The sequence below is a fragment of the Streptomyces sp. NPDC034037 genome (assembly GCF_055575715.1).
Genome location: NZ_JBVISC010000002.1, coordinates 971,776 through 1,027,314, shown reverse-complemented (window position 1 = coordinate 1,027,314; position 55,539 = coordinate 971,776). Strand labels below are relative to the sequence as shown.

The 55,539-nt window shown below is 73.3% G+C and carries 56 protein-coding genes (1 of these 56 only partly in view); 35 read left to right on the top strand and 21 right to left on the bottom strand.

The window, feature by feature from the left end:
• The first annotated feature begins 84 nt into the window (after positions 1-84).
• Positions 85-453, top strand: a complete 369-nt coding sequence (locus ACZ516_RS10130) for an ArsR/SmtB family transcription factor (protein ID WP_469009510.1) — start codon at positions 85-87, stop codon at positions 451-453.
• Between the two features lie 13 nt (positions 454-466).
• On the opposite strand, the gene ACZ516_RS10125 is transcribed toward ACZ516_RS10130, so the two are convergent.
• The 3 genes from ACZ516_RS10125 to ACZ516_RS10115 form a co-directional block, all read right to left on the bottom strand.
• Complete coding sequence (locus ACZ516_RS10125) at positions 467-1,228, bottom strand: NAD(P)H-dependent oxidoreductase (protein ID WP_469009509.1); 762 nt, start codon at positions 1,226-1,228, stop codon at positions 467-469.
• Between the two features lie 169 nt (positions 1,229-1,397).
• Positions 1,398-1,583, bottom strand: coding sequence for a CsbD family protein (locus tag ACZ516_RS10120; RefSeq protein ID WP_358586205.1), 186 nt, complete (start codon positions 1,581-1,583; stop codon positions 1,398-1,400).
• Positions 1,584-1,697: 114 nt separating this feature from the next.
• Positions 1,698-2,924, bottom strand: a complete 1,227-nt coding sequence (locus tag ACZ516_RS10115) for a cytochrome P450 family protein (RefSeq protein WP_469009507.1) — start codon at positions 2,922-2,924, stop codon at positions 1,698-1,700.
• A gap of 208 nt (positions 2,925-3,132) precedes the next feature.
• Here ACZ516_RS10115 and ACZ516_RS10110 point away from each other — a divergent pair, with 208 nt between their 5' ends.
• The 6 genes from ACZ516_RS10110 (at position 3,133) to ACZ516_RS10085 (ending at position 9,346) form a co-directional block, all read left to right on the top strand.
• Entirely contained in the window at positions 3,133-3,966 is an 834-nt protein-coding gene (locus ACZ516_RS10110) for a M55 family metallopeptidase (protein WP_469009505.1), read from the top strand.
• Complete coding sequence (locus ACZ516_RS10105) at positions 3,959-5,323, top strand: M20/M25/M40 family metallo-hydrolase (protein ID WP_469009503.1); 1,365 nt, start codon at positions 3,959-3,961, stop codon at positions 5,321-5,323. The genes ACZ516_RS10110 and ACZ516_RS10105 overlap by 8 nt, the downstream gene beginning before the upstream one ends.
• A 62-nt stretch (positions 5,324-5,385) precedes the next feature.
• Positions 5,386-7,371: a dipeptidyl-peptidase 5 gene (locus tag ACZ516_RS10100; protein ID WP_469009639.1), complete on the top strand. Its 1,986-nt coding sequence runs from the start codon at positions 5,386-5,388 to the stop codon at positions 7,369-7,371.
• A complete protein-coding gene (locus ACZ516_RS10095) occupies positions 7,368-8,297 on the top strand; it encodes a S66 peptidase family protein (RefSeq protein WP_469009501.1) in 930 nt (309 codons plus the stop codon). Before ACZ516_RS10100 ends, ACZ516_RS10095 begins: the two co-directional genes overlap by 4 nt.
• 195 nt (positions 8,298-8,492) lie before the next feature.
• Entirely contained in the window at positions 8,493-8,738 is a 246-nt protein-coding gene (locus ACZ516_RS10090; protein ID WP_358586214.1) for a LapA family protein, read from the top strand.
• 29 nt (positions 8,739-8,767) lie between these two features.
• Positions 8,768-9,346 carry a GNAT family N-acetyltransferase gene (locus ACZ516_RS10085; protein ID WP_469009499.1) on the top strand — a complete coding sequence of 193 codons (579 nt, stop codon included), beginning with the start codon at positions 8,768-8,770 and terminating at the stop codon, positions 9,344-9,346.
• On the opposite strand, the gene ACZ516_RS10080 is transcribed toward ACZ516_RS10085, so the two are convergent.
• Complete coding sequence (locus ACZ516_RS10080) at positions 9,321-9,662, bottom strand: DUF6204 family protein (protein WP_358586218.1); 342 nt, start codon at positions 9,660-9,662, stop codon at positions 9,321-9,323. The two genes, ACZ516_RS10085 and ACZ516_RS10080, sit on opposite strands and share 26 nt — an antisense overlap.
• Positions 9,663-9,753: 91 nt before the next feature.
• Here ACZ516_RS10080 and ACZ516_RS10075 point away from each other — a divergent pair, with 91 nt between their 5' ends.
• Together ACZ516_RS10075 and ACZ516_RS10070 are read left to right on the top strand one after the other, a co-directional pair.
• The gene (locus ACZ516_RS10075) at positions 9,754-10,671 is read left to right on the top strand and encodes an arginase family protein (RefSeq protein ID WP_361084054.1); all 918 of its coding nucleotides are present in this window, start codon (positions 9,754-9,756) and stop codon (positions 10,669-10,671) included.
• A 40-nt stretch (positions 10,672-10,711) separates the two neighbouring features.
• Positions 10,712-12,706 (top strand): DUF5107 domain-containing protein, encoded by a 1,995-nt coding sequence (locus tag ACZ516_RS10070; RefSeq protein WP_469009495.1) that lies wholly within the window; start codon positions 10,712-10,714, stop codon positions 12,704-12,706.
• A 30-nt stretch (positions 12,707-12,736) separates the two neighbouring features.
• On the opposite strand, the gene ACZ516_RS10065 is transcribed toward ACZ516_RS10070, so the two are convergent.
• A complete protein-coding gene (locus ACZ516_RS10065; protein ID WP_358586223.1) occupies positions 12,737-13,093 on the bottom strand; it encodes a VOC family protein in 357 nt (118 codons plus the stop codon).
• A 166-nt stretch (positions 13,094-13,259) separates the two neighbouring features.
• Entirely contained in the window at positions 13,260-13,337 is a 78-nt protein-coding gene (locus ACZ516_RS10060; RefSeq protein ID WP_372486533.1) for a 50S ribosomal protein bL37, read from the bottom strand.
• Between the two features lie 361 nt (positions 13,338-13,698).
• Between ACZ516_RS10060 and ACZ516_RS10055 the strand changes: the two genes are divergently transcribed.
• Positions 13,699-15,591 (top strand): transketolase, encoded by a 1,893-nt coding sequence (locus ACZ516_RS10055; RefSeq protein WP_361084063.1) that lies wholly within the window; start codon positions 13,699-13,701, stop codon positions 15,589-15,591.
• A gap of 63 nt (positions 15,592-15,654) precedes the next feature.
• Here the strand turns inward: ACZ516_RS10055 and ACZ516_RS10050 are convergent, their stop codons facing one another.
• On the bottom strand, positions 15,655-16,116 hold the full coding sequence (locus ACZ516_RS10050; RefSeq protein WP_469009492.1) for a hypothetical protein: 462 nt from the start codon (positions 16,114-16,116) through the stop codon (positions 15,655-15,657).
• Positions 16,117-16,414: 298 nt separating this feature from the next.
• Between ACZ516_RS10050 and ACZ516_RS10045 the strand changes: the two genes are divergently transcribed.
• The 10 genes from ACZ516_RS10045 to ACZ516_RS10000 all read left to right on the top strand — a co-directional run bounded on the left by ACZ516_RS10045 (position 16,415) and on the right by ACZ516_RS10000 (position 22,035).
• A complete protein-coding gene (locus ACZ516_RS10045; RefSeq protein ID WP_358700296.1) occupies positions 16,415-16,801 on the top strand; it encodes a gas vesicle protein GvpO in 387 nt (128 codons plus the stop codon).
• A gap of 84 nt (positions 16,802-16,885) precedes the next feature.
• On the top strand, positions 16,886-17,317 hold the full coding sequence (locus tag ACZ516_RS10040) for a gas vesicle structural protein GvpA (protein WP_358586231.1): 432 nt from the start codon (positions 16,886-16,888) through the stop codon (positions 17,315-17,317).
• Complete coding sequence (locus ACZ516_RS10035; protein WP_358700295.1) at positions 17,314-18,054, top strand: GvpL/GvpF family gas vesicle protein; 741 nt, start codon at positions 17,314-17,316, stop codon at positions 18,052-18,054. The genes ACZ516_RS10040 and ACZ516_RS10035 overlap by 4 nt, the downstream gene beginning before the upstream one ends.
• 22 nt (positions 18,055-18,076) lie before the next feature.
• Positions 18,077-18,322 (top strand): gas vesicle protein GvpG, encoded by a 246-nt coding sequence (locus ACZ516_RS10030; RefSeq protein ID WP_358586234.1) that lies wholly within the window; start codon positions 18,077-18,079, stop codon positions 18,320-18,322.
• Entirely contained in the window at positions 18,319-19,038 is a 720-nt protein-coding gene (locus ACZ516_RS10025; RefSeq protein WP_469009489.1) for a DNA primase, read from the top strand. Before ACZ516_RS10030 ends, ACZ516_RS10025 begins: the two co-directional genes overlap by 4 nt.
• Entirely contained in the window at positions 19,031-20,332 is a 1,302-nt protein-coding gene (locus ACZ516_RS10020) for an SRPBCC family protein (RefSeq protein WP_469009488.1), read from the top strand. The genes ACZ516_RS10025 and ACZ516_RS10020 overlap by 8 nt, the downstream gene beginning before the upstream one ends.
• Positions 20,329-20,688, top strand: coding sequence for a gas vesicle protein (locus ACZ516_RS10015; RefSeq protein WP_358586240.1), 360 nt, complete (start codon positions 20,329-20,331; stop codon positions 20,686-20,688). The genes ACZ516_RS10020 and ACZ516_RS10015 overlap by 4 nt, the downstream gene beginning before the upstream one ends.
• Positions 20,672-21,535, top strand: coding sequence for a GvpL/GvpF family gas vesicle protein (locus tag ACZ516_RS10010; protein ID WP_469009486.1), 864 nt, complete (start codon positions 20,672-20,674; stop codon positions 21,533-21,535). The genes ACZ516_RS10015 and ACZ516_RS10010 overlap by 17 nt, the downstream gene beginning before the upstream one ends.
• Positions 21,532-21,720, top strand: a complete 189-nt coding sequence (locus ACZ516_RS10005) for a gas vesicle protein (RefSeq protein ID WP_030789793.1) — start codon at positions 21,532-21,534, stop codon at positions 21,718-21,720. The genes ACZ516_RS10010 and ACZ516_RS10005 overlap by 4 nt, the downstream gene beginning before the upstream one ends.
• 3 nt (positions 21,721-21,723) lie before the next feature.
• A complete protein-coding gene (locus ACZ516_RS10000; protein WP_358586243.1) occupies positions 21,724-22,035 on the top strand; it encodes a gas vesicle protein K in 312 nt (103 codons plus the stop codon).
• Between the two features lie 22 nt (positions 22,036-22,057).
• Here ACZ516_RS10000 and ACZ516_RS09995 read toward each other — a convergent pair whose 3' ends face one another.
• Positions 22,058-22,867, bottom strand: a complete 810-nt coding sequence (locus ACZ516_RS09995; protein WP_469009484.1) for a class I SAM-dependent methyltransferase — start codon at positions 22,865-22,867, stop codon at positions 22,058-22,060.
• Positions 22,868-22,985: 118 nt separating this feature from the next.
• The gene (locus tag ACZ516_RS09990; RefSeq protein WP_469009482.1) at positions 22,986-24,491 is read right to left on the bottom strand and encodes a phosphatase PAP2 family protein; all 1,506 of its coding nucleotides are present in this window, start codon (positions 24,489-24,491) and stop codon (positions 22,986-22,988) included.
• Positions 24,492-24,579: 88 nt separating this feature from the next.
• On the opposite strand from ACZ516_RS09990, the gene ACZ516_RS09985 reads away from it, so the two are divergent.
• The 4 genes from ACZ516_RS09985 (at position 24,580) to ACZ516_RS09970 (ending at position 28,245) form a co-directional block, all read left to right on the top strand.
• Positions 24,580-26,208, top strand: a complete 1,629-nt coding sequence (locus ACZ516_RS09985) for an ABC-F family ATP-binding cassette domain-containing protein (RefSeq protein WP_358700213.1) — start codon at positions 24,580-24,582, stop codon at positions 26,206-26,208.
• Positions 26,209-26,316: 108 nt separating this feature from the next.
• A complete protein-coding gene (locus ACZ516_RS09980) occupies positions 26,317-26,553 on the top strand; it encodes a DUF6158 family protein (RefSeq protein ID WP_358589172.1) in 237 nt (78 codons plus the stop codon).
• Positions 26,550-27,170: a TIGR03086 family metal-binding protein gene (locus ACZ516_RS09975; RefSeq protein ID WP_361084093.1), complete on the top strand. Its 621-nt coding sequence runs from the start codon at positions 26,550-26,552 to the stop codon at positions 27,168-27,170. The genes ACZ516_RS09980 and ACZ516_RS09975 overlap by 4 nt, the downstream gene beginning before the upstream one ends.
• A 64-nt stretch (positions 27,171-27,234) precedes the next feature.
• Positions 27,235-28,245 (top strand): Ppx/GppA family phosphatase, encoded by a 1,011-nt coding sequence (locus tag ACZ516_RS09970; protein ID WP_469009478.1) that lies wholly within the window; start codon positions 27,235-27,237, stop codon positions 28,243-28,245.
• 34 nt (positions 28,246-28,279) lie between these two features.
• On the opposite strand, the gene ACZ516_RS09965 is transcribed toward ACZ516_RS09970, so the two are convergent.
• Positions 28,280-28,720: a CBS domain-containing protein gene (locus ACZ516_RS09965; protein ID WP_358589178.1), complete on the bottom strand. Its 441-nt coding sequence runs from the start codon at positions 28,718-28,720 to the stop codon at positions 28,280-28,282.
• Positions 28,721-28,813: 93 nt separating this feature from the next.
• Positions 28,814-30,625, bottom strand: a complete 1,812-nt coding sequence (locus ACZ516_RS09960) for a thiamine pyrophosphate-requiring protein (RefSeq protein WP_469009476.1) — start codon at positions 30,623-30,625, stop codon at positions 28,814-28,816.
• A gap of 262 nt (positions 30,626-30,887) precedes the next feature.
• Between ACZ516_RS09960 and ACZ516_RS09955 the strand changes: the two genes are divergently transcribed.
• Positions 30,888-31,721 (top strand): RNA polymerase sigma factor SigF, encoded by an 834-nt coding sequence (locus ACZ516_RS09955; protein ID WP_469009474.1) that lies wholly within the window; start codon positions 30,888-30,890, stop codon positions 31,719-31,721.
• Between the two features lie 12 nt (positions 31,722-31,733).
• On the opposite strand, the gene ACZ516_RS09950 is transcribed toward ACZ516_RS09955, so the two are convergent.
• Positions 31,734-32,855, bottom strand: coding sequence for a nitrogen regulation protein NR(II) (locus ACZ516_RS09950; RefSeq protein WP_469009473.1), 1,122 nt, complete (start codon positions 32,853-32,855; stop codon positions 31,734-31,736).
• Positions 32,856-32,928: 73 nt separating this feature from the next.
• On the opposite strand from ACZ516_RS09950, the gene ACZ516_RS09945 reads away from it, so the two are divergent.
• From ACZ516_RS09945 to ACZ516_RS09935, 3 genes are all read left to right on the top strand, one after another.
• The gene (locus ACZ516_RS09945) at positions 32,929-33,636 is read left to right on the top strand and encodes an ANTAR domain-containing response regulator (protein ID WP_469009471.1); all 708 of its coding nucleotides are present in this window, start codon (positions 32,929-32,931) and stop codon (positions 33,634-33,636) included.
• Positions 33,637-33,895: 259 nt separating this feature from the next.
• Positions 33,896-35,125 (top strand): aminotransferase class I/II-fold pyridoxal phosphate-dependent enzyme, encoded by a 1,230-nt coding sequence (locus tag ACZ516_RS09940; RefSeq protein ID WP_469009469.1) that lies wholly within the window; start codon positions 33,896-33,898, stop codon positions 35,123-35,125.
• A gap of 14 nt (positions 35,126-35,139) precedes the next feature.
• The gene (locus ACZ516_RS09935) at positions 35,140-36,168 is read left to right on the top strand and encodes an MBL fold metallo-hydrolase (protein ID WP_361084112.1); all 1,029 of its coding nucleotides are present in this window, start codon (positions 35,140-35,142) and stop codon (positions 36,166-36,168) included.
• Positions 36,169-36,218: 50 nt separating this feature from the next.
• Here the strand turns inward: ACZ516_RS09935 and ACZ516_RS09930 are convergent, their stop codons facing one another.
• Both ACZ516_RS09930 and ACZ516_RS09925 read right to left on the bottom strand, forming a co-directional pair.
• Positions 36,219-36,836: a DedA family protein gene (locus ACZ516_RS09930; protein ID WP_358590579.1), complete on the bottom strand. Its 618-nt coding sequence runs from the start codon at positions 36,834-36,836 to the stop codon at positions 36,219-36,221.
• Positions 36,833-37,609 carry an MBL fold metallo-hydrolase gene (locus tag ACZ516_RS09925; RefSeq protein WP_361086497.1) on the bottom strand — a complete coding sequence of 259 codons (777 nt, stop codon included), beginning with the start codon at positions 37,607-37,609 and terminating at the stop codon, positions 36,833-36,835. Before ACZ516_RS09925 ends, ACZ516_RS09930 begins: the two co-directional genes overlap by 4 nt.
• Before the next feature lie 82 nt (positions 37,610-37,691).
• Here ACZ516_RS09925 and ACZ516_RS09920 point away from each other — a divergent pair, with 82 nt between their 5' ends.
• The 3 genes from ACZ516_RS09920 (at position 37,692) to ACZ516_RS09910 (ending at position 41,921) form a co-directional block, all read left to right on the top strand.
• The gene (locus ACZ516_RS09920; protein WP_469009467.1) at positions 37,692-38,120 is read left to right on the top strand and encodes a hypothetical protein; all 429 of its coding nucleotides are present in this window, start codon (positions 37,692-37,694) and stop codon (positions 38,118-38,120) included.
• A gap of 133 nt (positions 38,121-38,253) precedes the next feature.
• Complete coding sequence (locus tag ACZ516_RS09915) at positions 38,254-40,404, top strand: phage holin family protein (RefSeq protein ID WP_469009465.1); 2,151 nt, start codon at positions 38,254-38,256, stop codon at positions 40,402-40,404.
• An 83-nt stretch (positions 40,405-40,487) separates the two neighbouring features.
• A complete protein-coding gene (locus ACZ516_RS09910; protein ID WP_469009464.1) occupies positions 40,488-41,921 on the top strand; it encodes an amino acid permease in 1,434 nt (477 codons plus the stop codon).
• Positions 41,922-42,093: 172 nt separating this feature from the next.
• Here the strand turns inward: ACZ516_RS09910 and ACZ516_RS09905 are convergent, their stop codons facing one another.
• Both ACZ516_RS09905 and ACZ516_RS09900 read right to left on the bottom strand, forming a co-directional pair.
• Positions 42,094-44,127, bottom strand: a complete 2,034-nt coding sequence (locus ACZ516_RS09905) for a HEAT repeat domain-containing protein (protein WP_469009462.1) — start codon at positions 44,125-44,127, stop codon at positions 42,094-42,096.
• Positions 44,128-44,805 carry a DUF7019 family protein gene (locus ACZ516_RS09900; protein WP_469009461.1) on the bottom strand — a complete coding sequence of 226 codons (678 nt, stop codon included), beginning with the start codon at positions 44,803-44,805 and terminating at the stop codon, positions 44,128-44,130.
• Between the two features lie 149 nt (positions 44,806-44,954).
• On the opposite strand from ACZ516_RS09900, the gene ACZ516_RS09895 reads away from it, so the two are divergent.
• The 3 genes from ACZ516_RS09895 to ACZ516_RS09885 all read left to right on the top strand — a co-directional run bounded on the left by ACZ516_RS09895 (position 44,955) and on the right by ACZ516_RS09885 (position 47,695).
• A complete protein-coding gene (locus ACZ516_RS09895; protein ID WP_469009460.1) occupies positions 44,955-45,428 on the top strand; it encodes a MarR family winged helix-turn-helix transcriptional regulator in 474 nt (157 codons plus the stop codon).
• Positions 45,429-45,499: 71 nt separating this feature from the next.
• Positions 45,500-47,074 carry an MFS transporter gene (locus ACZ516_RS09890; protein WP_469009458.1) on the top strand — a complete coding sequence of 525 codons (1,575 nt, stop codon included), beginning with the start codon at positions 45,500-45,502 and terminating at the stop codon, positions 47,072-47,074.
• 195 nt (positions 47,075-47,269) lie between these two features.
• Positions 47,270-47,695: an OsmC family protein gene (locus ACZ516_RS09885; protein WP_358698906.1), complete on the top strand. Its 426-nt coding sequence runs from the start codon at positions 47,270-47,272 to the stop codon at positions 47,693-47,695.
• A 97-nt stretch (positions 47,696-47,792) separates the two neighbouring features.
• Here the strand turns inward: ACZ516_RS09885 and narI are convergent, their stop codons facing one another.
• From narI to ACZ516_RS09865, 4 genes are read right to left on the bottom strand one after another with little or no spacing between them, the layout of a single operon-like run.
• Positions 47,793-48,515 (bottom strand): respiratory nitrate reductase subunit gamma, encoded by a 723-nt coding sequence (gene narI / locus ACZ516_RS09880; protein WP_469009456.1) that lies wholly within the window; start codon positions 48,513-48,515, stop codon positions 47,793-47,795.
• Positions 48,515-49,090 carry a nitrate reductase molybdenum cofactor assembly chaperone gene (gene narJ, locus ACZ516_RS09875; protein ID WP_358584401.1) on the bottom strand — a complete coding sequence of 192 codons (576 nt, stop codon included), beginning with the start codon at positions 49,088-49,090 and terminating at the stop codon, positions 48,515-48,517. The genes narI and narJ overlap by 1 nt, the downstream gene beginning before the upstream one ends.
• Positions 49,087-50,727 carry a nitrate reductase subunit beta gene (gene narH, locus ACZ516_RS09870; RefSeq protein ID WP_361086531.1) on the bottom strand — a complete coding sequence of 547 codons (1,641 nt, stop codon included), beginning with the start codon at positions 50,725-50,727 and terminating at the stop codon, positions 49,087-49,089. Before narH ends, narJ begins: the two co-directional genes overlap by 4 nt.
• Entirely contained in the window at positions 50,728-54,411 is a 3,684-nt protein-coding gene (locus tag ACZ516_RS09865) for a nitrate reductase subunit alpha (protein WP_469009453.1), read from the bottom strand. It lies immediately after the preceding gene.
• A gap of 280 nt (positions 54,412-54,691) precedes the next feature.
• On the opposite strand from ACZ516_RS09865, the gene ACZ516_RS09860 reads away from it, so the two are divergent.
• Positions 54,692-55,108: a hypothetical protein gene (locus tag ACZ516_RS09860; RefSeq protein ID WP_361086538.1), complete on the top strand. Its 417-nt coding sequence runs from the start codon at positions 54,692-54,694 to the stop codon at positions 55,106-55,108.
• 46 nt (positions 55,109-55,154) lie between these two features.
• Here the strand turns inward: ACZ516_RS09860 and ACZ516_RS09855 are convergent, their stop codons facing one another.
• Positions 55,155-55,539, bottom strand: partial view of a helix-turn-helix domain-containing protein gene (locus ACZ516_RS09855; protein WP_469009451.1) — the 3' portion only. It continues 470 nt past the right edge of the window; only the last 385 of its 855 coding nucleotides appear in the window; its start codon lies off the right edge, out of view — the gene reads right to left on this strand; the stop codon is at positions 55,155-55,157.

Sequence of the window (55,539 nt, the reverse complement as noted above, 5' to 3'; positions counted from 1 at the left end):
CGGCGGGACCCACCATAGCGGAACACATGAAGAGGTCTTCACGTATACGCCGAGGGAACGTGCGCGCCCAGTAGGATTGCCCCCATGGGACACGGAGTCGACAGCAAGACCACACCTGCGACGCACCTCGACGCGGACTCCGCCGCCACCATCGCCGCGACCCTCCAGGCGCTGGCCACCCCGTCCCGGCTGATGATCCTCACCAAGCTGCGCCAGGGGCCGTGCGGGGTCGGCGCGCTCGCCGAGGCGGTCGGCATGGAACAGTCCGCGGTCTCCCACCAGTTGCGCCTGCTGCGCGCCCTCGGCCTGGTCACCGGCTCGCGGCAGGGGCGGCGCATCGTCTACAGCCTCTACGACAACCACGTGGCGCAGCTCCTCGACGAGGCCGTCTACCACATCGAGCACCTGCGTATCGGCGCGCGCGATCTGCCGACGCGGGGCGACCTCGACTGAGGGCGGCCCCCGCTCAGCGGTGCACGCCGACCCCCGACCGGTCCGGGGCGAACCGGGGTCGCAGCACCAGTTCCTCGTCGTACTCCCCGCCGTTCTCGTGGCGGTAGGGCAGCGGAGCCGTCGTGCCCAGCGTCCGCAGGCGCTCGCGCAGCGCCGCCACACCGCGGGCGTGTCCCTCCCGCGTGAGCCGGTCCGCGCCGTACACCACGAACGGCGGGAGCGCCGCCATGCCGGTGTACCAGAACGTGCCGTGCAGCAAGGGGAACAGCACTTCCTCCAGCTGCCCGTGGATGCCGCGCGGGCCGAAGCCGGACTCCCGGGCGCCCACCGAAGTGACGATCAGCGCCCGCTTCCCGGCCAGCCCGCCGTCCCCGTACCGCCGGGTGCGGCCGTCGGAGCCCTGGAGGCCGAAGCCGAAGCCCCGCACCAGGACGCGGTCGAACCAGCCCTTCAGGATCGCGGGCGGACCGAACCACCAGAGCGGGAACTGGAAGACCAGTGCGTCCGCCCAGGCGATCTTCTCCTGCTCGCGGCGGATGTCGTCGCCCAACTCTCCTCGCGCGTACGAGCGTTCCTGCTCGGCGCCCACGAAGAGGCGCCCGGGCGGCGCGTCCTTGAAGTCGTCGGCGTCCACCACGGCCTTCCAGCCCATGGCGTACAGATCGGAGACGCGGTGCTCATGGCCGAGCGCGTCCAGTGTGCGCAGCCCCTCGGCCATCAGGGAGCCGTTCAGGGAGCGCTGTTCCGGGTGGGCGAAAATCCAGAGAACCTTCATGCCCTCGATCGTGCGGTGCGCGGCGGCGGGTCGACGAGTGGCCAGATCGCCAGGGGTCGCAAGGATCTGGCCACAGGTAGGGGTCACCCGGCGCGCCAGGGGGCGTCGGCAACGCCATCGGGCGGCCCCCCGAAGAGGGCCGCCCGATGGCGTCGACGTCGTACGGCGATCAGTCCTTGGCGATGCCCTTGCCGACGTCCTTGGTCTTCTCCTTGGCCTCCCGGGCGTCGCCCTTCACCTTTTCGGCGCGGCCCTTGGCGGTGAGGCGTTCGTTGCCCACGGCGCGTCCCGCGGCCTCCGCTGCGGCGCCGGTCGCCTGCTCGGTCTTGGCCTTGGCCTTCTCGTTGGCGGTCATGGTCCGCTCACGCTCCTTGGCATCGACATCATGTGCTGTCCATGCGTGTGACCGCTTCGCCGCCGCGTAAACATGGATCACCGCAATCACTGCCATCACGGCCAATCGCCGCAATCACCCCAGCCGCACGGGCAGCGCCCGGTGCCCGTTGCTGATGAGCGAGGGCATCGGTCGCAGGTCCTCGTGGGGGACCGCCAGTTCCATGTCGGGGAACCGCTCGAAGAGCGACCGCAGCGCGGTGGCCACCTCCAGACGGGCCAGCGGCGCGCCGAGGCAGAAGTGCACGCCGTGCCCGAAGGCCAGGTGCTCCTTCGAGGGGCGGGTGGCGTCGAAGCGGTCGGCGGTTCGCCCGTGCCAGTCGGGGTGGCGGTTCGCGGCGCCGTAGGAGGCGAGGATCGCCTCGCCCCGGGCGATCGTCCGCCCGTCCGGCAGGGCGATGTCCGCGACGGCGAAGCGCAGCGGCAGATGCTTGACGGCCGACTCGTGCCGCAGGGTCTCCTCGACGACGTCCTCCCAGCCGGCCCGCCCGGCCCGCACGTGAGCGAGCTGCCCGGGGTCCGTCAGCAGGGCGGTGACGGCCTGGTCGATGACGTTGACGGTCGTCTCGTACCCGGCGCTGATCATCAGCAGCAGCGTGTCGCGCAGCTCGGCGTCCGTGAAACCGCTGCCGTCGCCCTCCTCGTCGCGGGTGGCGATGAGCAGCGAGGTCATGTCGTCGCCCGGCTCGGGATCGGCGCGCCTGGCCGCGATGAGCCGGTCGAGGGCCTCGTACAGGGAGGCGGTGTTCGCGGCGGCCTGCGCGGTGCTGAGGGTGGTGGAGAAGACCCCGTCGACCAGGCCGCGGAAGCTCTCGCGCCGGCTGTCGGGGACGCCCATGAGCCGGCCGATCACCGCGATCGGCAGCGGGTAGGCAAGCGCCTCGCGCAGATCCACCTCCTCCCCGGCGGGCCGGGCCGCGAGATCGTCGAGGAGCGAGTCCACGATCGCCTCGACGGCGGGGCGCATGGCCTGTACGCGCCGGGAGCTGAACGCGGGTGCCACCATGCGGCGCAGCCTGCGGTGGTCGTCGCCGTAGGCGGTGAACATGTTGTGCACCGCCACCCACAGGGCGAGCGGCCAGTCCGGCACGGCCTCGGCGAAGTCCGGCCAGTGGGCGCGGGCGTCCTTGGAGACGTCGGGGCTGTTGAGGAGCCGCTTGAGGAGGCGGGGGTCGCTGACGGACCAGGCGGGCACCCCGAGCACGTCCACGCGGGTGGCCGCTCCCCGGGCCCGTAAGGCCTCGTACTCGGCGTGGTGGTCCTCCCCGGCGGGATCCAGGACCAGGAGGGGCTGTTCGGGCACGATGGCTCCTTCGGTGAGTACACGGATGGTGCGTATACGGGTGGCGCGTACATGGGCTGCGCATACGGGTGTTGCGTAGACGGGTGGTGCGTACACGGGCGGGCAAGGCATACCCGCGTCCGCCGCGGCCCCACCCTCTGGCTCTACACTCGCGCTGCGCCGTTGCCCTACGGTTTGCCGCTCCGACCCGAGGGGATGGTGGAAGCTTGTGAAGATCCTCATCAGCGCCGACATGGAGGGCGCGACCGGGGTGACCTGGCCGGCCGACGTGCTGCCGGGCACCGCGCAGTGGGAGCGGTGCAGGAAGATGTTCACCTCGGACGTGAACGCCGCCGTGCTCGGATTCCTCGACGGCGGCGCCGACGAGGTCCTCGTCAACGAAGCGCACTGGACCATGCGCAATCTGCTCCTCGAAGAGCTGGACGAGCGGGCCCAGATCCTCACCGGACGCCACAAGTCGCTCTCCATGGTCGAGGGCGTGCAGCACGGTGACGTGGACGGCATCGCGTTCCTCGGCTACCACACGGGCGCCGGCATGGAGGGCGTCCTCGCGCACACCTACCTCGCCAACCAGATCACCGGCGTATGGGTCAACGGCGTACGCGCCGGCGAGGGGCTGCTGAACGCGCACGTCGTCGCCGAGTACGGCGTCCCCGTCGTGCTCGTCACCGGCGACGACCTGACCTGCGAGGACGCCCTCGGCTACGCGCCCGGCGCGCTGAAGGTCGCCGTCAAGGACCACGTCTCGCGCTACGCCGCCGTCTGCCGCACCCCGGCCCGCACCGCCGCCGACATCCGCGCCGCGGCGAAGGGGGCGGCCCCGCTCGCCGTGCGGCACGCACCGGTCGTGGCGGGCCCGTTCACCGTCGAGGTCGAGTTCGACGCCGAGCACCTGGCGATGGCCGTGACCGTCGTGCCGGGAGTGCGCCGTACGGGGGAGCGCAAGGCCGCCTACGACAGCGGGACGATGTACGAGGGGATCCGTACCTTCAAGGCGGTTACGACGATCGCCTCCGCCGCCGTGGAGGAACAATATGGCTAGCCAGCACCAGGAGCAGGGCCAGGAGCCGCACCCCGGGCACCAGGTGGACGCGCGGGCGCTCGACGAGGTCGTCACCTTCACCTCCGAGCTGATCCGCATCGACACCACCAACCGCGGCGCCGGCGACTGCCGCGAGCGGCCCGCCGCCGAGTACGCCGCCGAGCGCCTCGCCGACGCGGGCCTGACCCCGACGCTCCTGGAGCGCACCCCGGGCCGCACGAACGTCGTCGCCCGCGTCGAGGGCACGGACCCGGGCGCCGACGCGCTGCTCGTCCACGGCCACCTCGACGTCGTCCCCGCCGAGGCCGCCGACTGGAGCGTGGACCCGTTCTCCGGGGAGATCGGCGACGGCGTCGTCTGGGGCCGGGGCGCCATCGACATGAAGAACATGGACGCGATGATCCTCGCGGTCGTACGCCACTGGGCGCGCGCCGGGGTGCGGCCGAGGCGGGACGTCGTCGTCGCCTTCACCGCCGACGAGGAGGCCAGCGCGGCCGACGGCTCCGGGTTCCTCGCCGACCGGCACGCCGCGCTCTTCGAGGGCTGCACGGAGGGCGTCAGCGAGTCGGGTGCCTTCACCTTCCACGACGGGCGGGGCAACCAGCTCTATCCGATCGCGGCCGGGGAGCGCGGCACGGGCTGGCTCAAGCTCACCGCGCGCGGCACGGCGGGCCACGGCTCCAAGGTCAACCGCGCCAACGCCGTGAGCAGGCTGGCCGCCGCCATCACCCGTATCGGGGAGCACCGGTGGCCGGTGCGGATCACCCCGACCGTGCGCGCCGGCATGGTCGAACTCGCCGCGCTCTACGGCCTGGAGCCCGACCCCGAGGCGCCCGGCTTCGACGTCGACGCCTTCCTGGAGAAGCTCGGCCCGACCGCCGCGCTCGTCGAACCGACGGTCCGCAACAGCGCCAACCCGACGATGCTGCGGTCGGGCTACAAGGTCAACGTGATTCCCGGGGAGGCCGTGGCCTATGTGGACGGCCGTTTTCTGCCCGGCGGCGAGGAAGAGTTCCGCCACACGCTTGACCTGCTGACGGGCCCTGACGTCGACTGGGAGTTCCACCACCGCGAGGTGGCGCTCCAGGCGCCGGTCGACTCGCCGACGTACGCGCGGATGCGGGCGGCCGTCGAGGAGTTCGCGCCGGAGGGGCACGTCGTGCCGTACTGCATGTCGGGCGGTACGGACGCCAAGCAGTTCTCGCGGCTCGGCATCACCGGCTACGGCTTCTCGCCGCTGAGGACACCGGAGGGCTTCGACTATCAGGCGCTCTTCCACGGAGTCGACGAGCGCGTCCCGGTGGACGCGCTGCACTTCGGCGTCCGCGTCCTCGACCGCTTTCTGCGCACGGCCTAGGAAAAACGGCCCGGAACACACGGGAACACCACCGGAACACCATGGGGGAAGTACAAGACATGATGCAGAACCGGGCCTACGGGTCATGGCCGTCACCGATCGACGCCGAGCTGGCCGCCGCCCACGACGGCGCCCCGGGGTACGTCGGCTTCGTCGGCGCCGAGGCGTGGTGGACCGAGCCCAGGCCCACCGAGGGCGGCCGCCGCGCGCTGATGCGCCGGCTCCCCGACAGCACGGAGGTCTCGGTGCTGTCCCCGCCGTGGAACGTGCGCAGCCGCGTCGTCGAGTACGGCGGCCGCCCCTGGGCCGGCGCCGACCGCCCCGAGGGGCCGCTGCTCGTCTTCGCGAACTTCGCCGACCAGCGCCTGTACGCCTACGAACCCGACGCCCCGCACGCCGCGCCCCGGGCGCTGACCCCGCTGTCCGCCGTGGGCGGCGGGCTGCGCTGGGCCGACCCCGTGCTGCGCCCGGACCGGGGCGAAGTGTGGTGCGTCCTGGAGGAGTTCACCGGCGAGGCGGCCACCGACGTGCGCCGGGTCGTCGTCGCGGTGCCGCTCGACGGATCGGCGGCCGAGGACCGCGGCGCGGTGCGCGAACTGTCCGACGGAGCCCACCGCTTCGTCACCGGCCCGCGCCTCTCGCCCGACGGCACCCGGGCCGCCTGGATCGCCTGGGACCACCCCCGCATGCCGTGGGACGGCACCGACCTGGTGCTCGCCCGGGTGCGGGACGACGGCACGTTCGAGGCACCCCGGGTCCTCGCCGGGGGCTCCGAGGAGTCCGTCGCCCAGGTCGCCTGGGCCCCGGACGGGCGGCTGCTGTTCTCCAGTGACCGCACCGGCTGGTGGAACCTGTACCGGGCCGCCCCGGACACCGGAAGCGAGGTCCAGGCCCTGTGCCCGCGCGAGGAGGAGTTCGCGGGCCCCCTGTGGCAGACCGGCCTGAACTGGTTCACGCCCCTGGACAGCGGACTGATCGCCGTCGTCCACGGCAAGGGCGCCACCGCCCTCGGCATACTCGACCCCGAGACCGGCGAGATCGTCGACGCGGCCGGACCCTGGACGGAGTGGGCCCCGACCGTCGCCGCGCACGGCACCCGCGTGCTCGGCGTCGCCGCCAGCCCGCGCAGCGCGTACGAGGTCGTGGAGCTGGACACCCGCACCGGCCACGCCCGGGTCGTCGGCGCCGCCCACAGCGACCCGGTGGACCCCGCGTACTACCCCGAACCCCGGATCCGCACCTTCACCGGCCCGGCCGGCCGGCCCGTCCACGCGCACGTCTACCCGCCGCACCACCCCGGCCACGTCGCCCCCGACGACGAGCTGCCGCCCTACGTGGTGTGGGCGCACGGCGGCCCCACCGACCGCTCGCCGCTCGTCCTCGACCTGGCCATCGCCTACTTCACCTCGCGCGGCATCGGCGTCGCCGAGGTCGACTACGGCGGCTCCACCGGGTACGGGCGCGCCTACCGCGAGCGGCTGCGCGGGCAGTGGGGCATCGTCGACGTCGAGGACTGCGCGGCCGTCGCGCTCGCCCTGGCCGACGAGGGCACCGCCGACCGCTCCCGGCTCGCCGTCCGCGGCGGCAGCGCGGGCGGCTGGACCGCGGCCGTCTCCCTGGCCGCCACCGACGTCTACGCCTGCGGGACGATCAGCTACCCGGTGCTCGACCTCATGGCGTTCGCCTCGGGGGAGACCCACGACCTCGAATCGCGCTACCTGGAGTCCCTCGTCGGACCGCTCGACGAGGAGCCCGCGCGGTACACGGAGCGTTCCCCGCTGGAGCACACCGACCGCGTCACCGCGCCCTTCCTGCTCCTCCAGGGGCGGGACGACGTGATCTGCCCGCCCGCGCAGTCCGAACGCTTCCTCGCGAAGATGGCGGGGCGCGGCATCCCCCATGCCTACCTCGCCTTCGAGGGCGAGGGGCACGGATTCCGCCGCGCCGACACGATGGTCCGCGCCCTGGAGGCGGAACTCTCCCTCTACGCCCAGGTGTTCGGACTCGACCTCGCCGACCCGGTGCCGACCCTGGAGCTCGGCAAGTGAGGGCGCTCATACGGCCCGCGCGCCTGGTGCCCGGCGCGCGCGTGGCCGTCGTCACGCCGAGCGGGCCCGTCCCGGAGCACCGGATCGAGGCGGGCCTGGACATCCTGCGCGGCTGGGACCTGGACCCCTTCGTCCTGCCCCATGTCCTGGACCGACACCGGGACTTCGGCTACCTGGCGGGAGCCGACGCCGACCGCGCCCGGGACCTGGAGCGGGCGTGGTGCGATCCGGGTGTGGCCGCCGTCTTCTGCGCGCGCGGCGGATACGGCGCCCAGCGCATGGTGGACCTCGTGGACTGGGCCGCGCTGCGGGCGGCCGGGCCCAAGGTGTTCCTCGGCTACAGCGACGCCACCGCGCTGCACGAGGCGTTCGCCACGAGGCTCGGCATCGCCACGCTGTACGGCCCGATGACCGCCGCCGCCGACTTCCTGAAGAGCGCGGACGCCCAGGAACATCTGCGCACGACCCTGTTCACCCCGGAGGCGGCCCGGGTGATCACCGCCAAGGCGGGCGCGAAGGCCCTCGTGGGCGGCCGGGCCCGAGGCGTCACGTTCGGCGGCTGCGTCTCCCTGCTCGCCGCGGAGCTCGGCACCCCCGGCGCGCGGGCGGCGGCGCGCGGTGGCCTGCTGTTCCTGGAGGACGTCGGCGAGGAGACGTACCGTCTGGACCGGATCCTCACCCAGCTCCTGCGGGCGGGCCGGCTGGCGGGCGTCACCGGGATCGCGCTCGGCTCCTGGCAGGAGTGCGGGCCCCGCGACGAGTTGCACCGGCTCTTCGCCGACCGGCTCGGCGGTCTTGGTGTGCCGGTGGTCGAGGAGTTCGGGTTCGGCCACTGCGAAGGGGCGCTGACCGTACCGTTCGGCGTGGCCGGCGAACTGGACGCGGACGCGCGGACGTTGACCTTGGACACGCCGGCGCTGTCTTGAGGCGCCCGGGTGGACACCCCTGCCCCTACTGGCCAGTAACCGTCAGGTGCCGCCCGCCCGGACCCCCATCCCCCCGTCACCCGCACGGCCCACCGCCCCACCCCGGGGCCCCGCCCACCGCGCGCGAACTGCGGGTGGCCGCCCATGCTGGTACCGGGGGAGGGCGGACGTACCTCTGACGGAAGGGTGCACATCATGAGCCCCAAGACCTCCACGGGCGGCTCCCGGGGCGGCGGCTCGGGCGGCGGGCCGATGACGCCGGCCAGGATCGCCGTCGCCGCGGTCGCCGTCCTCGCCCTGGTCTTCGTCTTCGAGAACACCCGCAGCACCAAGATCCGACTGCTGATCCCCGAAGTGACCATGCCCCTGTGGATGGCCCTGCTCGGCACGGGGCTGATCGGTGCGCTGTGCGGGGCCTACCTCAGCGGGAGACGCAGGTGAGAAAGCCGCACTGCGGGTAGCGTGGCCCGATGCCCCGTACACCCACCTGGCTCGCCGAAGGCCCCCGCGTCGGCATCCGCCCCTTCGCCGACGCGGACCGCGCCGAATTCACCGCCCGCACCCGCGAGAGCCGGGACCTGCACCGGCCCTGGCTGTTCCCGCCCGCCACGGACGACGCCTACCGCGCGTATACGGCGGCGCTCCACAAGAGCCCGGACCGGGCCGGCTTCCTCGTGTGCGAGCGCGACAGCGGGGCCATCGCCGGGTTCATCAACGTCAACAACATCGTCCGGGGCGCCTTCCGCAGCGCCGCCCTCGGCTACGGCGCCTTCGCGCACGCCCACGGGCGGGGCCTCATGAGCGAGGGGCTCGCCCTCGTCATGACCTACGCCTTCGGGGAGTTGGGCCTGCACCGCCTGGAGGCCAACATCCAGCCGGGCAACGCTCCCTCGATCGCGCTCGTCCGCCGCGCCGGCTTCCGCCTGGAGGGCTTCTCGCCGGACTTCCTGCACGTCGACGGGGCCTGGCGCGACCACGAACGCTGGGCCATCACGGACGACATGCCCCGGCCGGCCGACGGGATCAGCGGCGCGACGGCTTCCGGTTGATCTTCATCGTGTCCATGTCCGTCACCGTCGAACGCAGCGCCTTGTATCCGTGCCCCAGCTCTCCGAGCAGGTTCTCCGCCTGCTCCTCGGCGAGCGCCCCCGCCATCTCCTCGCCGTCCTCGGCGTCGCAGAGCACCTCGTAGCGCAGGGAGAAGTGCTTCAGCGCGCGGTCGTAGGTGAGGGTGCCCTCGGGCGTGAACTTCATCTGCGCCAGGCCGTGTTCCGCCACCTCGGCCAGGAGCGTGTCGCGCGACGCCTCCGTCAGCCGGTCCCACGTGCCCCGGACGATGACCCGGTAGGTGTGCTGCGTGCCCATGTCGTTCGCGCCCCTTCTCGTGCCGGGTGCCTGGCCGACGGCCGGCCAAACCCGTTGAACAACGCAGGGTACGTCGCCGAGGATGGCCCGCATGCGCAATATCGTGCTCGTCGACGCCCCCTCCAACCTGGGCCTCCGCCCGCCCGCCCCGGGCACGGTCCCCGGCTGCCACAAGCTCGCCGGAGCCATGCGGGAGCGCGGCGTCCTGCGCCGCCTCGGCGCCGTCGAGGGCGGCGTCGTCGTGCCACCGCGCTACGACCTCGGGGACTGGCGGGAGGGCGACGGCGTCTTCAACGCGGAGGCCATCGCCGCGTACACCGCGAAACTCGCCGACCGCGTCGAACAGCACGTGCGCGCCGGTGACTTCCTCGTCGTCCTCGGCGGGGACTGCTCGATCCAGCTCGGGGCCGCGCTCGCCCTGCGCCGCCTCGGACGGTACGGGATCGTGTCCGTCGACGGCTCGGCCGACTTCCGCCACCCCGGCAACTCCGACCGGATCGGCGCCGCGGGCGGTGAGGAGCTGGCCCTGGCCACCGGACGCGGCCAGCGCGACCTCACCGACATCGAGGGGCTCGGGCCCTATGTGCGCGACGAGGACGTACGCATCTTCGGGATGCGCGACGAGGACGAGGACCGCGCCGAGTTCACCGCCCTGGGCATCTCCCACGCCACCGTCGGGGAGATCAGGGAGCGGGGCGCCGACGACCTCGCCCGCGCCGCCGTACGCACCCTGGAGGCTCCCGAACTGGAAGGCTACTGGGTGCACTTGGACGCCGACGTCCTCGACCCGACCGTGATGCCCGCCGTCGACAGCCCGGACCCCGGCGGCCTGCACCCCGAGGAACTCCTCGCGCTGCTGCGCCCCCTGCTGGAGTCCTCGCGCTGCGTGGGCCTCAACCTCACCATCTACGACCCCGACCTCGACCCCGAGGGCACGGCCGGCGATCTGCTCGCCGACCTGCTCGTGGCGGCGCTCGAGAGCCCCGCACCGCCCTTCGCGCAAACCTGACCCGAAGAACCCCTGGTCGGCGCCGCCCCGACCGTGTTCCATGGCGTGCGTGAAGACCACCGTGCGCCGTGCCGCCCTGGCCCTGCCGGTCGCCCCGACCGGTCCCGAGAACCCCCTGCCCCCGCTGTGCCTCCTGCGCGAGGCACGCACCTTGGAGGAGCGCGCCAAAGAGGGGCTGCCCCGCGACATGGCGCGGCAGATCGGCCACGAGCCGCTGCGGGACATCCTGCCCGTGCGGGTCCTCGACGGGTACGGGCGCGAGCGGACCGACACGCGGCTCGACACGCTCGTCATCGAGAACGACCGGCTGCGCGCCACCGTCCTGCCCGGGTACGGCGGCCGGGTCCACTCCCTCTTCCACAAGCCCACCGGCTGCGAACTCCTCTACCGCAACCCCGTCGTGCAGCCCGCCGGCTTCGCGCTCAACGGCGCGTGGACCTCCGGCGGCATCGAGTGGAACATCGGCGCCACCGGACACGGCACCCTGTCCTGCGCGCCCGTGCACGCCGCCCGCGTGACCGCGCCCGACGGCGGCGAGATGCTGCGCCTGTGGGAGTGGGAACGGCTGCGGGACCTGCCCTTCCAGGTGGACCTGTGGCTGCCCGAGGACTCCGACTTCCTGCACGTCGGGGTGCGGGTGCGCAATCCCCACGACAGGCCCGCGCCCGTCTTCTGGTGGTCGAACATCGCGGTGCCCGAGGACCGCCGGGTGCTCGTCCCCGCCGACGCGGCGTGGCGCTCGTCCTGCCCGGGCGAGCTGCGGCGGGTGCCGGTGCCGCAGAGCGACGGCGCCGACCGCACCTACCCGTTGCGCAGTGAGTACTCCGCCGACTACTTCTACGACGTACCGGACGGGGCCCGGCGGTGGATCGCCGCACTCGACGAGGACGGGCACGGGCTCGTCCAGACCTCCACCGACCTCCTGCGCGGACGCAAGCTCTTCGTCTGGGGCACCGGCGCCGGCGGCCGGCGCTGGCAGGAATGGCTCACCGAGCCCGGCACCGGCGGCTACGCGGAGATCCAGGCGGGCCTGGCCCGTACGCAGCTGGAGCACGTACGGCTGGACGCCGAGTCCGAGCTGAGCTGGCTGGAGGCGTACGGACCCCTGTCCGCGCCGGCCGACCTCGTGCACGGCGACTGGGCGGGCGCGCGGGGCGAGGCCGAGGCGCGGCTCGCCGCCGCCCTGCCGAGGGAGGCCGTCGACGCCGCCCACGAGGCCTGGCTGACCCGCGCCGACGCCGAGCCCGGGGAGGTGCTCGCGGTGGGCTCCGGCTGGGGCGCGCTCGAAGTGCTGCGCGCCGGGTACAAGCTGCCGGGCACGCCCTTCGAGGAGTCGACGCTCGGCCCCCGGCAGGCACCGTGGCTTGAGCTGCTGCGCAGCGGCGCCGTGCCCGAGCCGCGCGAGGCCGCGCCGCCCGGCCCGACCCTCGTCGCGCGGCACTGGCGGGACATGCTGGAGACCGCGCCCGCCCACCCGCACGCCGAGTACCACCTGGGAGTGGCCCAGTGGCACGCCGACGACCGGGCACAGGCCGTCCGCAGCTGGGAGCGCGGCCTGGAACGGGCCTCGTCGCGTTGGCCGTTGCTGCGCTGCCTCGCCGTGGCGGACCGCACCGAAGGAAACCTGGAGCGGGCCGCGGACCGGTACGAGGAGGCCTTCGACGACCTGTGCCGGGAGCGGCGCGACGACGGCGCCACCTGGACGGCGGCGACGGCGGCGCTCGGCCGGGAGGCGATGTCCGTCCTGCTCGCCGCGGGCCGCCCGGCAGCGGCCCGCGCGGTGTGGGACCGCCTCCACGAAGCCACCCGCGCCGAAGGCCGCTTCCGCCTCCTGGAGGCCCAACTCCTCGGTGCGGAGGGCGACAGGGCGGGGGTGCGGGCCCTCTTCGACGCGGGTCTGGAACCGGCGGACCTGCGGGAGGGGGCCGAGATCCTCGGCGAGTTGTGGACGGCGGCCACGGGCGGTGAGCCGGTTCCGGCGCGCTACGACTTCCGGACGCGGCCGCCGAAGGAGCCGACGGCCTCTTCGGGGTGAAGCGGTGAAGCAGGGGAGCGCCGTCGCGGGTCAGGGCGTGGCGGCGCGGCGGTCCACGTACTCGAAGACGGCGCCGTCCGGGTGCATCGCGATGAGGTTGCGGCCCACGGGCGTGGGGACGGGCCCCGCGATGACGCGGGCACCGGACGCGCCCAGGACCGCGTACGCCTCGTCCACGTCCCGCACCGCGATGGTCGCCGAGACCTTGCGCAGGATCTCCAGCTCCTCCTCCGGGCCGCTCATCAGCAGGAAGCAGCCGACGGCCGCCACGGACACGCCGCCGCGCTCGAAGCGCATCGCCGTGGCGCCCGTCAGCCGTTCGTAGAACGCGACGGAGGACTCCAGGTCCTCGACGCAGACGCGCAGCGTGGTTCCCAGGATCTCCATGTTCGCAACGCCCCCACCTCTGTGACCGGCCAACGGCCCCGCAACGATTTCATGCTTGCCCGCCCCCTCGCCACCGTCTCCGGCGAGTGCGCCCCCGCGACGGCCGGGGGGCGGACACAGTGGAGGGCGGCACCGTCCGGTACCGCCCTCCCACCGTCACCCGTCGTCAGGACTGGGGACGGCGGCCGTGGTTCGCGCCGTTCTTGCGGCGGGCCTTCTTCTTGCGACGTCGCTTCGAGGACATGGGTACCTCCGTGGTTCTGGTGGTGCTTCCCGGGCTGTGGACCCAGGCGATCACACGGCCCCTACCCAGGACATGATCCCATCACGGTGTGTCGTGCGTCACATGGATAACGGTTGTCGCGCGCGCCGGTGCGCGCAGGCCCGCCGTTACGCTCCGTGGCCCACGGGTACCCGACGCCCATGACCGGCCCCCGGCCGGCTGACCTCGGCGCCGGTCCGACCCCACCGGGCGGCCGTGCCGGGCGATCGCGCGCACGCCGCAGCAGACTGGCTCCTGGGCGCCGCACTGCCGGGCCAGGCCGTACCGCTCGCTCCCGCAAGGACCTCCGCGACCAGGAGGCCCCGCACCACAAGGAGACCCCATGACCAGCAGCGAACCGACCGGCAACGCACCGACCGGTAACGCAACCGCCAGCGGGGACGTCGCCGCCCTCGCCCAACAACTGCGCGTCGACTCCATCCGTGCCGCGGCGGCCGCCGGCTCCGGGCACCCCACCTCCTCGATGTCCGCCGCCGACCTGATGGCGGTCCTCCTGAGCGGCCATCTGCGCTACGACTTCGACCGCCCCGACCACCCCGGCAACGACCGCTTCATCCTCTCCAAGGGCCACGCCTCCCCCCTGCTCTACGCCGCGTACAAGGCGGCGGGCGCGCTCACCGACGAGGAGCTGCTGACCTTCCGCAAGGAGGGCAGCCGCCTCCAGGGGCATCCGACGCCCCGCGCCCTGCCGTGGGTGGAGGTCGCCACCGGCTCGCTGGGGCAGGGCCTGCCCGTCGGCGTCGGCATGGCCCTGTCGGGCAAGCGGCTCGAACGCATCCCCTACCGCGTCTGGGTGCTCTGCGGCGACAGCGAGCTGGCCGAGGGCTCCATCTGGGAGGCGGCCGAGCACGCAGGGTTCGAGCACCTCGACAACCTCACGGCGATCGTCGACGTCAACCGCCTCGGCCAGCGCGGCCCGACCCGCCACGGGTGGGACCTGAAGGCGTACGCCGACCGCTTCCGGGCCTTCGACTGGCACGTGGTCGAGACCGACGGGCACGACATCGACGCCGTCGACCGCGCCTTCCAGGAGGCGGCCTCCACCGCCGGGCAGCCCACCGTCATCCTCGCCCGCACCCTCAAGGGCAAGGGCGTCTCCTCCATCGAGGACCGCGAGGGCCTGCACGGCAAGCCGCTGCCGGACGCCGACGAGGCGATCGAGGAGCTGGGCGGCGTACGCGACACGCACGTGGAGGTCCGCAAGCCGGCCGCGGCACGCGCCCCGCACGCCGAGCGCACCGGCCACCTGGACCTGCCCCGCCACGAGGTGGGCGACACCGTCGCCACCCGTGACGCCTACGGCCAGGCACTCGCCGCGCTCGGCGGCGCGCGCGGCGACGTGGTCGCCGTCGACGGCGAGGTCGGCGACTCCACCAGGACGGAGTACTTCGCCAAGGAGCACCCCGAGCGCTACTTCGAGTGCTACATCGCCGAACAGGAACTCGTCGCCACCGCGGTCGGCATGGCCGCACGCGGCTGGGTGCCGTACGCCTCGACGTTCGCGGCGTTCCTCACCCGCGCCTACGACTTCGTACGGATGGCGGCCATCAGCGGCGCCGGCATCAACCTCGTCGGTTCGCACGCGGGCGTCGCGATCGGCGAGGACGGCCCCTCCCAGATGGGCCTGGAGGACCTGGCGCTGTTCCGCGCGGTGCACGGCTCCACGGTCCTCTACCCGTGCGACGCCCACCAGACCGGTCGGCTCATCGCCCAGATGGCCGACCTGGAGGGGGTGCGCTACCTGCGTACGTCACGCGGGGACACGCCCGTCATCTACGGCCCCGGCGAGGAGTTCCCCATCGGCGGTTCCAAGGTCCTGCGCTCCTCCGATGCCGACCGGCTGACCCTCGTCGCCGCCGGGGTGACCGTCCACGAGGCGCTGTCCGCCGCCGAGTTGCTGGAGGACGCGGGCATCCCGGTGCGCGTCATCGACCTGTACTCCGTCAAGCCCGTCGACCGGCGCACCCTGCGCGAGGCGGCCCAGCAGACCGGCTGCCTGGTCACCGTCGAGGACCACCGCGCGGAGGGCGGCCTCGGCGACGCGGTCCTCGACGCGTTCACCGACGGCGGCCCGGTGCCGCGCCTGGTCCGCCTCGCGGTCCGCACGATGCCCGGCTCGGCCTCGCCCGAGGAGCAGCTGCGCGCGGCGGGCATCGACGCCCAGTCGATCGCGGCGGCGGCACGGATGCTGGTGGAGGAGGCGGTGGTGCGGTGACGCCGGGCGGGGTGGCAGTGCCCCGGTGACGGTGGGTGGTGCGGTGACCCGCGGGACGCCGCTTCACCGCCCCGCCCTGAACCACGCGTTCGCGGAGCGGCGGAACATCAGGGCCACCGCCATGACCACGGCCGCGAGGTGCAGTACGCGGCTGCCGCCCAAGAGCACGTCCACGACGTCCACGTTCCGCAGGGTCTCGCCGATGCCCTGCCCGTCGGTCGGCCATGCATCCGGCTCGGATATCAGGGCGAGCGTGCCGAGAACGGCGGCCGCCCCCACCAGGGCCGCCCGCGCCCAGCCGCCTCCCCGGCGCATCCGTACCGCCACCAGGACGGCGGCCGCGTACCCGGCCACGCGCAGCGCCGGACCGCCGGTGAGAACGCCGGCGGAGGCGTCCCCCTCGGCCACGGCGCGGATCACCGCGAGCACCGTCTCGAAGACGCCCGCGGCGACCGCCGTCAGCCAGAGCGCGAAGGAAGCGCGCACGGTGGCGGGGGCCGGCGGCTCGTCCGTCCCGGAAAGCACGCGCGGCAGCAGCGGCCGCGGCTCCGGGGAGCGCGGCCGGGGGCGGGGACGGTTCCGGGGAGGAAGCGCTCGGTGCGCGCCCGGGCTGTGCGTCATGGCATGCCTCACTGACGGGGAGATCGCTGATCGGTGACATCGATCCTCCCGGTCGGGACGCCGAAGGACACGCCCGCCGCCCCCCGGATCCAGGTGGGGCCAGCCACCCTCCCGACCAGGGTGGACACCACCCCCCGCCGGGGGATGCGGACCGGTGAGGTTTGGCCAAGGGACGCCGGGACACACGTATCGGGAGGTGAACATGGCCAATACGTCACGAAAGACAACAAACTCCAAGACAACCGACTCCGCACAGGACGAGACGGACGAGGAGAACACGAAGGACGAGAAGGACGCGGAGGCCGAGCAGAGCACGCGGGACGAACTGCCGGGCCCCATGGCGGCACTACGGGCCGCTCAGACCCAGCTCGCCGAACTCACCGGCATGACGGCCGAATCGGTGTCGTCCTTCGAACGCACCGAAGAGGGCTGGCTGTTGGAGATCGAGGTGCTCGAACTGGCCCGTGTTCCCGACACGATGAGCCTGCTCGCGAGCTACGAGGTGCGGCTCGACCCGCAGGGGGAGCTGACCGGCTACCGCCGGGTCCGCCGCTACGAGCGCGGACGCTCGGACCCGCACAGCAGGTAACACAGGCACCACCGACAGCAGGGCACACCAGCACACCGAGCGCACACAGCACACCAGTACACCAACCAAGGAGGCTCAGTCGGTATGACCGTGGTCCCGGCACAACAGTCCGGCGGCGGGGGCGGCTCCAGCGGCCTGTACGACGTCGTGGAACTCATCCTCGACCGAGGACTCGTCATCGACGCCTTCGTCCGCGTCTCACTGGTCGGCATCGAGATCCTGAAGGTCGATGTCCGTGTCGTCGTCGCGAGCGTCGACACCTATCTGCGGTTCGCCGAGGCGTGCAACCGCCTCGACCTGGAATCCGGGCCGAAGAAGGACCCGGGCCTGCCCGACCTGGTCGGCGAGATCACCGAGTCCGGCGCCAAGGGCAAGTCCAAGGGCGCGCTCTCCGGAGCCGCCGAGACGATATCGGACGCCTTCAAGCAGTCCCGTGAGGAAGGCCAGCGCCAGAGCGAGGAACGTCCCCGCGCCCGGCGCTCCACCACCTCCCGCCGAAAGGAGGAGAAGGAGTGACCACCTACGTCTACGGCATCACCCACAGCTCCCACCCCGCCCTGCCCGACGGCATGGAGGGCATCGGGAAGCCGGCGTGCCCCGTGCGCATCCTGAAGCAGGGTGAACTCGCCGCCATCGTGAGCGACGCCCCCGAAGATCTGAAGCCCAAGCGGCGCGACCTGCTCGCGCACCAGAACGTGCTGTCGGAGGCCGGCGCCGCGGGCTCCGTGCTCCCGATGCGCTTCGGCAGCCTCGCCCCGGACGACGACACCGTCGTGTCCGTGCTCGGCGAGCGCGCCGACCACTACGCGGAGCGGCTGCGCACCCTCGACGGCAAGGTCGAGTACAACGTGAAGGCCTCGCACAACGAACAGGCCGTACTGCACCAGGTCCTCGCGGAGAACCCGGAGCTGCGCGCCATGGTGGAGGCCAGCCAGCGCCAGGGCGGCGGCAGCCACGAGCAGAAGCTGAAGCTCGGTGAGGCGGTCACGTCCGCCGTGCGCGCCCGGGAGGCGAGCGACGGCGTCGAGGTGCGGCGCGCCCTGGAACCGGCGGCCGAAGCGGTCGCCGAGGGCCCCGAGGGCACCGGCTGGCTCGCCAACATCTCCTTCCTGGTGAGCCGCAAGTCGTCCGAGGGCCTGCTCACCGCGGTGGAGGAGCTGCGCACGGCCCAGCCGCACCTGGAGCTGAAGGTGCACGGCCCGCTGCCCCCGTACAGCTTCGTCGACCCGGGATCCGCTCAGCCCGCGGAGTGACGGACGTGACGGAAGTGACGGAATGGGACTGATCGGTGAACTGCTGATGCTGCCTCTCGCCCCGGCCCGCGGCTCCATGTGGGTGCTGCGGCAAGTGGTCGACGAGGCGGAGCGGCAGTACTACGACCCCTCGTCCATCCGTCGGGAACTCGCCCGCCTCGAGGAGCGCTTGGAGGCGGGCGAGATCGACGAGGACGAGTTCGAGCAGGCCGAGGACCAACTCCTCGACCGGCTGCAGCACAGCACAGGACAGGACTTCAGACAATGAACCGACTGGCAATGGGCCTCGCCGTGGGCGCCGGGTACGTCCTCGGCCGCACGAAGAAGGCGAAGTTCGCCTTCGCCGTGGGCACGATGGTCGCCGGCAAGCGGCTGAACCTGAGCCCGAAGGCGCTGGGGTCACTGGTGACTCAGCAGCTGGACAACAACCCGCAGTTCAAGGAGATCGGCGATCAGCTGCGCCAGGACCTGCGGGGCGTGGGGAAGGCGGCCACGGGCTCGCTCCTGAACCGGCAGCTCGAAGGTCTCGCCGACCGTCTGCACGACCGCACCCTCGGCGTCCAGGACCGGATAGCCGGTGTGGTGCCCGACGACGTCAAGGGCACCGACCGGGACGAGGACGACGAGGATTCCGACGCCGAGGACGGCGCCGAGCGGGACGAGGGTGACCGGGACGAGGACGAGGCGCCGCGGCGGCGCAGGACGACGGCGGCCAAGCGGCCCGCCGCGCGGAAGTCCGGGTCGCGGGCCGGCTCGAAGACGGACGAGGAGTCCGCCCCGAAGTCGGCGGCGAAGAAGACCGCGGCGACCGCGAAGAAGGCCCCCGCGAAGAGCACCGCCCGCAAGACCGCTCAGAACAAGAGCGCCCAGAACAAGAGCGCCCAGAGCAAGAGCACTCAGAGCAAGACCGCCCAGAAGAAGACGACGTCCGCGGCCCGCAGGACCGCCTCGGGCGGCAGGGCGAAGGGAGGCGACCGTGGCTGAGTCACCGCTGAGCAACATCACGCGCAGCCCCGCCGCCGACCGCCTGAAGGACGAGGCGCAGGCCTACCTCATGGCCCAGGTCGAGCGCGTGCTCGTCGGCGTGGGCCACCGCCTCGGCGACGCCACCGTCAAGCTGAACGACATCGCGGACGGCAAGAGCCCCGGCTTCGGCAAGCTCGCGGCGCAGGCCGGCAAGAAGCTCGCCGAGGGCAAGGGCCCGGTGCGCGGCGCGCTCGAACTGGGCGGCAGCCACCTCAAGGACAAGGTGACCGACACCTTGAAGGGGCTCGGCGGCAAGCGCAAGAAGGGCGGCGGGGGCCAGAAGCCCACGGTCATCCTGGAGTTCGTCGACGTCGGCGTCCCGGTCCGTGAGGCGTACGACCAGTGGACGCAGTACCAGGAGTTCTCCACCTTCACCAAGGGCGTCAAGAGCGCCACGGCGGCGAACGACACGGAGACCGACTGGAAGCTCAAGGTCTTCTGGTCCAGTCGCAGTTGGAAGGCGCACACCACCGAGCAGGTGCCGGACCAGCGGATCACCTGGACGTCGGAGGGTGCCAAGGGGTCCACCAAGGGCGTGGTGACCTTCCACGCGCTCGCGGAGAACCTCACCCGGGTGCTGCTGGTCATCGAGTACTACCCGAAGGGTCTCTTCGAGAAGACCGGCAACATCTGGCGCGCCCAGGGCCGCAGGGCACGCCTCGACCTCAAGAACTTCGCCCGGCACATCTCGATGCGCGGCGAGGCGAGCGACGGCTGGCGCGGCGAGATCCGCGACGGCGAGGTCGTGCGCACCCATGAGGACGCCGTGGCCGAGGAGGAGGCCGACACCGACGAGGTCGAGGGCTCCGAGGACCAGGGGCCCGAGGACGAGTACGAGCCGCGGTCCGAGGCCGAGTACGACGAGGACGACGACGACCGCGAGGACGAGCCCGAGGCGGAGTACGAGGACGAGCCCGAGGCCGACTACGAGGACGGCGAGGACGACGAGGACGGCGAGCCCCGGGACGACGAGCCCGAGGACGAACACCACGACCCCGACGAAGAGGACGAGGAGTTCGACGAGGAGCACGACGGCGAGCCCGAGGCCGAGTACGACGACGAACTCGACGACGACGACGCCGAGTCCGACGACGACGCCGAGTCCGACGCCGACGCGTCCGACGAGGACGAGGTCGAGGACGCCGAGATCGTGGACGAGGACGAGGACGACGACCTCGAAGACGATGGGGACGATGAGGACGTCGACGACGAGCGGCGCGAGTCCGCCGACGCCGGACGGAGCCGTCGATGACCGCCACCCCTGGAGGCGGACTGCCCGGCCCCTACGGCAGCAGCGGCGGAGGGGCCAACCTCGCCGACATCCTCGAACGGGTCCTGGACAAGGGCATCGTCATCGCGGGTGACATCAAGATCAACCTGCTCGACATCGAACTGCTCACCATCAAGCTGCGCCTCATCGTCGCCTCGGTCGACAAGGCCAAGGAGATGGGCATCGACTGGTGGGAGCAGGACCCGGCGCTCTCCTCCGGGGCCCGCCACAAGGAACTGGCACAGGAGAACGCCGAGTTGCGGCGCCGGCTGGAGGAGCTGGAGGCCCAGGGCACCCTGGAGCCCGCCGAGGAGGAGTCACGTGAGCCTCGCAAGTGAGGAACTGCGCTACGTCTACGCGGTCTGCCGTCCGCTGGACGCGCCGCTCGCCGCCGACCTGACCGGGGTCGGCGGCGTGCCGCCCCGGCAGCTCGCCCACGAGGGCCTCGTCGCCCTCGTGGGGCCGGTGCCGGAGCGGGACTTCGCCGAGGAGCCGCTGCGCAGGCACCTGGAGGACCTGGACTGGCTCTCCGAGACGGCCCGCGCCCACCAGCGGGTGATCGCCGCGCTCACCAGCGTCACCTGCCCGCTGCCGCTGCGGCTCGGGACCGTCTTCCGGGACGACAGCGGCGTACGCGCCATGCTGACGGAGGGCGCGGACCGCTTTCGGCGGGTGCTGGAGCGGATCGACGGCCGTGTGGAGTGGGGCGTCAAGGTTCACCTGGAGAGCGCGGAGCCCGCGCAGGAGGGTGCGACGCAGACGCCGGCGCCCGACAAGCCGCGCTCCGGGCGCGACTACCTGCGCCAGCGGCGCAACCGGCAGACGGCCCAGGAGGAGGGCTGGCAGCGGGCCGAGGCCTTCGCCCGGAACCTGCACGAGAAGCTCTCCCGGCGGGCCGACGACGCCCGGCTGCACGCCCCGCAGAACTCCTCCCTCTCCCAGGCGCCCGGGCGGAACATCCTCAACGCCGCCTACCTGGTGCCGCGCGCGCACTCCGAGGAGTTCGTGGAGCTGGTGGACGGCACCAAGGACGACCAGGGAGACTCCTCGGACCTGCGCGTCGAGCTGACGGGCCCCTGGGCGGCCTACTCCTTCACCGCCGACGAGCCGGGCGCAGACGACCCGGGGACCGACGAGCCGGGCACCGGGAAGTCGGCCGGCGCGGGAACGCAGCGCCCGCGATGACGGTCGTCGAGCGCCGGGAAATAGCCCTGGTCGACCTGCTCGACCGCCTTCTCGCGGGCGGGGTCGTCATCAAGGGGGACATCACGCTGCGGATCGCGGATGTCGACCTCGTACGCATCGACCTGAACGCCCTGATCAGCTCGGTGAACGAGCAAGTGCCCTCACCGTGGCCGGAATTGGAGTGACCCATGGAAACCGGTGACCTCGCGGACCCGGGCGGGGCCGAGCGCAAGCGGATGGACCTGGACCCGGACACGGTGGAACGGGACCTCGTCAAGCTGGTCCTCACCGTTATCGAGCTGCTGCGCCAGCTCATGGAGCGCCAGGCCGTACGCCGCTTCGACACCGGCGACCTGAGCGAGGACCAGGAGGAGCGGATCGGGCTGACCCTGATGCTCCTGGAGGACCGGATGGCCGAGCTGCGCGACCGCTACGGGCTGCGGCCCGAGGACCTGAACCTGGACCTCGGACCGCTGGGCCCGCTGCTGCCCCGGGACTGACGCGCCGACGCGCGTGGCGGCGCTACTTGCGGCAGAGGATCTCGCCGTGCAGCACTACGAACCAGCCGTCCTTGCGGCCGCCCCACGCCCGCCAGGCCGCCGCGATGTCGGCGAGCTGCTCCGCGTCGGCGTGGCCTGTCGTCACCGCACGCTCGGCGTAGGAGGAGGCGACCGTGCGGTCCGCCCAGAGCCCGCTCCACCAGGCGCGCTCCTCCTCCGAGGAGTAGCACCAGGTGCCGGCGCTCGCGGCGATGTCCGTGAAACCGGCCTCCAGCGCCCAGGACTTGAGGCGGCGGCCCGCGTCGGGCTCGCCGCCGTTGGCGCGGGCCACCCGCAGATAGAGGTCCAGCCAGTCGTCCAGCACGGGTGAGCCGGGATACCAGGTCATCGCCGAGTAGTCCGCGTCGCGGACCGCGATGACACCGCCGGGCCTGCACACCCGCCGCATCTCGCTCAGCGCCCGCACCGGATCGCCCACGTGCTGGAGCACCTGATGGGCGTGCACGACACAGAAGGTGTCGTCGGGGTAGTCCAGGGCGTGTACGTCGGCGACGGCGAAGTCGACGTTGTCCAGGCCCCGTTCGGCGGCGGTCGCGCGAGCCGTGGCGAGGATGCCCGGCGCGTGATCGACCCCCGTGACGTGGCCGTCCGGGACCAGCTCGGCCAGATCGGCGGTGATGGTGCCCGGCCCGCAACCGATGTCGAGGACCTTCATGTGCGGCTCCAGCGAACCCAGGAGGTACGCGGCCGAGTTGGCGGCGGTGCGCCAGGTGTGGGAACGCAGCACGGACTCGTGGTGCCCGTGGGTGTAGACGGCGGTCTCCTTCGGCATGGCGGAACTCCTCCTGGTTCGTCGCGGATGGTGCCGCGGTACGCCGAACCGTACGCCGCCATGCCGAATGATGAGACCCGCGTATCACTATGTGGTCAACCGGCGGGCCGTCCGCCGGTCAGTCGGTGGCGGGGAGCGGGCGGTAGACGGTCAGCGCCTCCGGCAGCTTGTCGAGCGTCAACGTCCCCCGTACTTCGGTGAATTCACCGTCGTACGCCGCCACGGTGCCCGGGGCGATGTCGTCCACCCGCAGCTCGCGCACCCGCACCGCAGCGTGCGCGGGGGAGCGGAGCGCGGGCCCGGTGAGGGCGGCGGCGAGCAGCCGCGCGCCGTGCGTCCGGCCGCCGTGCACGAGCCGCACGTCCAGCAGCCCGTCCGCCAGGTCGAGCCGCCGGCCGGGGCCGAGCCCGAACCTGTGGTGGGTGCCGTTGCCGGCGACGAGCAGCCACAGCGGACGCCGGCGGCCCCGGACCTCGGCGGTCATCGGCTCCGGCGCCGAACCCAGCGTCCGCAGGGCGGCGAGGACGGCCGTGGGCCGCTCGCCCAGGCGGTGGGCCCAGCGGTCGCGGCGGCGGACCAGCTCCGGGTGGACGCCGACGCCGAAGGTGTTGAGGAAGATCCCCTCGGTCCGCGTCCCCGCGGCGGCCGGGTCCACCGCGCTGAAGCGGCCCACGTCGACCGAGACCGCGCCGCCCGCCTCCACGGCACGGCACAGGTCGCGCGGCTCCTCCACGCCGATGTCGTACGCGAAGTGCCCCGGCGCGGCGCCGGGCAGTACCGCGAGCGGCAGGCCGTGCCGCAGGGCCACGCCGGCGGCGGCGTTCACGGAGCCGTCACCGCCGCACACCCCGATCGCCCGCGCGCGGCCCGCCGCCTTCTCCAGCTCCGCGGCCAGGTCGGCGCGTGCGCAGACGACGACCTCGGCGCCCGGCAGCGCCTCCCGCAGCGCCCTCGTGCGCTCGTCGACCCGGGCCCCGGCCTCCGCGACCAGCACCAGGCCCGCACCGCCCGGCAGGGCGGGGGCGTCGGCGCGCGGCCTGCCCGGGGCCGGCAGCTGGGTGCGGGTCGGGGCGAGGCCGCGCACCGCGAAGGCGGCGCCCACGCCGAGGGCGGCGCCCGCGAGGACGTCGCCGGGGAAGTGCACGCCGGTGTAGACGCGGGACAGCGCGACCGCCCCCGCGACGGGCGCGACCCCGGCGCCCCACGCCCGCGACTCCAGCGCCACCCCGGTGGCGAAGGCGGCCGCCGAGGCGGAGTGGCCCGAGGGGAAGGACGTGGTGATGGGCTGGCGCTTCAGCTGCCGCATCAGCGGCACCGAGTCGAGCAGCGGCCGGGCCCGGCGCACCGAGCGCTTGCCGAGCGTGTTGATGGTCGCCGAGGCCAACGCGAGCGAGGCGACCCCGCGCACGGCGGCGCGCCGGGCCCTTGGCGTACCGGTCGCCGCGATCGCCCCGGCCGCGGCGAACCACAGCAGCCCGTGGTTGGCGCTGCGGCTCAGCGGGGGCAGGAAGCGGTCGCCCCCCGGCCAGTGCCGGGAGGCGACCGCCTCGAAGACACGGCTGTCGAGGGCCAGCAGCCGGGCCCGCAGGCCGTCAGGGGGTGTGGGGGAGGCATCTGTGCTCATACGCTGCGGGTACCCGCCGAGGTCGCCGCCACCGCCGCCGGCGAAACCGGTTTGCCGTGACGGCGTCCCGGCACGGACAATCCCGACCATGGGACATCTGGAAGCCGCGCACCTGGAGTACTACTTGCCGGACGGGCGGGCGCTGCTCGGTGATGTCTCCTTCCGGGTCGGCGAGGGTTCCGTCGTCGCCCTGGTCGGCGCGAACGGCGCGGGCAAGACCACCCTGCTGCGGCTGATCTCCGGCGAGCTCCAGCCGCACGGCGGCAGCGTCACCGTCAGCGGCGGCCTCGGCGTGATGCCGCAGTTCATCGGCTCCGTACGCGACGAGAGCACCGTGCGTGACCTGCTCGTCTCCGTCTCCCACCCGAGGATCCGGGCGGCCGCGAAGGCCGTGGACGCCGCCGAGCACGCCATCATGACGGTCGACGACGAGGCCGCCCAGATGAGCTACGCCCAGGCGCTGTCCGACTGGGCGGAGGCGCGGGGCTACGAGGCCGAGACCCTGTGGGACATGTGCACCACCGCCGCCCTCGGCGTCCCCTACGACAAGGCCCAGTTCCGCGAGGTCCGCACCCTCTCGGGCGGTGAGCAGAAGCGCCTGGTCCTCGAAGCCCTGCTGCGCGGCTTTGACGAGGTGCTGCTCCTCGACGAGCCGGACAACTACCTCGACGTGCCCGGCAAGCGCTGGCTGGAGGAGCGGCTCAGGGAGACCCGCAAGACCGTCCTGTTCGTCTCCCACGACCGGGAGCTGCTCGCCCGCGCCGCGCAGAAGATCGTCAGCGTCGAGCAGAGCCCCGGCGGCGCCGACGCCTGGGTGCACGGCGGCGGTTTCGGGACGTTCCACGAGGCCCGCAAGGAGCGCTTCGCCCGCTTCGAGGAGCTGCGCCGCCGCTGGGACGAGAAGCACGAGCAGCTGAAGAAGCTGGTGCGCACCCTGCGCCAGGCCGCCGACGTCAGCCATGAGATGGCCTCCCGCTACCACGCGGCGCAGACCCGGCTGCGCAAGTTCGAGGAGGCGGGCCCGCCGCCGGAGCCGCCCCGCGATCAGGACATCACCATGCGCCTGCACGGCGGCCGCACCGGCGTACGCGCCGTGACCTGCCAGGACCTGGAACTGACCGGCCTGATGAAACCCTTCGACCTGGAGGTCTTCTACGGCGAGCGCGTCGCCGTCCTCGGCTCGAACGGCTCGGGCAAGTCGCACTTCCTGCGCCTGCTCGCCGGCGACACCGAGAACCCGGTCGCCCACACCGGCACCTGGAAGCTGGGCGCGCGCGTCGTGCCCGGCCACTTCGCGCAGACCCACGCCCACCCGGAGCTGGCGGGCCGCACCCTGCTGGACATCCTGTGGCGCGAGCACGCGCAGGACCGCGGCGCCGCCATGTCCCGGCTGCGGCGCTACGAACTGACCGGCCAGGCCGAGCAGAAGTTCGAGCGCCTCTCCGGCGGGCAGCAGGCCCGCTTCCAGATCCTGCTCCTGGAGCTGGCGGGCTGCACGGCTCTGCTCCTCGACGAGCCCACCGACAACCTCGACCTGGAATCGGCCGAGGCCCTCCAGGAAGGCCTCGAAGCCTTCCAGGGCACGGTCCTCGCCGTCACCCACGACCGCTGGTTCGCCCGCTCCTTCGACCGCTTCCTGGTCTTCGGCAGCGACGGCCGGGTGCGCGAGACCCCGGAGCCGGTCTGGGACGAGCGCCGCGTGGAGCGCGCGCGCTAGCCACCGGGGCCGCGGTCGCGCGCCCGGAGCGGAGCCGGTGCATCCTGGGGTAGTACGCGCCGAGCGGGTACCCGGGGGGCACCGGAGCGACGCGACGAGGAGCGATCCATGAGCAACGGAGTCGACCCGGGTCAGCTGGACGACCAGCAGCTCATCAAGGAGCTGGAGGCCATCCACCGGACCCGGCACACCACCCTGCTGCACGGCTCGGACGACGCCCTGCGGACCCACGACGAGCGGATGGCGGAACTGGAGGGCGAGTACCTGCGCCGGCACCCGCGCCGGTCCGTCGCCCCCGGGCGGACCCGCTCGGGCGCGCGGGAGAGGGGGACCGCGGACTCATGACGGACGACCGCACCGACCCGCCCGCCGGCTCTGCGCACGACCGCACGGGCCCACCCGTACTGGCCCGGCACGGCGAGGCGCTCGACCTCTTCACCGACCGGGTGCGCGCCGTGCGCGACGACCAGTGGCAGGCGCCCACCCCCTGCACCGACTGGACCGTGCGCGACCTGGTCAACCACCTCGTGTCCGAACAGCTGTGGGTGCCGCCGCTGGTCCGCGACGGCGCCACGGTCGACGACGTCGGCGACACCTTCGACGGCGACCTGCTCGGCTCCGACCCGGTCGCCGCCTGGGAGACGGCCGCCGCCGCCTCCCGCGCGGCGTTCCGCGCGCCGCGCGCCCTGGACCGCGCCGTCCACCTCTCCTTCGGCGAGACCCCCGCCACCTTCTACTGCGGCCAGATGACCACCGACCTGGTGGTGCACGCCTGGGACCTGTCCCGCGCGATCGGCGCCGACGAGACGCTGCCCGGGGACCTGGTCGACTTCGCCGCGCGGGAGATCGAACCGTACGCGGCGGAACTGGCGAAGAGCGGCCTGTTCGATCCGCCCCTGGAGCCGCCGCCGGGCGCCGACGCGCAGAGCAGACTGCTCGCTCTGGTCGGACGCCGGGCGTGACCTGCGACCCCGCGCCCGCCATGCGGCCGATTCCTTTTGTTCACATCGGGGTAACCGACCAGCCATGAGAGTGGGCGTGGTGGACGTGGGGTCGAACACGGTACGGCTCGTCGTGGCGGATGCCGACGGGCAGGTGCCGCTGCCCGTCCACACGGTCAAGCGCCGGCTGCGGCTCGCCGAGGACGTGGAGCGCGACGGACGGCTCGGCGAGGAGCCGGTCCGCAGGCTCGTCGACGCGGTGCGCGACATCCGCGTCCAGGCCCAGCGGTGGGGCGTGGCCGAGCCCTTCGCCTTCGCCACCTCCATCGTGCGGGACGCGCCGAACCGCGCCGAGGTGCTCGACGCCGTGGAGGCCGGGGCGGGGCTCAGACTGCGCACCCTGACCGGCGAGGCCGAAGCGGAGCTGACGTTCCTCGCCGCCCGCCGCTGGATGGGGTGGCGCGCCGGGCCGCTGGTGCTCCTCGACATCGGCGGCGGGACCTTCGAGGTGGCCTTCGGGCGCAGCAGGCTCCCGGACTACGCCGCCTCGCTCCCGCTGGGCGCGGGCCGCCTGACGCGGGACTTCTTCGACGGGCAGGACCCGCCGCGCGAGCGGGACATCAAGGCGGTCCGGCGCCAGGTCCGCCACCAGCTGCGGGACGTGGCCGCGCGGATCCGCTGGGAGATGCCGCACACGGCCGTCGCCACCTCGCGTACGTTCCAGCAGCTCGCCCGGCTGTGCGGCGCCGCACCGGGCCGCTACGGCCCCTTCGTGCAGCGCGAATTGGGCCGCGTGGAGCTGGGCGCCGCCCTGAAGGAACTGGCCCGGCTGCCCGCCGAACGGCGCGCGCAGCTGCCGGGGATCTCCGCGGCCCGCGCGAGCCAGTGCCTGGCCGGCGCGGTGGTGGCGCACACGGCGATGAAGCTGACCGGCCTCGAAGTGCTGACCGTCTGCCCCTGGGCGCTGCGCGAAGGCATCCTGCTGCGCTACATCGAGGACGGCGACGCCACCTGGTGGACCCGGGAGAACCCCGGATCCACCGCCGGCACAGCGCCCGGCGATATGTCGCCCCTGCGCCTCGCCACCTCGACCTGACGCCGGACCCCGAGGCCCGGTGGATTCCGGGCCCTCAGGCCTGGTGGATCCCCGGCCAGCTGTCCGGGTCGGCGCGGGTGATGTCCGCCAGCGCCGACGTCGGGTCCTGCGCCAGCGCCAGATCGCCGAGGCTCACCATGCCCACCGGGTGGCCGTCCTCCACGACGGGCAGCCTGCGGACCGCGTGGTCGCGCATCAGATCGACCGCGTCCGCCACGGCGTCCCCGGGCGCCACCACCACGGGGTCGGGCGTGCACACGGCCTGCGCGCTGACGGTCAGCGGATCGGCCCCGTCGGCCACGGCGCGCAGCGCGATGTCCCGGTCGGTGAGCACGCCGAGGACGTGGCCGTCGGCGGCGACCAGCACATCCCCGATGTCCTGGGCGCGCATGAGCTGCGCCGCTTCGACGAGTGAGGCGTCGGGGCGCACCGCCACCACACCCGGCGTCATGACGTCCCTTACGAATTCGGCCATGGCTGAGCCCTTCCTGCGTGAGATCGGCAGAGGTTCGCCGGGGTGACTTCGCCCGCAGTACCCCTGTCCCGGCGGGCCATGCGTCGAGCCCCCCTATGCCTTGCCCTTCTTGCCCGACCCCGGCAAGAACTCCTGCACCTTCGCCTTCAGCCCCTGCCGCACCATCGAGGAGCGGCCCGCGTCGCCCTTGAGGACCGACTCCGCCGTCGCCTCCATCTGCTCCCACGTCGCGTGCGGCGGGATCGGCGGCACCGCCGGGTCGGTGCGGAAGTCCAGGACCACGGGCCCATCGGCCTCCAGGCCAGCCCGCCAGGCCGCCGTGACGTCCTCGGGACGCTCCACCCGGATGCCGGTCAGCCCGATGGAGCGCGCGAACTCCGCGTACGGCACGTCCGGCAGCGCCTGCGAGGGCAGGAACGAGGGGGCGCCGCCCATGGCCCGCATCTCCCACGTGACCTGGTTCAGGTCCTGGTTGTTCCACACGGCGACGATCAGCCGCGGATCGTCCCACCGGTGGCGGTACTTGGCGGCCGTGATCAGCTCCGCCATGCCGTTCATCTGCATCGCGCCATCACCCACCAGGGCGATGACGGGACGGTTGGGATGCGCGAACTTCGCCCCGATCGCGTACGGCACACCGCACCCCATCGTGGCGAGCGTCCCCGACAGCGAGGCCCGCATGTCACCGCGCATCGTGAGGTGACGCGCGTACCAGTTCGCCACCGAACCCGAGTCGCACGTGATGAGCGCGTTGTCGGGCAGCAGCGGGTCCAGGGCGCGCGCCACGTACTCCGGGTTCACCGGGTCCGCGGACTGCTCGGCCCTGCGCTCCATCACCTCGTTCCAGCGCCGGACGTTCGCGCGGATCTCCTCCTGCCACTCGCGGCTGACCGCGCGGCGTTCCTTGTCGATCAGCGGGATCAGCTCGCGCAGCGTCGCCCGCGCGTCGCCGACGAGGTTCACCTCGTACGGATAGCGCATGCCGACCATGTGCGGGTCGATGTCGATCTGCACGGCGCGCGCCGAGTCGAACTCCGGCAGGAACTGCGCGTAGGGGAAGCTCGAACCGATCGTCAGGAGCGTGTCGCAGTCCCGCATCATCTCGTACGAGGGGCGCGTGCCGAGCAGACCGATCGAACCGGTGACGTAGGGCAGCTCGTCGCTCAGCGCGTCCTTGCCGAGCAGCGCCTTCGCGACGCCCGCGCCGAGCAGCTCCGCGATCTCCTCGACCTCGGCGCGCGCGCCGGCCGCGCCCTGGCCGATCAGGATGGCCGCCTTGTCGCCGGCGTTCAGCACCTCCGCGGCCCGCTCCAGGGCCGTCGGCGAGGGCAGCGCCGTCCAGCCGCTGCGGTCCAGGCTGGAGGGCACCATCTTGAACTCGTGCGGCGGCGGCGAGTAGTCCAGTTCCTGCACGTCACCGGGGATGATCACGGCGGTCGGGCAGCGGCGCGCGTACGCGGTGCGGATCGCGCGGTCGATAACGTTCGGCAGCTGCTCGGGGACCGTCACCGTCTCCACGAAGTCGGACGCCACGTCCTTGAACAGCGTGTGCAGGTCGACTTCCTGCTGGTACGAGCCGCCCATCGCGCTGCGGTTCGTCTGGCCGACGATGGCGAGCACCGGCACATGGTCGAGCTTCGCGTCGTACAGCCCGTTCAGGAGGTGGATGGCGCCCGGCCCGGACGTCGCCACGCACACGCCGAGGCGCTTGCCGAACTTGGCGTACCCGACCGCCTCGAACGCCGCCATCTCCTCGTGCCGTGCCTGCACGAACCTCGGCCGGTCCTCCGCCCTGCCCCACGCGGCGAGCAGGCCGTTGATGCCGTCCCCGGGGTAGCCGAAGACCTGCTCGACCCCCCAGGCGCGCAGCCTCTCCAGGATGTGGTCGGCGACCTTGACGCTCATGACGGAACCCTCCGGAGGGATCGGGGATCGGCGGTCACCTCCGGGTGTCCGGCGGGACCCGTCAGAAACCTACGACCGGAACCGGGGTGTTTGGCCCCTCACACGCGGGGCAGGCGCAGAAACAGTGCTTCGGACCGGAGGCACGTCCGTGGGAGCGGCCGCATCGCTCGTCCCCGGGTGTGTCCCCGTCGTGGTCCGACGTCCACGCACTCCCACGGTGACCGTCCATCCCCAGGCACCCCCAAGGGAGTTGCGACGCGCCATGCGTTCCCACACGAGCACCGCCGTACCGCCCGGAAGCACCGCCGCGCCGGCCAGGAACGGGCGCCACCCGCACGACGACGCACCGGACACCACCGAGGCCTTCGAACGCCTCGTCGACCTGGACGACGGCCCCGAGCGGGACGCCCTGCGCCAGGAGGTCGTCCAGGCCTGGCTGCCCATGGCCCAGCGCCTCGCGGGCCGCTTCCGCAACCGGGGGGAGTCCCTCGACGACCTGCGCCAGGTCGCCGCCCTCGGCCTCGTCAAGGCCGTCGACCGCTACGACCCGCGGCGCGGCACCGCCTTCGAGAGCTACGCCGTCCCGACCGTCACCGGCGAGATCAAGCGGCACTTCCGCGACCACATGTGGACCCTGCACGTGCCGCGCCGCGTCCAGGACCTGCGCAACCGCGTCCGGTTCGCCCGCCAGGACCTCTCGCAGACCGTCTCCGGGCGCGCCCCGACCACCACCGAGATCGCCGAGCACGCGCACATGAGCGTGGCGGAGGCGAAGACCGGCCTGGAGGCGCTGGAGAGCTTCACCGCGCTCTCCCTGGACGCCGAACTCACAGGCAGCGAGGACGGTTACTCCCTCGGCGACGCCCTGGGCGGCTGCGACCCCGCGCTCGACGTCGTCGTCGACCGGGAGTCCGTGCGGCCCCGCATCGAGCAGCTGCCGGAGCGGGAGCGCACCATCTTGTACATGCGGTTCTTCGGCGACATGACGCAGAGCCGCATCGCCGACGAGATGGGCATCTCGCAGATGCACGTCTCCCGGCTGATCAACCGCTGCTGCGACCGGCTGCGCGACCAGGTCCTGCGGGACGCCGCCTGACCTCGGGCATCCTCACATCCCGTCGGCGCCCCGCAGGGCCAGCGCCAGATGACGGGACATCACATCGACCGCCCGCGCTTCGGCCAGCGAGAAGGCGGGCCGGGCACCGCACCGGAACAGCGTGAGGACGCCCTCCGGGGGAGCGTCCGCGCGGGCGGCGAGCGGCACGCACAGCAGGGAGGTGACCTCGGCACGCACCAGGACGTGCGCGCCGGTCGCGTCCCTGCCGAAGGCGTCCGGGTCCTCCGGGCGCACCTGGAGCGACGAGCCGCCGCGCGCCGCCTCGACCACCAGCGGGCACGCCGCAGGCTCCTGCGCCCGTACCTCGTCGACCGGCGCGCCCGGCGGGCCGAGGACGGTCGTACGCCGGGGGCGGGCGGCCCCGTCGTCGGCTATCACCCAGTCCGCGAACCGTCCGTGCAGCACGGCCGCGGCCCGTGCCAGGACGGCCGTACGGCTGCCGGCGGGGGCCGTGAGCAGCGCCGTCGTCATCGCGTCCGCCAGGTCGAGCTGGGCCGCGTGCCGGGTCGCCTCGCCCAGGTCGGGGGCGGGCCTCGGCGCGGGCGGCGGCTGCGGTGCGCGGGCCGTCTCGGGCTGCAGCACGACCAGGACCGCCGTGCGCGGCTCGGTGCCGGGGCGCAGCGCGGTGAGCGTGGCGCGTACCGGCAGGTCGGGGCTCTGCTGGAAGTGGACGACGAGGCTGCGGTCGCCCTCGCCGCGGGCGACCGCAGCGGTCTGCGAACGGAACGCGACCCGGTCGGCGTGCAGCAGGAAACCGGTCAGCGGCCGCCCCGCCGCGAAACCGGCGCGGACCCCGGTCAGCGCCGTGCCCGCGACGTTCATCCGCCGGATCACGCTCTCCCTGTCGATCAGCGCCACCGGCAGGGGCAGCCGCTGGAAGAGGGCCCGCAGCAGCCGCTCCTCGTCCCGGTCCGACGCAGCGCCGCGGTGACCGCCGGCGCCGAGACGTTCGTACGTGGGCCACAACCGGTCGGCGACATGGTCGAGTTCGAAGATCGCGGCGTCGAGCACTGTGCCCAGGTCGCCCCGCGGCACGGAACGGGCCGACTTCAATTCGGCGACACGGCGCACGAAATCCGCCAGCTCTTCACCGAACTCCTCCGTGTGAGACATGTGCCGAACCTATCGCCCGGGCCGTTTTCCGGAAGGCGGGAGGGGAAGCCGAAGCGGAGAGGAGGAACACCCCATGGCGCCCTTGCCGGACCCGGACCTGCTCCGACCGGAATCAGCGTTCCCCGGCCGCAGGCTCTCCGAACTCGCCGAACAGGCCAAGCGCTGCGCCCCCGCGTGCTGCGGCGCGAGCACCACGGTCACCGACGGCGGCGAAGAGCGCCCCGCCGCCGTCACCCACCCCGACCTGGCCGGGCTCGTCTCGGTGCAGCTGCGCTCGGGGCAGGGGCCCATCCCCGCCGCCGAGGAGCGCGGGGCCCCGGTCGACTCCGGGGACCTGCTGCGGGACGAACGCTGGCCCGAGTACCGGGCGATGGCCCTCGACTCCGGTGTGCGGTCCAGCGTCACCCTGCCCTTCCGGCGCGCCGGGCTCACGGTCACCCTGACCCTGTTCGGCTTCCGCCCCGGCGCCCTGGCCGACGTACCGCACGGCCCCGTGCGGGCCCTCGGCGACCTCGCCACGGCGAGCTTCGCGCGCGACCGGTACTACCGCGCCGCCCTCAGCGAACTCGACCAGCTGGGCACGGCCCTGCGCACCCGTCCCGTCGTGGACCAGGCGTGCGGCATCGTCATGCACGTCCTGGGCTGCGAGGCGGACGCCGCGTTCGCGGTGCTGCGCCGGATCTCCCAGACGACGAACCGCAAACTCGCAAAGGTGGCGGCGGCGCTGGTCGAGACCAAGGGCCGCGGCCTGGAACGTGAACTGGCCTCCATGGCCGACTGACCGTTCCACGACGTGCGCCGATGCCCCCCGTCGGCCCGGTGACCTGCTCCGCCGGCCCAGTCCCACCCGTACCGGAGGCGGCCACACCCGCCCGGGCCTCTCCGCCGCGACGGCGCGGGGGGACCCGTTCGCTCACCCGGCCGGGGGCCAGCGCGGGCGGGAGCGGCGGGTGCGCGGTGTCATGGGCGTACGGCCGTGGCCTGGATACACACCCGCCGGACGGGGCAGGACAGGGGCACGAGAGTGCACGGAGGTACGCATGAGGCGGACGGACCCCGAGGGCCGCGGCCCCGTCCGGTACGGGCCGCCCGTGCCGGAGGCGGGCCTGCCCGTCCTGCCGGAAGTGGCGTCCGCCGCCGCCTCGGCCGCCGCCCGCCCCGACGGCGAGACCCCCGGCGGCGGCCCCGCCCTCCTGGACGCGGCGGGCGGCTACTGGTCACGCCGCGGACTGCCCGCCGGGCACGACCACCTCGTCGCCGCCCCCGGCGCCCCGCCCCTGCTCCTTGCCCTCACCGCGGCCCTCGGCGGCGACGTCCTGCTGCCGCGCCCCTGCCCCGCCTGGTGGGCGCCCCAGGCGCGGCTGCTCGGCCACGGCGTCTACCACGTGCCGACGCCCGCCGAGTGCGGCGGCGTCCCCGACCCGTACGCCCTTCTGGAGACCGTCCGCCGCGTCCGCGCCGAGGGCGGCCGGCCACGGCTGCTCGTGCTCAGCGTCGCCGACGACCCGACCGCCACCGTGCCGCCCCCCGAGGTGCTGCACGAGGCCGTCGAGGCGGCGGCCGGCGAGGGACTGCACGTGGTCAGCGACGAGACCTGGCGCGACACCCTGCACCACCCCCGCGACACCGTCCTGATCGGCCCCGCCGAGATGGACCACGAGCGGGTGACCGTCCTTGGCGACCTCGGCGGCCCCTTCCTGCCCCCGGGCCTGCCCGCCGCCCTCGCCCGCTTCCCCCTCACGGCACAGGGCGCCGCCCTGCGCGCTCGTACTCTCGACGTCCTCACCGCCCTCGGCGCGTCCCTGGCGGCCCCGGCCGCCGCCGCTGCGGCGTACGCGCTGGCCGAACCGGACGAGGTCACCGAGCGGCTGGCGGCCACCGTCCGCCTGCACGCACGCGTGGCCACCGCCGCGCGCCGCGCCGTCCTGGCCGCCGGCGCACTGGCCAGGCCCCCGCAGGCGGGCCGCCACCTCTACGTCGACCTCGGCCCGCTGCGCCCCGCGCTCGCCGCGCGCGGCGTCGGCGACGCCCAGGACCTGGAGGACTTCCTCGGCACCCGCCTCGGGATGCCCGCGCCCGGCGGCCACCGGTTCGGCGACGCCATCGACGCGCTGCGCGTACGGCTGTCCACCGGACCGCTCCTCGGCTCAACCCCCGAGGAGCGCCTGGCGTCTCTGGACGCACCGGACCCCCTGGCATTGCCGCACGTGGACCGGGCGTTGCGCATATGCGCGGCCGCCTTCGACGACCTCCGCGCGGAAGCACGGTGAAGGGAGCCCCCTCGGTGACCCAGCAGCAGGCGCACGAGCAGGCGCGGCGGGGGCGCTCGCGGCAGCAGGAACTCCCTCCGACCGCGCCGCCGCCCCCGCTCGGCGGCCCCCGCCGGTGGCCCCGGTCGTTCGCCGACCGGCTGACCACGCCGCTGCCCGGCCTGCGCGCCTTCGCGCGGTTCGCCCGCGAAGGGGCCCTGCGGCCCGGCCCCGAAGGCCTCGCCGACCTCGGACGGCTGCCCTACGAGCCCGGCCCCCTGCCCCCGGTCGACGCCGACACGGTCGCGGTCACCTGGGCGGGCCACGCCAGTTGGATCGTCCGCATCGGCGGCCTGACCGTCCTCACCGACCCGGTCTGGTCCCGCAGGATCCTCGGCACCCCGGCCCGGATCACCCCCGTGGGCGTCGCCTGGAGCGCGCTGCCGCGCGTGGACGCGGTCGTCATCAGCCACAACCACTACGACCACCTGGACGCGCCGACCCTGCGCCGGCTCCCGAGGGACACCCCGGTCTTCGTCCCCGCCGGGCTCGGCCGCTGGTTCACCCGCCGCCGCTTCAGCCGCGTCACGGAACTCGACTGGTGGGAGGGCGCACGGCTGCGCGGGGTGCGCCTCGACTTCGTGCCCGCCCACCACTGGTCCAAGCGGGGCCTGCTGGACACCTGCCGTACGTTGTGGGGCGGCTGGGTCCTGACCGACGCCCGGGGGCGGCGGGTCCACTTCGCGGGCGACACCGGCTACGGCCACTGGTTCCGGCGGATCGGCGATCGCTTTCCCGGCATCGACCTCGCGCTCTTGCCCATCGGCGCGTACGACCCGCGATGGTGGCTCAGCGACGTCCACTGCGACCCCGAGGAAGCGGTCCAGGCGGCGCTCGACCTCGGCGCCCGGCGGATGGCCCCCATGCACTGGGGCACGTTCCTGCTCTCCGCCGAGCCGGTCCTCGAACCCCTCACCCGGGTCCGCGCGGCCTGGGAGAGGACCGGCCGGCCCCGCGAGGACCTGTGGGACCTGCCGGTGGGGGCGTCCCGAGTACTGGACTGAGGCCGCCCGCGCCCCGACACGGCCCAGGCCGACAACCCCGCAGACGCGACCTAGGCGGGGGCGCCCCGCACCCTGCGCCACGCGCTCGGCGCCACGCTGATCAGCACCGTCAGCGCGATCGCCAACGCGACCCCCTCCCAGGGCTCCTTGAACAGCGAGCCGCCCAGGACGCCGATCAACTGGTACGTCACCGCCCACGCCAGGCACGCGGGCATGTCCCCGCGGGCGAACCGGCGCAGCGGCATGTCGGCCATCAGGCACGCCAGCATCACCGGGATCCGCCCGGCGGGCACGAGCCGGGACAGCACCAGGACCATGACCCCGTGGTCCCGCAACTTGTCCTGCGCCTGCGCGAGCCGCTCCTCGGGCGCCCGATCGCGGAGCGCCTTGAGCCAGCGCGAGCCGTTCTTCGACCGCAAGCCGCGCCGCCCCAGCCAGTACAGGGCGATGTCGCCGAGGAACGCGGCGAGCGCGGCGACACCGAAGACGATCAGCAGCGCGTACGGCGGCATCCGGTGCAGGGCCACCACCGCCGCCGAGCTGACCAGCGCGCCCGTCGGCACCACCGGCACCAGCGCGCCGATCACCACCAGCAGGAACAGCGACGGATAGGCGACGGCCTGCTGGGTGCTCTGCGGCGACACCTGGGCCGCCACGGCGAGGATCACCCGGACACCTCCGGCAGCACGCTCTCGCCGTGGGCGAGCCGGTGCACCGCCACCTTCGGGGCAAGCCGCGCCGCGTGGCGCACGAACTCGTGCCCCGGCGCGTGGAATTCGTGGGGACGCACCGCGTCCATCCCTATCGGCCAGTACGTGCCGTAGTGCACCGGGATCGCGCTGCGCGGCGCGATGCGGGCGAGCGCCTCGGCGGCCCGGCCCGCGTCCAGATGCCCGTGCCCCAGATAGGGCCCCCAGCCGCCGACCGGCAGCAGCGCCACGTCCACGTCCCCGACCTCGGCCGCCATCGAGTCGAACAGCCCGGTGTCCCCCGCGAAGTAGGTGCGGGCCTCACCGTGCACGACGTAGCCGAGCGCGGGGGAGTGCTGCGGCCCCATGGGCAGCCGCCGCCCGTCGTGCAGCGCCGGGACCACGCGTACGACCACGTCGCCGACCGGGACCTCCTCGCCGGGCCCGACCTCGGTGAAGCGCAGGTGGGACAGTCTGCGGGTCAGTCCGGGCACCGAGCGTGCCGCGCCGCGCGGGAGCAGCACACGGGTGCCCGGCGCGAGCCGCGCGAGCGAGGGAATGTGCAGGTGGTCGGCGTGCAGATGCGACACGAGCACGACGTCGGCGACCGCCGCGCCGGGCGGTGGCGGCGCGCCCCTGCGCCGCCGCAGATGCGCGAGACGGCGGGCGAAAAGGGGGTCGGTGAGTACGCGGACGCCCGAATCCTCGACCGTGCAAGTGGCGTGGCCCCACCATGTGACCTCGACGGGCACCCGGTTCCTCCTTCGTACGACTGTCTCAGAGCCTACGGCCAGGAGTAGGGTCGGCGGCCGGGACCGAGGTGAGGGGGACGCCATGGGACAGGCCCCGGGCGCCGGCGGGCATGTGGTGCGGGCGGCGGCCATCGCCAGCCTCACCCCTCTGGAGGAGCTGGACGCCGACCCCTTCCTGGTCGATTCGCGCAGCCAGTACGCGCTCTGCGCGCGCTGGGCCGCCGACCAGGGCTATGTGATCACCCGCGAATTCCTCGTACGGGAGCTGCGCGCGGACCACGTGATGCTGTGGGCCGATGTCGAGGCGGGCCTCGTCGACCTCTTCGTCGTGCCGAGCCGCCGCGTCCTGGAGCGCGCCCTGCGCTGCCCCGAGGAGTTCACCGCGGAGTGCGCGCGGCGAGGGGTGCGGATGGAGACGGCGGGCCTCGCCGAACCCGCGTACGACGCGCGCATGAAGGCCAGGGTGCACCGCCGCCTGTCCATGCCGACCGCGGGCTACGACGGCCGCTGACCTTCCTTGATCGAGCCGCTGACCTTCGTGGACCGAGCCGCTGACCGTCCTTGATCGACGGGCGCCGGGCCCCGCCCCGACGGGTTGTGACACGCTGGTGTCCGGTTCGGGGGGAAGGGCGAGAGGGCAGGGCGTGGGGAGAGCACGGTGGCGCAGGGTCGGCAGCACCCTGTGGCGGGTGGTCGCGGTCTGGGCGGTCAGCACCCTGACGATGCTCGTCCTCGCCGGGATCCTGCCGGACTTCAAGCTCCAGGCGGACGACGGCGACAGCGCCACCCGCATCGCGGTCACCGCCGCCTACGGCGCCGGCGCCTTCGGTCTGCTCTCCGCCCTGGTGTGGCCGCTGCTGGTGCGCGCCCTGCTGCTCGTGCCCGCCCTCGTGCTCGGCGTGCTCGCCTTCTTCCTCAACGGCTCGCTCCTGCTGCTCGCCCTGAGCCTCATCCCCGAGGACCGGGGCGAGGCCGGCGCGGAGACCGCCGTCGTCGTCGCCGCGGTGATGTCGGCCGTCGCCTCGGCCGCGGGCGGCGCCCTCGCCGTCCGGGACGACGACGCCTACCGGCGACGCCTGTACCGCCTCGCCGACCGCCGCAAGCGGCGCGGCACCCGGGAGCGGCCGGGCCCCATCGCCCCCGGCACCGTCTTCATCCAGCTGGACGGCGTCGGCCACGACGTGCTGCGCGGCGCCGTCGCCAAGGGCCTCATGCCCACCGTCGGCCGCTGGCTGGGGGAGGAGGGCGCCGCGACCCACCGCCTGACCCCCTGGCGCACCGACTGGTCCAGCCAGACCGGCGCCAGCCAGCTCGGCATCCTGCACGGCTCCAACCACGACGTGCCCGCATTCCGGTGGTACGAGAAGGACACCGGCGAGGTCATGGTCAGCAACCGGCCCGCCTCCGCCGTCGAGTTGCAGCGCCGCGCCGTCCGCCGCGCCGGGGACGGCGGCCTGCTCACCGTCGACGGGGCCAGCCGCGGCAACCTCTTCAGCGGGGGCGCCGAGCAGCTCGCGCTCGTCCTGTCCATGGCCGCGCGCAGGGACAAGAAGAACCGTTCGCGCGCCGGATACTTCGCCTACTTCTCCGATCCCGCCAACGCCGTGCGCACCGCGCTCTCCTTCGTCGCGGAGGTCTTCCGGGAGATCGGCGAGTCCACGCGCGCCCGCGTCGAGCGCCGCCGCCCGCGCGTGGGCCGCGGCGGGCTCTACCCCTTCATCCGCGCCTTCGCGACCGTCGTGGAGCGGGACGTGGTGGTCGCCGCCGTCATCGGCGACATGCTCGCCGGGCGCAGCGCGGTCTACGCCGACCTCGTCGCCTACGACGAAGTGGCGCACCACTCCGGGCCGACCGGACCCGACGTGGAGAAGGTCCTCCGGCGCCTGGACCGCTCGCTCGCGCTGCTCGCCCAGGTCGCCGAGCACGCGCCGCGCGCCTACCGCATCGTGCTGCTCTCCGACCACGGGCAGAGCCCGGGCGAGACCTTCCGCGCCCGCTACGGCCTCACCCTCGCCGACCTCGTGCGGGCCGGCTGCGGACTGCCCGTGCCGCGCCGGGCGCGGCGCACGCACAGCGGCGCCGAGGCCCGGGCCGCGGTACGGGCGGCGCTGCGCCGCCCGGTCGAGGAGGGCGCGGGGGAGCACCGCCCGGCCCACCACGCGGAGCCGATCGTGCTGGCCTCCGGCAATCTGGGGCTCGTGTCCTTCCCCGACGTGGGGCACCGCATGACCCGCGAGGAGATCGACCGCCGCCATCCGGCGCTGCTGCCCACCCTCGCCGACCACCCGGGCGTCGGCTTCCTCCTCGTACGCAGTGCGGAGCGCGGCCCGCTGGTGCTCGGGGCGCGGGGCGCCGAGGTGTACCTGGACGAGGAGCCGGCCGACCTCGGGCCGCTCGCGGACTTCGGGCCGGGGGCGGCGGACGCGGTGCGCCGCACCGACGGCTTTCCGCACGCCGCCGACATCATGGTGAACTCCTGGTACGACCCGCTCGAGGGCGAGGTGCTCGCCTTCGAGGAGCAGATCGGCTCGCACGGCGGGCTCGGCGGCGCGCAGAGCCGTGCCTTCCTGCTGTCCCCGCTCGTGCTCTCCGCCCCCGTCGCGGACGGCCAGGAGCTGGTCGGCGCCGAAGCGGTCCACCGGGTGCTGCGCCGCTGGCTGGGCGAGGCGCTGGGGCCCGAGGTGCCGGTGACCGTCGCGGAGGCTCCCGTTCCGGTGAATGATCCACTGCCCGAGGAGCCCGTCGGCACAGCTTTTGCGGCCGCCGACCCGGCCGTGCAGGACAAAACACGCTGATTTGGAGCAGCGTCCGCCGTGCCCGACCATGGCTTCGCCCGGCGATCCCGGGCACCCGGGCACGACGAGAGGCGCAGCACCCCATGCACGACACCGGAACCGCACCGCAGTCGGCTCCGGCCCCCGAACAGGCACCGCCGGCACCGGAACCGGCACTGGCGGAACAGGCACCGGCACCGGCGGAACAGGCGCCCAGCAAGCACGCCAGGCGCTTCGGGTTGCCGATCGCCACCTGTCTCGTGACGGGCAACATCATCGGCGGCGGCATCTTCCTGCTCCCGGCCTCCGTCGCGCCCTTCGGCACGATCAGCCTGGTCGCCTTCGGAGTCCTGACCGTCGGCGCGATAGCCCTGGCACTCGTCTTCGGGCGCCTGGCCGAACGCGACCCGCGCACCGGCGGCCCCTACGTCTACGCCCGCGAGGCCTTCGGCGACTTCGCGGGCTTCCTGGCCGCCTGGTCGTACTGGATCACCACCTGGGTCTCCAACGCGGCCCTTGCCGTCGCCGCCGTGGGCTACCTGGACGTGCTCATCCCCGTCGACGAGCACAAGTGGACCGCCTGCCTCGCCGCCCTCGCCCTGCAACTCCTGCCCGCCCTCGCCAACTTCGCGGGCACCCGGTACGTCGGCGCGGTCCAGCTCGTCGCCACCGTACTGAAGTTCCTGCCGCTGCTGCTCGTCGCCGTCGGCGGCCTCTTCTTCTTCGACAGCGCCAACCTCGGGCCCTTCCGGGCGAGCGACGACAGTCCGGTCGGCGCCGTCTCGGCGGCCGCCGCCATCCTGCTCTTCTCCTACCTCGGCGTGGAGTCGGCCGCCGTCAGCGCCGGCGAGGTGCGCGACCCCCGGCGCAACGTCGGACGCGCCACCATCCTCGGCACGCTCGGCGCCGCGCTCGTCTACCTGCTCGGTACCCTCGCCGTCTTCGGGACCGTCGCGCACGACGAGCTGGTGGGCTCCAGCGCGCCCTTCTCGGACGCCGTGAACGCCATGTTCGGCGGCTCCTGGGGCGGCACCGCCGTCGCGCTGGCCGCCCTTGTCTCCATGGTCGGCGCCCTCAACGGCTGGACGCTGCTGAGCGCCCAGACGCCGTACGCGGCCGCGCGGGACGGCCTCTTCCCGAGCGCGTTCGCGAAGAAGAAGCGCGGCGTGCCGACCGTCGGCGTCCTCGTCACCGTCGTCCTCGCCTCGCTGCTGACCGTCTACAACTACACGGCGGGCTCCGGCGGCGTCTTCGAGTCGCTGGTCCTGATCACGACGTTCACCGCGACCGTGCCGTACCTGCTGGCGACCGTCGCGCAGATCTACTTCCTGGTCTCCGGGCAGGGCGAGCGCGTCCACCGCGGGCGCTTGGTGCGCGACGGGCTCCTCGCGGGCGTCGCGTTCGCGTTCTCCCTGTGGCTGGTCGCCGGCTCCGGGTACGCGGCCGTCTACCAGGGCGTGCTCTTCCTGTTCCTCGGGGTGCTGGTGTACGCGGTGATGGCGGCCCGCAAGCAGCGGACCGCCACCTCTCGCGCCTGAGCCCCGGGGCCTACCTCGCCAGGGGGGGGCGACGACCCAGCGCCGCGTCCGGAACATGCTGTCCGGCGAGCCGATCTCGATCAGCTTTCGGGCCGCGGGGTACGCCTCGTCGCCGTCCAGCTCGTAGCCGACCTCGACGCTCCCGCGCACCTGCGCCGCCGCCTCGAACACTTCAGGCACCGGCGCCGACCGCATGCGGCCCGTTTTCGCCGCGGGCCTCCCGGCGGCCGGCCGCCGGTTCCGGCGTGGGCCACGCGCGGGGACGGATGCGTGCACGGGCCATGACGTCCAGCACCTCGATGTGCCACTGGCGGACATGCGTGGCCCTGAGGCAGTGGTACAGCAGCCGCTCGTATGCCTCGTCGGTGCCGATCCGCAGCAGCGCCCGTACGACGGTCTCCTGGGTGTGGGGATGCAAGTCGGCGTCGAGCAGCGCGGCCAGGGGCTCGACGCAGTCCGGTGTGCCCCGCTCACACAGGGCGTCGCGCGCCGCCTCCCGGGTCGGGGGCACCGCCGCCAGCCGGCCCAGCGCCCGCGTCGCCTCGGCCTCGGAGCGAACGGCAAGCGCCGCGACGAGTTGGTCCGCGGCGACCTCGCGTACGTCATCCGCGAGCTGGACGAGGACGGGCAAGGCCGCGGCGCCGATCCGGCCGAGGGCGCGCGCGGCGGCCCGCGCGATGTCGGGCTCCGGGTCGTGCGCGACGACCTCCCCGAGCGCCCTGGCCGCCGCCGGCACCGGGAAACCGCCCAACGCCGTCGCGGCCCGCCCCCGTATCGCCTCGTGCGGGGAGCGGGCGCACGCCAACACCACCGGCAGCGTGTCCGGCGCGCCGATCAGGCCGAGGGCCCGCACCGCGCGGGCGCGCACGGTGCCGGGCTGCCCCTCGTCCCGCGCCAGGGCCGCGAGGGGTGCGGATCCCGCCCGGAGCCGAAGGGCGCCGAGCGCGTCCACGACCGAGGTGCGCACCGCCGTCGGGGACGTGTCGTCCGCCAGGGCGGCCAGCAGCGAGGGTACGGCGGCCGCGTACCGGGCCGCTCCCAACGTCCGTGCCGCACCGCTCCGTTGGGCCGAGGGCCGGTCCGGGTCGGCGAGCAGGGCCAGGGCCTCCCGTAGCGGCGGCTTGCGCAGGCCGGCGAGCAGGTCCGACACTGTGTCGCTGATCCGCGCGTCGCCCAGGGCCACCAGCAGCGCCTCGCCCACTCCGGGGCCCGCGCAGGCGGCGAGGGCACGGGCGGCTGCCCGGCGCACGGTCGGTGCCGCTGCCTCTCGCAGGTGGTGCCGGAGCAGGGCGACGTACGCGGACCGGCCGGGCACGTCCACGCCGAAGAGGCCGGGGGCGTCCGCGACACGGTCGCAGACGGCGGCCACGGCGTGCGGCGGGCACGCGGCGTCGTGCGGTGCGTGGGCCGCCGCCCGGAGCACACCCCACAGAAACTCCCGGCCGCCCCCGGTCCGGGAGAGCAGGGCCGTCGCGAGGCGGCCCGTGTCGGGGTCCGGGTCGCGCTGCGTCTCGCGCAGCACCTCCTCGGCGGACGGATAGCGGCGTCCGGGCGGCCAGGCGCGGGCCCGCAGCGCGTACAGCGCCCGGAGCGCGGCCCGGCGCAGGTGCGTGTCCGAGGTGGGGGAGTGCACGAGGACGAGGAGCGCGGAGCCGGCGCGCGGGTCGCCGATCGCCCCGAGCGTGCGTACCAGGTGTCCCGCGTGGTCGGGCAGATAGTGCCAGAGGGAGGCGAGGAGCGGCGTCACCGCCTCGCGCGGGCGCAGCCGGGCCAGCGCGTCGAGCACCGGCACGGCCGTGTACCTGTGGTGGTCGCCCGCCACCAGGTCGAGCACGTGGAGGAGTCCGCCTACGGCCTCCGGACCCCCGATGGCGGCCAGCGCCTCGCACACGGACTCAACCGGTTGTACGCGACTGTCGCGCCCTTCGGCCAGCAGCCGCACCAGTGCCGGCACCGCGCGCCGCTCCCGCAGCCGACCCAGCGACTCCGCGGCGCACCAGCGCAGTCCAGGATGTGTCCCGTCGTTCCGCCGGAGGCAGGCGAGGAGCGCCTCGACGGCCTCCGGCGATCCCGTGCTGCCGCCCAGCAGTCGGACCGCCGACTCCGCGATGTCCTGGTCAGCGGACCGTGCGGCCCGGCACAGGCCCACGACATCGCCCTCCACGCGCATCCGCACCAGCTCGGCCCACGACGTCGCCCGCTCCACTCAGGCCTCCCCGCCCGCCGGGTCCGACATCGCCACGTACACCGGTGTCCCGATGACGACCGTCATCTCCCGCCCGTCCTCCCGTGTCACGGTGCCACGCAGCAACTGACGTGCCAGGAACTCGCCGTACACCGGTGGTACCGTCAACGCCTCGGCGCACTGGCGTACTTCGCGCATGATGCTGGCTCCGTCCGCGGTGCGCCTACCGTTCCGCCGGGGGACCCTCATCTGCGATTCCCATTCGGGCGGGAAGTCCCGCAGCAGTGCGAACATCGACGGCAGTCCCGAGAAACCGACCCTGGGCATGTCGGGCGCGATCTGGTAGCCGATCAAGTGGTGGGCCGAGCCGATGAGCGCGACCAGCGTGTCACCGTCCTCGCCCATCATCAGCGTCGGTCCGTTCGCGTCGCCGTACCCCGCGATCCGCAACCCCAGGTCCCCGCGGAACCAGGCCGTCGGCTCCGTCATCCAGCCGACGTCGAACTCCCGCTCCAGGTAGGCCTCCACGAGGTCGAGACGGTCGTACGCGCTCGTGTCGGCGCGCGGTGACTGCACCGCCACGCTCACGACCTTCAGGTCGACCTTGGCCTCGACGGCGAGACGCCGCAGCAGCCTCGGCGGGATCTGCCCGTACAGCATGTCCACCTTGGCAGTGGAGACGTAGAGGTAGTACCGCACGCCTGACCAGCCCCCCGGACGGTGTGTACGTCGGCCGCAGCATCCCATACTTGCCGCACTTGCGGACCAGGATCACCGGGTCACGTACTCGGTCCCGAACCAAGAAGCCTATGTTGACATAGGTATGTACCCATACCTATGATCGGCGTATGCCCGCCTCCCCCGCGCCAGAGCAGGACCCGCGCCGCCTCGCCTCCGGGCTCGCGGTCGCTCTGCCCGCGCTGCACCGGGCGCTCGACCGGCGGCTGGCCCAGGATTTCCCGCACACCAAGCTGCCCGAGGGCCAGCTGGCGCTGCTGCGGCTCGTCGCGGAGCGGGACGGCGTCACCGTGCGCGAGGCGGCCGACGAGCTGCTGATGAAGCCGAACAACGTGAGCGCCCTGGTCACGCAACTGGTCGGACGGGAACTGCTGGAGCGCCGGCAGGATCCGGACGACAAGCGCGTCGCCCACCTGCACACCACCGCCGAGGCGCGGCGCCGCCTCGCCGCGGTAGGAGACCTCCTGCAGGGGTACGTCAGCGAGGCGCTGGACGCCCTCACCGACGGGGACCGCGCCGCGATCGGGTCCGCCCTCGGCGCCCTGCGCGGGCTGGCCCCGCACATTCATCCCGCCGCCCACTGACCGACGGCGCCCGCGCGACTGTCCGCGCCCCGCAGCCGCTCGCCCCGCTCTCCGAGAAACAAGGCACGTCCATGCCCTCCACTGTCGTGGATCACTCACCCCTGCCCGCACCCTCCCCGCCCGACGCGCCGCACCGCCGTCGCGGCAACCCCTGGCTCACGCTGGTCGCCGTCGCCTTCGGCCTGTTCATGGTCGGCCTGGACGGCTCCGTCGTCTCCATCGCCAACCCGGAGATCGGCCGCGGCCTGCACGCGTCCACCGCCGATCTGCAATGGGTCACCAACGCGTACCTGCTCGCGCTGGCCGCCGCGCTGATTCTCGGCGGGAAGCTGGGGGACCGGTTCGGGCGACGCACCTTCTACATGATCGGCGTCCTCGGCTTCACGGCCGCCTCCGTCGCCATCGGCCTCGCGGGCTCGATCGAGGGCGTCATCGCCTTCCGCGCGGCACAGGGCTTCTTCGGCGCCCTGCTCATGCCCAACACGCTCGGCCTGCTGCGCGCCGTGTTCCCGCCGAAGAAGTTCGGTATGGCGGTGGGCATCTGGGCGATGGTCTCGTCCGTGTCCACGGCGCTCGGCCCCATTGTCGGCGGCCTGCTCGTCGAGCACGTCACCTGGGAGTCGGTCTTCTACATCAACGCGCCGATCGGCGTCGTCGCCCTCGCCTTCAGCGCGCTGGTGCTGCCGCAGAGCAAGAACCCCGCCGACCGGCACCGCTTCGACGTACCCGGCGTCGTCCTGCTCGCCCTCGGCCTGCTCGCGGTCGTCTTCGGGGTGGTCAAGGGCGAGACGTGGGGCTGGAGTTCGGGCCCCACCCTGGGCACCCTCGCGGCCGGCCTCCTCGTCCTGCTGGCCTTCGGCTGGTACGAGACGCGCGTCACGCAGCCCCTGCTGCCGATGCGCCTGTTCCGCGACCCCGCGCTGACCATCGGGACGCTCATCACCGCGGTCAACTTCTTCGTCCTGCTCGGCGTGATCTTCTTCGTCATGCTCTACCTCCAGAACGTCCGCGGCTTCACGCCGGTCGAGGCCGGTGTCCGCACGTTGCCGCTCAGCCTCGCCTCCGTCCTCGCCTCGCCGCTGGGCGCCAAGCTCACCGAGAAGTTCGGTGCCCGCCTGACGATGCCGGCCGGCATGGTCCTCCAGGCCGCCGCCTCCTTCGGCATGCTCGGCTGGGGCGTCCACTCCTCGTACGCCGCGATGTGGCCGCCGTTCGTCGCGCTCGGTCTCGGCGTCGGCATGGTGATGGCGGCCTCCTCCGAAGCGATCGTCGGCAAGGCGCCGGTCAGGGACGCCGGGGTGGCGGGCGGACTGCAGGCCACCGCGCTGCAGATCGGCGGCGCGCTCGGTACGTCCGTCCTCGTCTCCCTGATCAGCGGCCGGGTCGGCTCGACCCTCACCGGCGAGCTGACCTCCGCCGGGGTGCCCGTGCCCCTGGCCGAGGGGCTGCACGAGGCCAAGGACGCGGTGGCCATGGGGGTCGCCCCCGTCTCCGGTGAGATGCCCGCACAGCTGCGGGCCGCGGTCACCGAAGGCAGCGGCCAGGCGTTCATGAACGGCGTCCACACCGCCGTACTCGTCACCGGAGTGCTGTGCCTCCTGGGCGCGATCCTCGCCGTGGCCGGGGTGCGGCGCGCCCCGCGGTGACGGTGACCACCCGCTGCGGCGTCCGCGGCGACGGAGTCCACCCGCGCCCGGACGCCCGCGGCGGGGCGGCCGCCCGCGACCCGGGGAGGTGCGGACGTAACGTTCTGCCCGCGAGTGTGATCGGATGGTGGCAGCGGAACCTCCGATCACGGAACCGCACTCCGCTCACGGAACCGCACTGAAGGGAACTGCATCGTGGCAACCACGCGCTCCGCGCACACGGTCTGGGAAGGCTCTCTGACGGAGGGCTCGGGCACCGTCACCTTCGACTCCTCCGGCATCGGCGAACAGGCCGTGTCCTGGCCGTCGCGCGCCGAGCAGGCCAACGGCAAGACCAGCCCGGAGGAGCTGATCGCCGCCGCCCACTCCAGCTGCTTCTCCATGGCGCTGTCGCACGCCCTGACCGGCGCGGGCACCCCGCCGAGCCGCCTGACCACCTCGGCCGACGTCACCTTCCAGCCGGGCACCGGTATCACCGGCATCCACCTCACCGTCGAGGGCGAGGTGCCGGGCCTGGACGAGGCCGCCTTCACCCAGGCCGCCGAGGACGCCAAGGCGAACTGCCCCGTCAGCCAGGCACTGACCGGCACGACCATCACCCTGTCGGCCAAGCTGGCCTGACGCGCCGCCGCCCGGCGCACACCGCGATGCCGCCGTCCCCGTCAGGGGGTGGCGGCATCGTCGCGTCGGACGGCGACGACGGTCCGGGCGGGGCGGCTCAAGAGCCGGTACGCTCCCAGCCGCGCCGCTCCGGACGCGTCCCCAGCCGCCGCGGGTCCCGGGCGCGGTAGACCACGTACGGCCGGAAGAGGTACTGGAGCGGCGCGCTGAACATGTGGATCAGACGGGTGAACGGCACCAGCGCGAAGAGCGCCATGCCCACCACCGCGTGGATCTCGTACAGCAGCGGCACGCCCGTCATCCGGTCGATGTCCGGGCGGAGCGTGAACAGGCTGCGGGCCCAAGGGGCGATGGAGTCACGGTAGTTGTAGCCGTCGCCGGAGGCGTGCGAGAGCTTCGCGACCATGCCGAGGACGATCGCCGCGAACAGCACCAGGTACATCAGCTTGTCGTTGGCGGTCGTCGCGCGGAACACCGGCGTGTTGGTCCGCCGCCGGTAGAGCAGCAGCAGGATGCCGAGTACGAGCAGGACGCCGGCCGCCGTGCCGCCGTACAGCGAGAACAGGTGGTAGGTGTGCTCGCTGACGCCCGCCTTGTCCGTCCACGACTCGGGAAGGAACAGGCCGACCAGGTGCCCGACGAGGACGAAGAGGATGCCGTAGTGGAACATCGGGGAGGCGATGTTCAGCAGCTTGGACTCGTAGACCTGCGAGGAGCGGGTCGTCCAGCCGAACTTGTCGTAGCGGTAGCGCCAGATCGTGCCGGCGACGAGCAGCACGAGGGCGAGGTAGGGCAGGGCCCCCCACAGCAGCGTTTCCATCAGTGCTCCCCGATGAGTGCGAAGGGTTCCAGGCCGACGTCCTCGCGCGGCGGCCCCGAGCGGGCAAGCGCGAGCGCCTCGGCGCGGTCCTTGGGCGAGGGGCCGGGCAGGGTCGCGCACACCGCGTCGAGCACCTCCGCGTACGGCGTGCCGCACTCGCCGAGCGCGATCCGCAGCAGCTCCAGACCGCCGCGGTGCTCGATGAGCAGCTCCGGGCCCGCCCGCGCGGAGAACTCCAGGACCGCGGGCAGGAAGTCCGGCAGCTCCTCGCCGGTGAACTCCAGTCCGTGCGCGCGGTAGGCCTCCTTGAAGCGGACCAGGGCCATGCCGCGCCGCCGGGTGTCGCCGTCCCGCCACCAGCTCAGGTACAGGCTGTGGCGGTTCTTGAAGTCGAAGACCTGGACGTAGTGCGCGGCGAGCTCGCGGGGCGCGGTGGTCTCGGCGTACGCCACAAAGCCGGCCAGCGGCGGGGGAGCGGCGGCCCGCAGCAGCGGCAGCCGCGCGTGGAACTCCTCGTCGGGGTAGGCGAGGCAGAACGCGGCGGCCTGGTGGAGGACGGCGTGCTCGGTGGTCACTGGTCGTCCTCCTCGGCCGCGTGGGCCTTCTCGGCGGCGCTCGGCTCCCGGTCGGCGGTCTGCCGGTCGCGGAGCGTGTGGAAGTTCTCGATGGTGACCAGCGGCAGCTGCCGGCGCCCCGAGTCCTGGCCGAACGGCCCGTCGCCGCCCATGCCGGGGCCGCCCTCGAAGTCGAGGCTGCAGGAGTCGGAGAGTTCGGGAAGGGCCGACTCCTCCAGGCGCCGCGCGTCGCCGAGGGCCGCGGTCGGGATGACGTACCGCTCGTCGTACTTGGCGATGGCCAGCAGCCGGTACATCTGCTCGATCTGCGGCCCCGACATCCCCACCGACCGCGCCACGTCGCCGTCGGGGGTGTCGCCGAGGTTCACGGCCCGCATGTGCGCCCGCATCGCCGCGAGCTTCTCCAGCGAGGCCCGCACCGGGCCCACGTCCCCCGCGGTGAAGATCTCCGCGAGGTACTCCAGCGGGATGCGCAGGGTGTCGATGGCGCCGAAGAGGTTCGCGGCGTCCTCGCCGTCGTGCCCGGTCTCCGTCAGCGCGTCCACCACCGGTGACAGGGGTGGGATGTACCAGACCATCGGCATGGTGCGGTACTCCGGGTGCAACGGCAGCGCGACCCGGTAGGTGCTGATCAGCGCGTGCACGGGGGAGCGACGGGCCGCCTCGATCCAGTCGTACGAGATGCCGGCCCGCTCGGCCGCGCCCCGCACCTCGGGGTCCTCGGGGTCGAGGAAGACGTCCAACTGGGCCTGGTACAGCTTGTGTTCATCCGGCTCGGCGGCCGCGGCCGTCACCTTGTCGGCGTCGTAGAGGATGACACCGAGGTAGCGCAGCCGGCCCACGCACGTCTCCGAGCAGACGGTGGGCAGGCCGACCTCGACGCGCGGGTAGCACATCGTGCACTTCTCGGCCTTGCCGGTGCGGTGGTTGAAGTAGACCTTCTTGTACGGGCAGCCGGTCACGCACTTGCGCCAGCCCCGGCAGTGGTCCTGGTCGACCAGGACGATGCCGTCCTCCGCCCGCTTGTACATCGCGCCGGACGGACAGGACGCCACGCACGACGGGTTCAGGCAGTGCTCGCAGATGCGGGGCAGATAGAACATGAACGTCTGCTCGAACGCGAACTTCACCTTCTCGCTCGCCTGTTGGCGCACCTTGTCGACCATCGGGTCCAGGTGGCCGTGCTCGGTGGCGCCGCCCAGGTTGTCGTCCCAGTTCGACGACCACTCGATCTTCATCGGTTTGCCGGAGATCAGGGAGCGGGGCTCGGCCACCGGGTAGTCGTCGCCGAGCGGGGCGTCGGTGAGGTTGCGGTACTCGTAGGTCCAGGGCTCGTAGTAGTCCTTGATCTCGGGGAGCTTGGGGTTGGAGAAGATCTCCAGGAGCGACTTGATCCGGCCGCCGTTCCTCAGCTTCAGGGCGCCGCGCTTGTTCAGCTCCCAGCCGCCGCGCCACTTGTCCTGGTCCTCGTAGCGGCGCGGATAGCCCTGGCCGGGGCGGGTCTCGACGTTGTTGAACCAGACGTATTCCATGCCGTCCCGGTTGGTCCACGCCTGCTTGCAGGTGACCGAACACGTGTGACAGCCGATGCACTTGTCGAGGTTCATCACCATCGCGATCTGGGCCATGACGCGCATTCAGTACTCCACCTTCTGCGACCTGCGGCGGATGACCGTCACCTCGTCGCGCTGGTTCCCCGTCGGGCCGAGGTAGTTGAACGCCCAGGACAACTGTGCGTAGCCGCCGATGAGATGGGACGGCTTGAGGATCAGCCGGGTCAGGGAGTTGTGGATGCCGCCGCGCCGGCCGGTGGCCTCCGCCTTGGGCACGTTGACCGTGCGCTCCTGGGCGTGGTGCATGTAGACCGTGCCGGCCGGCATGCGGTGCGAGACGATGGCCCGCGCGACGACGACGCCGTTGCGGTTGACCGCCTCGATCCAGTCGTTGTCGCGCACGCCGATCGCGTCCGCGTCCTGCGGGGCCATCCAGACGCACTGGCCACCGCGCGAGAGCGACAGCATGAAGAGGTTGTCCTGGTACTCGGAGTGGATCGACCACTTGTTGTGCGGCGTCAGGTAACGGACCGTCACCTCCTTCTCGCCGTCGGGGCCGAGCCGTGGTTCGCCGAAGAGGCGGTTCATGTCCAGCGGCGGCCGGTAGACGGGCATCGCCTCACCCAGCTCGTGCATCCAGTCGTGGTCGATGAAGAAGTGCTGGCGCCCGGTGAGGGTGTGCCACGGCTTCAGGTGCTCGGTGTTGAGGGTGAACGCGGTGTAGCGGCGCCCGCCGGACTCGCTGCCCGACCACTCCGGCGAGGTGATCACCGGCACGGGCGCGGCCTGCGTGTCGGCGTACGTCACGCGCTTGCCCTCGTGCTCGGCGGCCAGGTGCGCCATCTCCTGACCGGTGCGCTCCTCCAGGGTGTGGAAGCCCTGCGTGGCCAGCCGGCCGTTCGTCGTGCCGGACAGGGCGAGGATGGTGTCGGCCGCCTTCACGGCGGTGTTCAGGGCCGGGCGGCCGTCGGCGGGACCGCCGACCACCACGCCGTTGCGTTCCCCCAGCTCCGCCACCTCCTGGTCGGGGTGGAGCGCGATGCCCTTCGCGGGCAGCCCCAGCTGTTCCACCAGCGGGCCGAGCGCGGCGAACTTCGCGCCGATCGCGGTGTAGTCGCGCTCCACGACGGCGAGGTTCGGCAGGGTCCTGCCCGGCACCGGCTCGCACTCGCCCTTGCGCCAGTCCAGGACCACCCCGCCGGGCTGCGCCGTCTCGCCCGGCGTGTCGTGCTGGAGCGCGGTCGCGACGACGTCCTTGCGGACCCCGAGGTGGCCCACGGCCAGCTCGCTCAGCCGCTCCGCGAGCACGCGGAAGGTGTCGAAGTCGGTGCGGGCCTGCCAGGGCGGGTCGACGGCCGGGGTGAAGGCATGCACGTAGGGGTGCATGTCGGTGGTCGACAGGTCGTGCTTCTCGTACCAGGTCGCGGCGGGCAGGACGACGTCCGACAGCAGGGTGGACGAGGTCTGGCGGAAGTCGAGGGAGACCAGCAGGTCGAGCTTGCCCTCGGGTGCCTCCTCGCGCCACGCCACGGTGGAGGGGCGCTCCTCGGGCGCGGCCTGTTCGGCGCGCAGCGAGGAGTGCGTGCCGAGCAGGTGCTTCGTGAAGTACTCGGCGCCCTTCGCGGAGGAGCCGAGGAGGTTGGCGCGCCACAGCGTCAGGACACGCGGCCAGTTCTCCGGGGCGTCCGGGTCCTCGCAGGCGAACTTCAGCGTGCCCGCCTTCAGTTCACCGACGACGTTGGCCACCGGATCGTCCGTGGTCTCCGCGAGGTCCAGGGGATTGCGGTCGAACGTGGGGTACGACGGCATCCAGCCGGTCCGCGCCGACAGGGCCAGGCAGTCGGCGCCCGTCATGCCCGCGAAGCGGCCCTCGCCCAGCGGCGAGGCGAGCACATCGGCGGCGAACCGGTCGTAGCGCCACTGGTCGGTGTGGAGGAACCAGTAGGCGGCGCCGATCATCTGCCGGGGCGGCCGGCTCCAGTCGAGCCCGCCGGCCAGCGTCGCCCAGCCGGTCACCGGGCGGCACTTCTCCTGCCCGACGTAGTGCGCCCAGCCGCCCCCGTTGCGGCCCTGGCAGCCCGTCAGCTGGAGCAGGGCGAGGAAGGAGCGGTAGATCGTCTCGGAGTGGAACCAGTGGTTGGTGCCCGCGCCCATCAGGATCATGCAGCGGCCGCGTGACTTCTCCGCCGTCGCCGCGAACTCCCGGGCGATCCGCAGGCACTTGGCGGCCGGTACGGAGGTGTGCGCTTCCTGCCAGGCGGGCGTGCCCGGTTGCGAAACGTCCTCGTACGAAGCGGGCCAGGTGCCCGGCAGCCCCTCGCGCCCCACGCCGTACTGCGCCAGCAGCAGGTCGAAGACAGTGGTGACCAGCGGCCCGTCCGGCCCGCCGAGGCGGGTGGCGGGCACGCCCCGGCGCACGACCTCGCCGCGGCCCTGGCCGTGCGCGCCGCCCTCGGTGTCGAAGCGCGGCAGCAGCACCTCGACGCCCGCCGCCACCGGGGAGCCGTGCAGCGACAGCTGCGGATCGATGGCACCGAGGTCGAGGTTCCAGCGGCCCTTGCCGGACTCGGTCCACCGGAAGCCGAGCGAGCCGTTCGGCACGGCGGGCCGCCCGGTCCGCGCGTCCAGCACCGCCGTCTTCCAGTCACCGCCCTCCCCGTCCTCGCCGAGGTCGGCGGCGCGCAGGAACTTCGCGGGCACGTACGCGCCGTCCCGCTCGGTCAGCGTCACCAGGAAGGGCAGATCGGTGAACTTGCGCACGTAGTCGGTGAAGAACTCCGTCTGCCGGTCGACGAAGAACTCCTTCAGGACGACGTGCCCCATCGCGAAGGCCAGCGCGCCGTCGGTGCCGGGATGCGGGTGCAGCCACTCGTCGGCGAACTTGGCGTTGTCGGCGTAGTCGGGCGCGACGACCACGACCTTCTGCCCGCGATAGCGCGCCTCGGCCATCCAGTGCGCGTCCGGCGTCCGCGTCACCGGCACGTTCGAACCCCACATCACCAGATACGCGGCGTCCCACCAGTCACCCGACTCCGGTACGTCCGTCTGGTCGCCGAACACCTGCGGCGAGGCCACGGGGAGATCCGCGTACCAGTCGTAGAAGGAGAGCATCGGCGCGCCGATCAGACCCATGAAGCGGGCGCCGGCGGCGTGCGAGACCATCGACATCGCGGGGATGGGGGAGAAACCGGCGACGCGGTCGGGACCGTACGTCTTGATCGTGTGGACGTGCGCCGCCGCGATGATCTCCACGGCCTCGTCCCAGCCGGCCCGCACCAACCCGCCCTTGCCGCGCGCCTGTTGGTAGCGGCGCCGGCGCTCCGGGTCGCCCTGGATGTCCGCCCAGGCGAGCACCGGGTCCTTCAGACGGGCCTTCGCCTCCCGGTACATCTCCACGAGGACGCCGCGCAGATAGGGGTAGCGGACGCGGGTCGGGGAGTAGGTGTACCAGGAGAACGCGGCGCCCCTCGGGCAGCCGCGCGGCTCGTACTCCGGGCGGTCCGGGCCGACGCTCGGATAGTCCGTCGCCTGCGTCTCCCAGGTGATGATGCCGTCCTTGACGTACACCTTCCAACGGCAGGACCCGGTGCAGTTCACGCCGTGCGTGGAGTTCACGACCTTGTCGTGGCTCCAGCGGTCCCGGTAGAAGGCGTCCGCGTCCCGGCCGCCGGTCAGCGCGACGCTGTGCAGGTCGGGGGCGGTGGTGCCGCGCCGCAGGAACTTCCCCGCCCGCAGCAGGGCCGCGGCGGGCTCGGTCGTCTCTGTCACCGTGGGGCTCCCTAGGTCTGCCTTGCCACGAACCTAGGGGCGGGGCGGCCGGGGCACCTTCCGGTGGCGGCCGTACGGGTTGCGCCCGTACGGGTCGCGGGCCCGGCCGCGCGGGCGCTCCGGCGCGGGTTCCGGGAGGTCATGGGCGGCATTACCTGTGACGTAATCGACCGGGCGGCGCGCGCTCGGCACAGTGGTGTCACCGGATCGGGACCGCGGCACCGCGGAGCCGATCCGGCGCCCCGCACCATCCACCCCGCACCGCCGGAGGCAGCCCGCCATGACGACCTACCAGCTCACCGCCCTCGCCCGCACCACCGACCCGACCACCATGCTGCGCCGCTTCCTCGGCCTCGACGCCCTCGTGACCGCCGGCAACGGCCTCGCGTACGTCGCCGCCTCGGGGCCCCTCGGACGCTTCCTCGGCGTCGACTCCGGGCTGCTGCTCGGCCTCGGCGTCTTCCTCACCGCCTACGGCGCGGGCGTCGGCTACCTCGCCGCCCGCAAGAGCCCGCCGACGTTCGGCGTGCGCGCGGTGATCGAGGGCAACGCCGCCTGGGCCCTGCTCAGCGTCCTCGCCCTCGCCCTGTGGCTGTCGCCCAGCACGGCGGGCGCGGTCTGGATCCCGATGCAGGCCGTCACCGTCGGCGGCTTCGCGGCGCTCCAGTACGCGGCGCTGCGCGCGGCGAAGGCCTGAGCCGGAGCCCTCACGCCATCCGGGTCTCTCAGGCCATCCAGGTCACTCAGGCCATCCGGGTCTGGAGGAACTTCGTCGTCGCCGGGTCGGCCGGGAGCAGCGTCTCGATGGCCAGCTCGGCGACGGTCACGTCCATGGGGGTGTTGAACGTCGAGATCGACGAGATGAAGGACAGGACGTGCCCCTCGTGCTCGATCCGCAGGGGCAGCGCGAAGTACGGCACGTCCGTCCCCGCCTCGAAGGCGTCCACCCCCGGATCGCGCACCGGATACGCGGCCACCTCCTCGTACACCTTCCGCAGGGCGTCCGAGCGCTGCAGCGCGATCTGCCGCTCCATCTGGTGCAGCAGATGGCCGCGCCACTCCCGCAGATTGCGGATCTTGGTGGCGAGACCCTCGGGGTGCAGGGTCAGCCGCATGGCGTTCAGGGGC

Bases quoted from the DNA above. Each gene is read 5' to 3' on its own strand.
- ACZ516_RS10130 (WP_469009510.1), top strand. From the start codon at position 85: ATGGGACACGGAGTCGACAGCAAGACCACACCTGCGACGCACCTCGAC.
- ACZ516_RS10125 (WP_469009509.1), bottom strand. From the start codon at position 1,228: ATGAAGGTTCTCTGGATTTTCGCCCACCCGGAACAGCGCTCCCTGAAC.
- ACZ516_RS10120 (WP_358586205.1), bottom strand. From the start codon at position 1,583: ATGACCGCCAACGAGAAGGCCAAGGCCAAGACCGAGCAGGCGACCGGC.
- ACZ516_RS10105 (WP_469009503.1), top strand. From the start codon at position 3,959: ATGGCTAGCCAGCACCAGGAGCAGGGCCAGGAGCCGCACCCCGGGCAC.
- ACZ516_RS10100 (WP_469009639.1), top strand. From the start codon at position 5,386: ATGCAGAACCGGGCCTACGGGTCATGGCCGTCACCGATCGACGCCGAG.
- ACZ516_RS10090 (WP_358586214.1), top strand. From the start codon at position 8,493: ATGAGCCCCAAGACCTCCACGGGCGGCTCCCGGGGCGGCGGCTCGGGC.
- ACZ516_RS10085 (WP_469009499.1), top strand. From the start codon at position 8,768: ATGCCCCGTACACCCACCTGGCTCGCCGAAGGCCCCCGCGTCGGCATC.
- ACZ516_RS10080 (WP_358586218.1), bottom strand. From the start codon at position 9,662: ATGGGCACGCAGCACACCTACCGGGTCATCGTCCGGGGCACGTGGGAC.
- ACZ516_RS10075 (WP_361084054.1), top strand. From the start codon at position 9,754: ATGCGCAATATCGTGCTCGTCGACGCCCCCTCCAACCTGGGCCTCCGC.
- ACZ516_RS10070 (WP_469009495.1), top strand. From the start codon at position 10,712: ATGGCGTGCGTGAAGACCACCGTGCGCCGTGCCGCCCTGGCCCTGCCG.
- ACZ516_RS10065 (WP_358586223.1), bottom strand. From the start codon at position 13,093: ATGGAGATCCTGGGAACCACGCTGCGCGTCTGCGTCGAGGACCTGGAG.
- ACZ516_RS10060 (WP_372486533.1), bottom strand. From the start codon at position 13,337: ATGTCCTCGAAGCGACGTCGCAAGAAGAAGGCCCGCCGCAAGAACGGC.
- ACZ516_RS10055 (WP_361084063.1), top strand. From the start codon at position 13,699: ATGACCAGCAGCGAACCGACCGGCAACGCACCGACCGGTAACGCAACC.
- ACZ516_RS10045 (WP_358700296.1), top strand. From the start codon at position 16,415: ATGGCCAATACGTCACGAAAGACAACAAACTCCAAGACAACCGACTCC.
- ACZ516_RS10040 (WP_358586231.1), top strand. From the start codon at position 16,886: ATGACCGTGGTCCCGGCACAACAGTCCGGCGGCGGGGGCGGCTCCAGC.
- ACZ516_RS10030 (WP_358586234.1), top strand. From the start codon at position 18,077: ATGGGACTGATCGGTGAACTGCTGATGCTGCCTCTCGCCCCGGCCCGC.
- ACZ516_RS10025 (WP_469009489.1), top strand. From the start codon at position 18,319: ATGAACCGACTGGCAATGGGCCTCGCCGTGGGCGCCGGGTACGTCCTC.
- ACZ516_RS10015 (WP_358586240.1), top strand. From the start codon at position 20,329: ATGACCGCCACCCCTGGAGGCGGACTGCCCGGCCCCTACGGCAGCAGC.
- ACZ516_RS10005 (WP_030789793.1), top strand. From the start codon at position 21,532: ATGACGGTCGTCGAGCGCCGGGAAATAGCCCTGGTCGACCTGCTCGAC.
- ACZ516_RS10000 (WP_358586243.1), top strand. From the start codon at position 21,724: ATGGAAACCGGTGACCTCGCGGACCCGGGCGGGGCCGAGCGCAAGCGG.
- ACZ516_RS09995 (WP_469009484.1), bottom strand. From the start codon at position 22,867: ATGCCGAAGGAGACCGCCGTCTACACCCACGGGCACCACGAGTCCGTG.
- ACZ516_RS09990 (WP_469009482.1), bottom strand. From the start codon at position 24,491: ATGAGCACAGATGCCTCCCCCACACCCCCTGACGGCCTGCGGGCCCGG.
- ACZ516_RS09985 (WP_358700213.1), top strand. From the start codon at position 24,580: ATGGGACATCTGGAAGCCGCGCACCTGGAGTACTACTTGCCGGACGGG.
- ACZ516_RS09980 (WP_358589172.1), top strand. From the start codon at position 26,317: ATGAGCAACGGAGTCGACCCGGGTCAGCTGGACGACCAGCAGCTCATC.
- ACZ516_RS09975 (WP_361084093.1), top strand. From the start codon at position 26,550: ATGACGGACGACCGCACCGACCCGCCCGCCGGCTCTGCGCACGACCGC.
- ACZ516_RS09970 (WP_469009478.1), top strand. From the start codon at position 27,235: ATGAGAGTGGGCGTGGTGGACGTGGGGTCGAACACGGTACGGCTCGTC.
- ACZ516_RS09965 (WP_358589178.1), bottom strand. From the start codon at position 28,720: ATGGCCGAATTCGTAAGGGACGTCATGACGCCGGGTGTGGTGGCGGTG.
- ACZ516_RS09960 (WP_469009476.1), bottom strand. From the start codon at position 30,625: ATGAGCGTCAAGGTCGCCGACCACATCCTGGAGAGGCTGCGCGCCTGG.
- ACZ516_RS09955 (WP_469009474.1), top strand. From the start codon at position 30,888: ATGCGTTCCCACACGAGCACCGCCGTACCGCCCGGAAGCACCGCCGCG.
- ACZ516_RS09950 (WP_469009473.1), bottom strand. From the start codon at position 32,855: ATGTCTCACACGGAGGAGTTCGGTGAAGAGCTGGCGGATTTCGTGCGC.
- ACZ516_RS09945 (WP_469009471.1), top strand. From the start codon at position 32,929: ATGGCGCCCTTGCCGGACCCGGACCTGCTCCGACCGGAATCAGCGTTC.
- ACZ516_RS09940 (WP_469009469.1), top strand. From the start codon at position 33,896: ATGAGGCGGACGGACCCCGAGGGCCGCGGCCCCGTCCGGTACGGGCCG.
- ACZ516_RS09920 (WP_469009467.1), top strand. From the start codon at position 37,692: ATGGGACAGGCCCCGGGCGCCGGCGGGCATGTGGTGCGGGCGGCGGCC.
- ACZ516_RS09910 (WP_469009464.1), top strand. From the start codon at position 40,488: ATGCACGACACCGGAACCGCACCGCAGTCGGCTCCGGCCCCCGAACAG.
- ACZ516_RS09895 (WP_469009460.1), top strand. From the start codon at position 44,955: ATGCCCGCCTCCCCCGCGCCAGAGCAGGACCCGCGCCGCCTCGCCTCC.
- ACZ516_RS09890 (WP_469009458.1), top strand. From the start codon at position 45,500: ATGCCCTCCACTGTCGTGGATCACTCACCCCTGCCCGCACCCTCCCCG.
- narI (WP_469009456.1), bottom strand. From the start codon at position 48,515: ATGGAAACGCTGCTGTGGGGGGCCCTGCCCTACCTCGCCCTCGTGCTG.
- narH (WP_361086531.1), bottom strand. From the start codon at position 50,727: ATGCGCGTCATGGCCCAGATCGCGATGGTGATGAACCTCGACAAGTGC.
- ACZ516_RS09860 (WP_361086538.1), top strand. From the start codon at position 54,692: ATGACGACCTACCAGCTCACCGCCCTCGCCCGCACCACCGACCCGACC.